We start from the raw sequence: 57671 nt of genomic DNA, 5'->3' as shown, positions 1-57671 counted from the left end.
CAAATACCCACTTACTGGCATATCAAAATAGTATCCAGGCTGTGACACTAGCGCATAATCTTTCATAAGCCTAATTGATAAATCATCATCATCAAGGCATGAAGGTACACGCAGGAGAATATTCCATCCGCCTTCCGCTCTAAGTGCGCTAACGCAACAGCATGGCCAACTTGCTAATATTTCACGCAAAATCCGCAAATTATTTCTGGTTCGATTAAGAACAATATTAGTTTGCTCGTTTGCGTAGCCTAAAAGTTCAGGAATTCTATCTGCTACAGTAGAACCAATCGGCAAAAAGTCATCTGCAATAACATCAAGACGCTTTTTTGCTTCATCTACTAGAAGATTAGGTCCAGATATTTCAATCCAACCAACTTTTGCGTGAGGAGCAGCTAGCATTTTAGAGAATCCATCAAGCGCAAAAACAAGCGTTGATTCTTCTCCAGCTAAACGCTTGTTACCAGTAAAAGGTTCAAGACTATAAGCGTAAAACACTTCATCAGAAATAATTGCAACTTGATTTTTTGCGCACAGTTTTAACAGTTCCGCTCTCTCCTGCGGCTTTATATAAGATCCAGTTGGATTATTCGGATTAATTAACACAAGAGCACGAATTCTATTACTTGAATCCTCTAAAAGTTCACGCACTTTAACTAAATCTATAGTCCAGGATCCGTCATATCTAAGCGGATAATTAATAGTTTTTACGCATTGCAATCGCGCTATAGATTCTATTAATGGGTATCCTGGGGTTGGTGCTAGCACAGCATCTTCAGCATCGCAAAGAAGCATCATTAACCATGCGTAAGCTTGGGATGTTGAAGAAAGAACATATAAATTATCAGGATTAAGAAGCGCAGCAGAATTATTGCTACTACTGCCACGATTATCTCGATTGTTAATATAATCTGCAAGTAGTTTACGCACTTCCTTCGGTCCACGCGGATCAGCAACATATTTAGAACTCAAACATTTTGGTGCAAGTCCGTGAGAAGTAGGATTAGAATCATTAAGTTTTGTAAGCTTTATACCGCGCGACACAGCTTCGCGCTGAGCCAGAATAATAGGATTTGGCTCGCTAACATCAACTCGAGAAGAAAAACGCACCTAACTACACTATCTCATAGTCGATACGAGTAGGTTTTCTTAAAAATTAACGTTTTTAAAAAAATTTATTATCTAATATAAGAGTGCGCTAGGCGAGGAATAGAATCATCTCACCTAGCGCACTTTACTTCTGCGTAGCGCTCATCTTCTTTATTATCAACTACGCAGGGTCACCTTACTTCTCCCGTTGTTGCATCGCGTAATAGGCTGCACCAATAATACCAGCCTCATTGTGTAGCGAAGCAACTACTATAGGAGTCTTAATATCGATATGTGGCAAGAACTTTTCACTTACTCGGCTCACGCCACCGCCAACAACGAACAAATCTGGGTTGAAGTACTTTTCCATCAAACCGTAGTACTTAGTCAAACGCTTAGCCCACTTCTTATAACCCATATCCAACTTTTCGCGAACTGAAGAAGCAGCATACTTTTCAGCATCACCTTTACCTTTTTCAAGTTGAATATGACCTAGCTCAGTATTTGGAATAAGAACACCGTTATAAATCAAAGCAGTGCCAATACCTGTTCCAAGAGTCGTTGCAATAACTAAACCATCTTTATCTTTTGCAGCACCAAAATGCTGTTCTGCTAAACCAGCTGCATCGGCATCGTTAACAACAGTTACAGGCCTGCCGCAAGCTTCACTGAATACTTCAGTAACGTCTACACCAATCCAAGACTGATCAAGATTTGCCATAAACTCTAGCTTCTTACCAGGCTTGATTGGAGCTGGGAAAGCAATACCAACTGGAACATCTGGAGTAACGTTAAAATGTTCCAACTGCTGACGAACAATATCAGCAACAGCCTGAGGCGTAGAAACTGCAGGAGTAAGAATCTTATAACGTGGCTCAGCGAACTCACCCTTCTCCAAATTTACCGGTGCAGCTTTGATACCAGAACCACCAATATCAACACCAAACGCTTGTGCTGTGTCAATCATCGTTAACACTCTCCTCTGAATGCGGACAATGGAATATCACGTCCATTCTATCGTATTATTTACACGACACGCTTAAAAATTATGCTATGAGACTATTAGCTAGTCTAAAGCAAATTCAAAAGCTGAACGTTTAAATCATAACTTTAAACCATAGCTACATACAAACTTCGAACAGAAAACTATTTCAAAGTAGGCATAGGTTTCCATGAACCATCATGCAAAATTTTTCTAGAAGCAAGCCAGCCAGTAAACAACTTACGAATACCAGAAAAAATATGCTCACGATCAACTGCAAACAAGCGAATAATTTCCTTCGCAGCAGTTAAAGCAGTACCAATCGCAAACATAAACGGTCGAAAATCGCCATGAACCATAAAATAGCGCGCCATAAAACCACGATTTCTCATAATATGGTAACGATTCATGTCAGAAGTAGAATTTAATTGACGAACGCCAGCAATATCCCAATTAGGAATATCACGCGTACGTCGAAGAATAATATCTGGAATAACAATTGGATTCGTTACTTTACTAGCAAGATACCCATAAGTAGTATCATCCCAATAAATAAAGTAACGAGAATCAGGAAAACCAATTTTCTCAACAATATCGCGACGAATCAAACCACCCTCGAAGCACATCGTATTCATAACACGATATCCACAACGACCAAATTTGGCCGGAGCAATAGGATTAGGAATACCAAGAGGAACCAAAAAATCATACTGCCAGTAGAAATTACCACCGTCATAATCTAAACGGCTACCTTGAATAACCGCGTGACGCTTAGTCCAAGGTGCAAGACGTTCAATAGCTTCAGGAACAGTTTCAACATCATCGTCCATAACCCAAAACCATTTGGCACCAAGCTCATAAGCTTTCTTAACACCAGCACTAAAACCGCCAGCTCCGCCAAGATTTTCAGACTGAGGAGCATAAACAACGTGCGATTGATTTCCTTCAGAATCTTTTTCAGCTTTTCCCCAACGAGCAGTTAAAGCATCTTCCAAGCCATGCACCATACTGCGAGTTTCATCACTCTGCTCATTGTCGACAACAACAATACGCCAAGGGCATTCGTTTAAGCATTCAAAAGAATGGAATAAATGTTCCAATAATTCTTGACGCTTATAAGTGACCACAACAACAGCCAACTTATCAATAGTATTTACACTAGTATTCTTCAATTTACCCATATTGCTCATACTGGTATTCTCGCACTTACCCTCGCCACCATAACACATAAAAGAATCAGCACGTCACGAAAACTTCACAATGTTCTTAGCTTGAGATAAAAAAGAATAGTAGTTTCAGGGAAGGTGAAAATCCTTACTGGCGGTAACGAAACATAGCATTACAAGCATTTTCGAAGCCCGCGAGCGGCATACAAGCTGCTGATTCGGTTCAATTCCGAAGCCAACGGTTACAGTCCGGATGAAAGAAACGGAGACCCACCATGGGAATTTCGCATACTCATAATCATCAAACAAACGCCAATAACACTCAATGGTCAAGCGAAAAAATTGCGAAATATGCGCTATTTGTAGCACTTTCAATGGCAGTAAGCTTCATAGAATTCCCGCTTATTCCAGACTTTTCATTCCTAAAATACGATCCTTCTGGAATCGTGTGTCTTGTAGCAGGATTCGCATACGGACCGGCTGCAGCAGCAATCGTAAGCATACTCGGTTTTGCACCTCACCTCTTTACTAATCCACTCGGAACCGTGATGGCCGTACTCGTATCTTTAGGAGCTAGCGTTACAGCAGCAATCGTATACAAAAAAATGCATACCAAAAAAGGCGCAATCATTGCACTTTCGGCAGGCTCTATTGTTGCTATTGCGCTCGCAATAGCAGGAAATCTTGTTATTACTCCTCTTTACGCTCACATGACTGTTTCGCAGGTTGTGGCTCTTATTATTCCAGCACTGCTACCGTTTAATATTATTAAACTTGCGCTTCACGTTGTAGTAACAATGCTTGTTTATAAACCAGTTTCTAAACTACTTCACCACAGCAAGTAAATCTTATAAACGGCATAAACTATGCAAAATACCAGCACAAGCAGTAGTATGAACGAAACTCAAAATTGCGCAGTTGAAAACAATACTCTAGTAGTGTTGCGAAATATTTGCTTCAGCTACGATGATGGAAAAACTTGGACACTTAACAATCTAAGTCTTACAATTCGCTCCGGCGAACGCGTAGCGATTGTGGGAAAAAACGGTTCTGGCAAATCAACGCTGGCAAAAATTATTGCCGGTTTAACAGCTCCGGATAGCGGCTATGTTAAATTGTGCGGCGAAAAAGTTTTTGAAAATACTACTGCTTATGCTGACGCTTACAAAAATGCGCGAAAATTTATTGGCGCTCTGTTCCAAAGACCAGAAGATCAGATTGTTACTACTGTTACTGAAGATGATGTTGCTTTTGGACTGGAAAATTTAAACGTAGAACAGCATAAAATGCGAAAACTTGTTAACAATGCTTTAGAAGCTGTTCACATGCAAAATCATAGACTTTCTAACCCGAGTCTTATGAGTGGCGGACAAATGCAGAAAGTTGCTTTAGCAGGATCTATTGCAATGCAGTCAAAGCTACTTGTGCTAGACGAGCCTACTTCTATGCTCGACTCTAAATCTCGCGAAAACGTTGACACATTATTTGACGATTTGCATAAAAGCGGCACGAGTATTGTGCAGATTACACATAGAATTGACGAATGCCAGAATGCAGATCGCATACTTCTGCTAGAAAATGGGGGGCTTCACGAAATTTGTTTAGAAAAACTGGAATCATATTCCAACAATTCTAAATATAGTTTTTCAAAAAAAGCGCAGGAAAATATTAATAATTATGCGAAGCAAAACGCAAGTATAAGCGATAGCACACATACAAATAAAGCAATTTCAATATCACACTTAACAGTTAAATACGATGATAAATCTCCAGCTGTAATTAACGACTATTCACTTGATGTAAATGAAGGTGAAATAGTTGCAATAATGGGCGAAAACGGCTGTGGAAAATCCACTCTTGCGAAAGCTTTGTGCGGATTATTAAAAGCAGAATCTGGTTCTATAAGCGTAGAAAAAATACCTGTTAGTGAAAAAACTTCTAAAAAGAATCGGCAAAACTTACGCAAAACTATTGGCTACGTTATGCAGCTTCCAGAACAGCAACTTTTTGCAGAAACTGTACGCGAAGATGTTGCTTACGGTCCTAAAAATTTTGGGATAAAAGGAGACGCCCTTAAAGAACGTGTAGATGAAACGTTGAGACTGCTTAATCTTGAAAATTTGGCAGAAAAATCTCCTTTTTCTCTTTCCGGCGGACAACAGCGTCTTGTAGCAATAGCGGGCGTTCTTGCTTTTAGACCGCGAGTACTTGTGCTTGATGAACCAACAGCAGGATTAGATTTTGAAGCATCGTTGCGCATTCTAGAAATTCTTCGAACTCTTAATAATCAAGGCGTAACAATAGTTATGATTACGCATAATCTTCAAGAAGCAAAATCTTTAGGAGCAAGATTAGTAACACTAAAGGCAAACAAAAGTGAAAGTTTAGAAGATAAAAATAAATCATCACAAGAAACGATTAAACAGGAAGAAACTTCGCAAGAAAAATCAACCTCACTACTTAGCTCTTTTGATCCCAGAATAACACTTATATCCTGCTTTATGCTCATGCTAAGCGCTTTTAGCATCACTCATTACACGCAGTTAGCTGTTCTTGCTTTTGCCACACTGTGTCTAATTATTGTCGCAAAAATACAATTCATAAAACTAATTTCTTCACTACACATGCTTATTGCAATATTTACTTTTTCGGGATTGCTTAATATTCTTGCCGTTCGCACAGGCAAAATACTTTATAAACTTGGGCCGATTATTGTAACTTACGACGGAATTAATTGCGCAATACTATTTGCCACAAGATTCTCGCTTGTAATTATTATTGGCGCAATATTAGTTATGACAATAAGCCCAACAGTACTAACCGAAGCTTGCACGTCTTTACTGTCGCCGCTTAAAACTATTGGAGTGCCAACGCAGGAAATATCGCTTATTATGAGCCTAGCATTGAGATTTTTACCAACGCTTTCTAACGAGGCAGTAGAAGTTGCGCACGCTCAAACCGCTAGAGGTGGAAGCATACGGGACGGCTCAATTTGCAAACGGATTCACGCAATATCTTCGCTTATTGTTCCTGCTTTTGCAGGCATTATTCGCCACTCAGAAACACTTTCTTTAGCACTTGACACTCGCTGCTACACACCAAGCGCAACAAGGTCTCATTTGCACACGTTAAAAGTTAGCGCAAAAGACGTGCTGCTATTAGTTATGGCCGTTGGTTTTGTTAGCGCGATTATTACGTTCGGAATATTACGTTTCTATTAGCAATATGCAACAATTCGCAATATACTGTATAATCCGTTAAGCACTTGTGTAACTTATGCAATAACTTTTGCGTTATAAGACTTGCATTTGAAAGGACGCCTTATGGCATTGACAAAGAAGCAGATTAAGCAGCTTCGCGCGCTAGCTAATACGCTTAGCCCACTTTTATACGTTGGCAAGAACGATATTACTGATGCAGCTGTGAAGCAGGCAGACGAAACCATGCAGTACCACGAACTCATGAAATGCGCTGTGCAAGATGGTTCCGGATTAAGCGCTAAAGAAGCAGCTGAAACTCTTTCTCAAAAGCTCGGCGCTGAAATCGTGCAAGTAATAGGCAATCGTTTTGTACTTTTCCGCGTCTCAACTCGTGAAGATGTTGATCACATTATGCTCGTGCGCGAATAAAACTCTCTTAAAAAAAAAATAGTAATACTGCATTAAATGGCTTCTTAAAATTCTAAGGAGCCTTTTAATTATTGACTTTATTTATTGTCATCGTATTTATGAAGAATGTTGCGGATTTGAGATAAGCGCTGAGTAAGCTCATGCTCGTAGCCGCGATTCGACGGCTGATAGTATTCGCGACCAACTAGCTCATCTGGCATATATTGCTGAGATGCTACAGCATCAGGATAATCGTGAGCGTACTTGTACCCGTCGTGATTGCCCCAACTTTTCATCAAAGCAGTTGGAGCGTTACGCAAATGAAGAGGCACTTGACCGATATTTCCATCATCAACATCTTGCAAAGCCTTATTAATAGCGTTATAACTTGCGTTTGATTTAGGAGCAGTTGCTACAGCAATCACAGCTTCAGAAAGAATAATGCGCGCTTCTGGCATTCCGATTAAAGCAACAGCTTGAGCTGCAGCAACAGTTACTTGTAAAATTTGCGGAGCAGCCATACCAACTTCTTCGGCAGCAGCAATCATAATTCGCCTTGCAATAAAACGCGGGTCTTCCCCAGCTCTAAGCATTCGCGCTAAATAATGCAAAGAAGCGTCAACATCACTTCCGCGCATTGACTTAATAAAAGCAGAAATCACATCGTAATGATCATCGCCATCTTTGTCGTAGCGAACTGTAGTAGTATCCATTACGTTAGAAACAATATCGGCAGTAATAACAGGCTTCTTTTTGCCATGCTGCAACGCAACATCTCCTGTTACTGCTCCTGCAGCCGCCTCTAAAATAGTGAGAGTTTTGCGAGCATCTCCCCCGCTTAAACGAATAATAGAATCAATAGCGTCATCGTCGATTTTAAGCTGATTATTAAGACCGTTTTCGCTAGTTAGTGCGCGTTCTATAAGGGTATGCAAATCTTCTACGCTAAGAGACTCAAGTTTAACAACTACTGATCTGCTAAGCAGCGGCTTAATGATTGAAAAGCTTGGGTTTTCAGTAGTAGCTCCAATAAAAGTTACGTCGCGATTTTCAACGCTTGGAAGCAAAGCATCTTGCTGAGATTTAGAAAAACGGTGAACTTCGTCAATAAAAAGTACTGTTTCTTGACCTTTGCTCACTAAACGCTCATGCGCTCGATCTAGCACAGCACGAACATCTTTAACGCCAGAAGTTACAGCAGAAAGCTCTTCAAACACTCGACCAGACTGTCTAGCCACAATATAAGCGAGCGTAGTTTTACCGACTCCTGGAGGACCAAACAACACAACAGAACTTGGAGCAGTAAGAGAACCTTTAGATTGCGGATTTGCAAGCCTGCGCAAAGGCGAACCATCTTTTAACGCATGCGACTGCCCCAACACATCTTCAATACTGCTCGGTCGCATACGAACTGCCAAAGGACGCGTTACATCACTTGGTGCGCTACTTGCTGCAAATAAATCTTGCTCCATAAATACCAGCTTACACTACATATAGAACAAACGTTCGATTGCATTCTGCTTCTACTTCTGTGTTCTGCGTTCTGTTAGCACATTTTTAAAAATCACACGTGCGAAACCTGATAATCGAAGAACACAACTTCGCCTTCATCTTGCGTTGCATCCAAATCAACAACGCCAGTAATAGCCCAATTATGATCTCCGTCTGAATCGTCAATGATCTGCCGAACTTTCCACGAATGTTCACTCTTCTCAAGCGAATCATCCAAAATAAACAAGTCTCCACTTCGAGCCTTGGCGTCTATTCCAACATACTCGTGCTCATCGTAATAGTCGTCAAGCACATCATTCCACTCGTGAACGCCGTAGCCCCAAGCCTTGTCAAGCTCCCCTAAAGTATCCGCATCTTCCAAATCCATAAGCTGCACACGACGGAACATTGCGTTTCTAATCAACACAATAAGACCGCGACGATCCTCAACTACAGACTCAGAAGTTGAAGGCGCAGCCATAGTTACAGCGCTAGCTTCAGCATCCGATCCTCCTGCACTTTCCCACTCGTCAACAAGACTTGAATCAATAGAGCGAACAACAAGACGAAGCCACGAAATAATGTCACGCAATTCTTCGTTAAGCATGTCTTCTGGCACAGTGCGAGCAAGCGAACGATAAGCGTCCGAAAGGTAACGAAGAAGCGTTCCCTCACTTCTAGCAATGCCATAACGAGAAATGTATCCAGTAAAATCAGAGGCGGTTTCAACCATGTCTCGAAGTACAGATTTAGGCTTTAACCAGTAGTCGTTTGCCCACGGAACATCCTTACGATACTGCGCAAAAGCAGGAGCTAGCAAATCTTCCAAAGGCTTAGGATAGCTAACTTCAGCTAAGCGTTCCATGCGCTCCTCGTAATCAATGCCATCATCCTTCATACCAGCCATCGCAGCATCGCGAGCCTTACGCTCTTGCGCACGAAGCACAGGCTTAGGGTCATCTAAAGTTGATTCAACCATAGAAATTACGTCAAGCGCATAGCTTTCAGATTCTGGGTCTAGAAGTTCCAAAGCTGCGAGTAAGAACGGAGAAAGCGGCTGATCTAGCGCAAAGCCCTCTGGCATAGCAACATCAAGATCATAATCACAAGAACCATCCGAAAGCTCTCTACATTCAATGACTTGAGTATCGAGCAAAGTTTGGAAAATATCGTCGCAACGCTCAAGCAATTTTTCTTTATCTTGCGGCTTTTGTGCGCTATCTTCAATAAGTTTTTCAACGCGCGCTCTAGCATCCCCACCTTGCGTAACTTCGTTCAAGATCATTGAGTGCGTTACAACCATGTGAGGATTCAAAGTTTCTGGAGCGCTTTCAATAAGCTTAGTAAACGTTGGCTCGCCCCAAACAACAAAGCCTTCTGGAGCCTTCTTACGTTTAACTTTTTTAAGCTTCTTAGGATCATTTCCAGCTTTTGCAACAGCGCGCGCATTCTCAATCTCGAACTCTGGAGCCTCTGCAACTACTAAGCCCTCAGTATCGAATCCCATTCTGCCTGCACGTCCTGCAATTTGATGAAACTCGCGAGCGCGAAGCTTTCTACTACGGTTCCCGTCAAACTTTGTAAGAGCTGTAAGCACAACCGAGTGAATTGGCACGTTAATACCAACTCCGAGAGTGTCAGTTCCGCAAATAACTGGTAGAAGCCCTTGCTGAGCGAGCTGTTCGACAAGCCTACGGTAGCGCGGAAGCATACCAGCATGATGAACGCCGACGCCAGTGCGCAGTAGCCTTTGCAAAATTTTGCCGAAGCCTGTAGTAAATTTAGTTCCTTTAATTGCTTGAGCAATTTTGTCTCGCTGCTCTTTGCTTGAAACTCCCGTACTAGCGAGCGCTTGCGCTGTTTCCAAAGCTGCGTCTTGCGAAAAATGAACTACGTAGATTGGCGTTAAACCCTTGTTAAATAAGAGTTCTACAGTTGTGGCAAGCGGCTTATCTGTGTACTCGTATTCAAGCGGTATTGGTCTTGGCGCGTCTGCAATAATATCAACGCTTCTTTTTGTTGATTTTTCTAAGCGTTCCGCAATATCCGATACGTCTCCAAGAGTTGCGCTCATAAGTAAGAATTGCGTATTTGGAAGCGTAAGTAGAGGCACTTGCCAAGCCCATCCGCGCTCTGGATCGCCATAGTAATGAAATTCGTCCATTGCAACGCAATCAACTTCAGCATTTGCGCCTTCACGTAAGGCTTGATTTGCTAAGATTTCCGCCGTGCAGCAGATTATTGGAGCATCCGCATTAATATGCGAGTCGCCTGTAATCATGCCAACGTTGTCACGCCCAAAAATAGCTACTAAATCGAAGAATTTTTCGGATACAAGAGCTTTAATTGGCGCAGTATAGTAGGAGCGTCTGCCGGTGGCGAGTGCCGCAAAATGCATACCGAGCGCGACAAGCGACTTTCCAGAACCTGTTGGAGTGTTTAAAATAACATGGTCTCCTGCAAGTAAATCCATAACGGATTCTTCTTGATGCGGCCACAAATCTACATGCTTGTTATCTTTAACCCAATCAACAAATGCCTGAAAAATCTCATCTTCGCTAGCATGATGCAAATCAAAAGCTAACTCGCCCAAACCAGCCATATACGCTCCTACTTTACTTAAGCTTTACTCGTGACTTTAATCGCAAATTTATTTGCGATTTATTTGTGATTAACCTGCGACTTTACTTGCGCTTCTTCTTATCTCGTACTTTTACTGAGATTTGAATAGGAGTTCCCTCGAATCCAAACTCTTCTCGAAGAGAACGCTCAATAAAGCGACGATAACCGTGCTCTAAGAAGCCAGTTGTGAATATTACAAAACGCGGTGGGCGCGTAGAAGCTTGCGTGGCAAACAAGATTCGCGCCTGCTTTCCGCCTCGCAAAGGATGCGGATGAGCAGACTGAATACGCCCTAAGAAAGCGTTGAGCTTGCCTGTAGGAATACGCTTATCCCAGCTGTCTAAAGCTGTTCGCATAGCGCGCGCAAGACGATTCGTATGCCATCCTGTTTTTGCAGAAAGGTTCACACGCTCAGCCCAAGTAACGCGCTCAAACTCAGTTTTCCACAAGCGTTCCATGCGCTGTCTGGAAAATTCGTCCATCAAATCCCACTTGTTAAACACAAGTACGATTGCGCGACCAGCGTCCACAGCCTGGCTCATAACTTTCAAATCCTGCTCTGCAATCGGCTGGGAAGAATCGAAAAGAATCAAAGCAAGTTCCGAGCGTTCAATCGCAGCTTGCGTACGAAGTGAAGAATAGTATTCAGCACCCGTAAGCTTATGCTGCCTGCGCTTAATACCAGCAGTGTCAATAAACAGCCAGTCTTCTCCATCAACTCGCACAACCTCATCAACAGGGTCTCGAGTAGTTCCAGCCAAATCGTTCACAACAGAACGTTCTTCGTGAGCTAAATGATTCAAAAGCGAAGACTTGCCAACGTTTGGACGGCCTACTAAAGCAACTCTGCGAAGTCCTTCTGGAGTTAAGAATCCTGAAGTTTTATTCGCTTTCTTTAAAGAGTTAAGAGCCGCGTCAAGCAAATCTCCAACGCCTCTTCCGTGCATTGCAGAAATTCCGTAAGGCTCACCCATTCCGAGCTTCCAAAACTCTGCAGTCAAATACTCGCTTCTAGCGTCGTCAACTTTGTTAACTGCCAAAGTAATAGGCTTACCTGCAGCGCGAAGCATTGAAACAATACGCTCGTCGGTAGCCGTTAAGCCAACTTGGCCATCTACTAGGAAAATCACAGCATCGCTTAAACGCACTGCTACTTGCGCTTGCTGAGCAATAGAAGAATCAATCCCTTCAACATCTGCTTCCCAGCCACCAGTGTCAACCAGCTTAAAGTTGGTTCCGGCCCACTCAGCGTCGTAGCTTACGCGATCTCTAGTAACACCTGGAGTATCTTCTACAACAGCAACTCTGTGACCTAAAATACGATTTACAAGCGTTGATTTTCCAACGTTTGGTCGACCTATAACGGCAATTACTCCAACAGCTTTAGAATCTTTCGTATTGTCTTGACTTACTTCGTCGCCTCGAAGAAGCGCACGATCTTCATCGTCAAGATCGTAGCCTTCAAGATTAGCAGCATAGCGGTCGTACTCATCCTGCTCAATCGCAGCATCAACCATTTCAACAAGAGCGTCAAGAGTCTGCTCAAAAGTCAAATCAGAATTATCGAGAGTTGTAACGCCGTCTGCCGCTTGAAGAAAATGCGTAACTTTAGAATCTTTAGCGTCACGAGCGCGAATATCATCTTCTTCAGATTCATTATTCTTAGATTCATTATTTTGCAAATTTTCTTGCGCAATATCCTGCTTGTTTCTGCGAGCTTGACGCACTTCCTCACGAGCAGTAAGAAGCACGCGAACTTGTGCATTAGGAGCCACAACAGTAGTGGTATCGCGGCCTTCTGCAACTATTCCTTCTCCGCCTGAGAAAGAATCTTCACTAGACTCTGAAGCAATATACGCACGCTGAGCAGCAATAAGCATACGGCGAACTGCAGGAATTGAAGATACAGTAGACACATGCGAAGAAACTTCTCCAGAACGCAATTCTTCGCTAATATCCTCACCTTCGACAGTTACTACAGGATTTTTAGGATCAACGCTAAAATCAGCGTCACTTTCAGTGAACAAAGCTCCAACGGCTTCAACAATTTGATTAAAACGTTCAGTATCCGCTGGGTTTACAGGATTTCCTTCTTCGTCTAATTCAAGCTGAGTGCTTAAATCAATACCTTGTTTCAAGCACCACCAAGCAGCAGCTCGATACATTGCCCCCGTATCTAAATACGCAAAACCATAGTATTGCGCTAAAGCACGAGAAGTAGAAGATTTACCTACTCCTGCTGGTCCATCAATTGCTACGCAAATCACAGGCCAACCTCCTTAGAAAGCGAGCGCACTTCTGTTTGAGAAAGCACTCGATACGATCCAGCTTTTAAGTCACCCAATTTAATAGGGCCAATTTGCGTACGAACAAGACGCTTTACAGGGTATCCTACTGCTCCAAAAATTCTTCGCACAATACGATTCTTACCAGAGTGCAACACAACTTTTACAATAGTTGCATCGTGATTCTGGTCGATTATTGCGCAGCGATCGAGCTTAATCCAACCGTCTTCAAGATTTACACCTTGCGAAACCAAGCGTCTGCAAACCAAACCGTTGATCTTTCCTTCAACAGTTGCAATATAAGTTTTCTCAACTTCATACTTTGGGTGCATAACATGTTGGCTTAGCTCACCATCGTTGGTCATTAAAATAAGACCTTCAGAATCGTAATCCAAACGTCCCATGTGGAAAATTCGCTCGTATTTGTCTCCAACAATGTCTCTTAAAGTGAAACGCCCTTTTGGATCGTCCATTGCGCTAAGAACACGCTTAGGCTTATTCAAAGCAAGAGTTACTAATTTCGTATTAAATTTCACTCTAGAACCATCAACACGCACTTTTTGGCGTTTTGGATCTACTCTAGTACCAAGTGTTGTAACCAATTCGTCGTCTACTTCAACACGCCCATCTAGAATAATCTCTTCACATTTGCGTCTTGAACCAAATCCCGCTTCAGCAAGCAGCTTCTGCAGTCGAATGGCGTTGTTGTCATCTGAATGCGCCTGATTGGCGCGGGAATATGCGTTTGGCATCGTTCTCCCAACGTGACCTAAAGAATTATCAAACAATTATTCGCACTAATTAATAAAACTACAGCGCTAAATAATCGACAATTCATTATTTTTAAACTAATTACTGTGCGGCTTTTTATAAAATTTGTGAAAATTTGAAAATCACCGCAACTATTTATGTTACCGTATGGCATGGCCGTGATAGTATAACAAACGTAATTTTTAATAAAATTGTATAACAATGTGTTATTACGCATGTATTGAGGAATCTAATATGACAGATACATCTTCACAAGGGTTGCAGAATAATGCAAAACCTACTTTTCCGCTCATTCTACGAATTGCAATAGAATTTGCCGCAAGCTTCTTCGCGATGCTAGTAATATACGCAGTTTCTATATTCTTTAATTCAATTCAAGGCCCAAATATTATTACTGATACTGCTACTATTCTTGTAACTGGTCTTGCTTATTCTTGTGCAATTTCTGCTTTTATAAGATTACACAGCAGTCATGTAAACCCTGCTGTAACAATAGCAGCAATGCTTACCGGAAAAACGAAATATTTAGACGGATTATTCTATATAATTGCACAATTCGTTGGTGCTTTTGCTGCAGCTTTTACTATTCCATTGATTACTCCAAAAGTTGGTTTAAAAGATATGAAAATGTCTGACTGGTATTTAGCTGCAACGAACAGTTACAATGTTTCTTTCCCATTTTCAAAATTCCACTTCCAATATAATTTAACGTTTACGGTTATATCGGCTCTTGTGATTGAAACTATTGCAACTGTAATTGTTGTTGCTACTGCAATAAACAATATGGACGAAAATGGCAAAGCTAAGAAAGGCTATGTTGGGTATATTGGTGTTGCTTATGTTGTAGCAGCTTTGCTAACATACTACGCAACTAATGTTGGCTTGAATCCTGCTAGATCAACTGCTGTAGCAGTTTTAGCTAATCCAAAATCTTCTATAACTCCTCCTCTTAACCAACTTTGGGTATTCTTTGTTGCACCAATTTTCGCTGCAGCAATTGTAGGCTTCATAGCTTTGGCAGGAAAACTCATAATTCTTGCAGCAGAAAAAGCAAATCATACTTCTGCACACAAACTTAATTCTCATAAACGCAGCAGCAAGTTTGAATTGTTGAATAGTTCTGAAGAATCAGATTCAAGTAATGAAAGTAATGAAACTGACGATGAAGAAACCCTCGACACATTAAGCAAATAAAATAATTAAATAAAATGCGCATATGAGTGCGTTAGCTTAACATAATGCTGATGCACTCATACCATGAATATTATTGATAGATAAGTTCCGAGCAAACCGATCCCAAGAAAAATACTCAGTATAGAGTCAAAAAGTACAGAACGCACTTTCCACGGACTGCGTTTGCGAAGTATTAATCGCATTAAACCTAAAGCAATAGCCGTCACAGAAATAATAATTGTGGCGGCTTTTGTATGCCCAAAAAATGCTAAGACAGCAGATACGCATACTATAAGTGCTACAATCCACTCAGCATAAGGCTTACCCTCGCGTTTTTCTGACACATAAGGATGCTCTGTTTTATTAGATTCAATCTGCTTTTCACTCTTAGTCATACTTGTATCATACCTGCTTCGCAATAACTAGATAATAAGACATAAATTCTTTTAGGACATAACGCAGAAGATGCAGCGCTTGAAGTTATCACAAACGCTGCATCTTCAGGATATTTACTTACTTAATGATTTACGGATTTAGTGGAAGAAGTGGCGAGTGCCGGTAGTGTACATCGTTACGCCGGCTGCACGAGCAGCTTCAAACACTTCCTCATCGCGAATAGATCCACCAGGCTGTACAATTGCGCGAACGCCAGCTTCAATAAGAATCTGCGGACCGTCGGCAAATGGGAAGAATGCGTCGGAAGCCGCAACAGCTCCACGAGCACGCTCAACACCATCAGCCAAAGTATTCGCACGCTCAACAGCCAAATGGCATGAATCTACGCGATTTACCTGGCCCATACCAATGCCAACAGTAGCATTATCGTGCGCAAGCAAAATGGCGTTAGACTTTACGCAACGAAGTGAGCGCCAAGCAAACTCTAAATCGCGCAAAGTATCAGCATCTGCAGGATTTCCAGAAACAAGAGTCCAATTAGCAGGATCGTCACCAAAGTCGTCAATTTTATCTGCCGACTGCACTAGCGCACCACCGTCAATAGGATGCACTTGCAAATCCAAAACTGGCGGATTTGCAACCTTTAAAATACGAAGATTCTTTTTCTTAGTGCGAAGCAATTCCAAAGCTTCAGGCTCGTAGTCTGGAGCAACAATAACTTCCGTGAAAATTGGACGCACGCTTTCTGCCATTTCCAAAGTTACTGTAGTATTTGCAGCAATCACACCACCGTAAGCACTTACAGGATCGCAAGCGTGAGCTTTTTTATGCGCTTCTGCAGCAGTTTCCCCAATCGCCAATCCGCAAGGATTATTATGCTTGCAAACAGCAACTGCAATTTGCGGAGCAAAATCCCATACTGCACGCCAAGCAGCATCAGCATCAACATAATTGTTGTAACTCATAGGTTTTCCGCCAAGAAGTTCAGCTTGAGCTAAACCACCCTTATGCAAAGGATCCACGTACAATCCGGCCTGCTGGTGTGGGTTTTCGCCGTAACGAAGCTCATGCTCCAAATGCCAAGTTCGCGTGTAGTCTGCTGGAAGCAACACAGTTTCAGCATTTTTAGACTCGTCTTCAACAACGTTTGTATTCAAGATTTCCGGCTTTGGCCAAGATTTTTGAGTCCACTGAGATATTGCAGCATCGTAAGCTGCAGTATGCTCAAAAGCTTTATCGGCAAGATATTCTCGTTCTTGCAAACTAAATCCTTCGCCGGAAGCCACACGATCTGCTAAAAGCTGGTAATCTGCAGGATCAGTAATAACTGCAACAGAATTATGATTTTTAGCGGCAGCTCTGATCATAGAAGGTCCACCAATATCAATCTTCTCAATAATTGCGTCACTATCAGCACCGCTCATAACAGTGTCAACAAACGGATAAAGGTTTACTACTACAGCATCAAATGGCTTTATGTTTAAATCTTCAAGCTGCTTTACATGATCAGCATTATTCATATCTGCAAGAATTCCAGCATGAATATGCGGATCTAAAGTCTTCACCCTTCCATCAAGACTTTCCGGAAAGCCGGTAACGTCAGAAACTTCAGTAACAGCAACACCAAGCTGCGTAAGTCGAGCAGCTGTAGAGCCTGTAGAAACTACTTCAGTGCCAGCTTTTACAAAAGCTTCAGCTAGCGGCTCCAAACCATCTTTACAAAATACTGAAACCAGTACTCTATTAATCGACCTCTTACCTGTGGTTATCAGCACATCTGCATCTGCTTCTTGCTTATGTATCTGTTGCACGACGGTCACGCCCTTCCTTGATTTAGGTGAGGATTATTTTGTTACTATCTGCGAGGTCACCGTTCTAGGAGAAGATTGATTCGCAGATAAAGGTGGTTTCTTTTCTGTAATTGTTTTATTAGATTCTACATTTGGATTATTTTTATAAGACTTACGTCTCGTTATAAGAACGAAATACAAGTGTCTAATAAACCATACTGCAAGGCAAGATACAAGCACAGCAATCCATGCAATAGCACAAGCAAATAATGTTAAATGTCCTACTGCTCTAGTGCTATCAATAGCATCTACACCTATTGATGAAAGTCTTAAAGTTCCAAGAGCTCCATTAACTATGGAGAAAAATATGCTCATAATAACAGTAAGAACAGCTGAAATACCTACCAGCGTAAGAGCTGCACGAGAAAAATCAATAGACATCTCTTTTATGTCTAAACGCTCATCACTACCTTTAATCCTTAGGTTGCAGAAACGTTTATGAACTAGAACAATAATCATCAATATGACACACACTGAAGGAACAATATTGATGCTAATAATCCTGTACAAATTATCTTTAATTGGTTCAGGAAACACACCGAATACTGGTATAGGAGGTAAAACTTTTTTGAAAACACTTACCATAGTAAATTTGGCAACAGTTCCAATATGGAATCCTGCTCCACAAATCCACGAAAACGCCCACATAGCAATGTTCGGAAGCCATACCAGGCAAGCTAAAGTAGTTAATATTCTAGAACCAGTTTGCATACCAATTTTATTGTAATAAACTTCTACAGTTCCAGAACCAAAGAAGGACCATACAATAACAGTAATAACAGCAACACAAGCATAAAGCGAAAGCAACACCACTGTTGAAATTCGAACTACACGCATACTATGCAATATCCACTCAGGAAGATAATGCTTAATACGTTCATGCAAAATATTAGACAAAGAACTCTTTGGATATACTGCAAATATTAGCGCGACAACATAAAATATAGCGCTTTTAGTAACAATTATGGAGAAAGAGTCAGTAAAAATAGCGTTCGTATGTTGAGAAAGAATAGCATTCGCTAGTATCCAACATACGAAGCCAGTTGAGTATGATAGTACACTATCTTGGAATCTACGAATAAGTGATATTAGAAGAAGCAGTAATAGAAGCGTTAAACCTAAAGGAATTATAGTTAATACGCAATTTCCGATAGACAGACCAACACCTTGCGAGAATATTAGAACAGCCCATGTCATAGACATTGAAGAATCGGAAAGATTTCCAGTTCCCTCTTCAATAGACACCACAAGAAGAGTAAGAGAAAGAAAAAGACCAACTGATAAAGCAAATATGAATAATGCTACAAGAGGAGCTGCAATACCGCGGACAATATTAAGCGAAAACGACTTTAACTTATCCATACCAACCCCCTCTTTCATATTACTTACGTCAATAATTAATAATACTAAAATTTTTATTTTAAATTTTTAGAACTAGCATATGCGATTATTTAATATCATACGGTAGAAACGTAATATGGCATTAATAGTTATGCTGGCATTGTTGTTAAACTACTGCAATGATACTCACTTAAATCACTCATACCATTTATGCCAGTAAGTTCCATAACAAATTCAAAGCCTGCGACTTTTGCTTTAGATCTTTCAATAAGTTTTGCTGCAGCCTTAGCAGTACCACCTGTAGCTATAAGATCATCTACAATAAGCACTCGTTGACCAGGTTTAATAATACCTTTTTCAATCTCAACACTGGCTTTACCATATTCCAGATCGTATGATTCACTAACAACTTCTGGAGGTAATTTACCAGCTTTACGAATAGCAACAAAACCCTTTTTTAATCTAGATGCTAAAACTGGTCCAAATAAGAAACCTCTTGCTTCAAGACCAGCAATAATATCTATATCGTCAGCTTGTACTGGCAACGCATCTACTAAAGCTTCGATTAAAATACTAAAACCGCGAGCATCTGCAAAAACAGGTATAAAATCTCTAAAAGTAATCTCTGGGTTAGGAAAACCTGGAATTGTACGAATAAGCGAAACGAGATATTCTCTATCCTCTAAATTTACGTTTTGCAAAGGCTTTATAGTAATATCTTTTGTTTTCATAGTACCAAGTATTCTTTTCTCCAAAAGGATTACATATTTTACTAGAAAAGAGAGCAGTCAAGTCGTAACATTTTTTGCGCTACTCCTTGACTGCTATCACTACTATTTATTTATTTTCTGTACTAGCACTAGATTCTACTGTTTTCGAAGAATCTTCAACTTCTTTAGCATCCGTATCAGATTTGCTTTCAGAAGCTTTTTCAGCGGCTTCAGCTTCTTCATCACTGATAAACGCTGGACGAATATAAGTTCTGTTTACTGCGCGGAATGAAACACGAAGAAGTGATCCTTCTGAATCAATAACAATTTCTTCGTATTTTGCGTCTACGCTAACAACTTTGCCAATAATGCCACCAATTGTGATTACTTCCGTTCCTGCTTCCAATGAATCATGGAATGAACGCATCTCATTTTGGCGCTTTTTAGCGTTACGAGACTGGAACCACATCATAGCGACCATGAATACGATTAGGATGATTAGCATACCATATTGGCTAAGAACTTGGGGCACGATACACTCCTTAAATATCCAACCACAGGACAGTCGAAATGCTGCCCAAAATCATCATTTTATGCTATCTCGCTGACATTGTCAGGAGGGTTTATTCCTAAATGTTTCCATGCTTTATTAGTTGCCACACGACCTTTAGGAGTTCTTATTAAGAAACCTTCACGAACCAAATACGGCTCGCATACTGTTTCAACAGTTTCAGCTTCCTCTCCAACCATGGCAGCTAAATTACTAAGTCCTACAGGGCCGCCATTAAATTGTTTAACTATTGCTTTAAGAACAGCAATATCAAGCCTATCAAGACCTAAAGTATCAATCTGGTATAACGCTAAAGCATTAACAACATCTTCACGAGAAACTAAAGACAGTTCGTGAACAATAGCCCAATCTCGCACTCGTCTTAGCAAACGGTTTGCAATACGTGGTGTTCCTCTTGAGCGTAAGGATAATTCTTTAGCAGCTTGATCAGCAAGATTGACTCCAAGAACTTTAGCAGAACGCTCAACGAGCTTTTCTAACTCTTCGTGAGGATAAAAATCAAGATGAGCTGTAAAACCAAAACGAGCACGCAGCGGAGAAGGAAGCATGCCCTCACGAGTAGTAGCTCCAATAACAGTAAAACGAGGAAGAGTTAATGGTATAGATGAAGCACCAGGGCCTTTACCAACCATAACATCAACTCGAAAATCTTCCATAGCAATATAAAGCAACTCTTCTGCAGCTCTAGGCAAACGATGAATCTCATCAATAAAAAGAACTTCACCAGTATCAAGCGCACTTAATATAGAAGCTAAATCTCCAGCATGCTGAATAGCAGGTCCAGAAGTAATCCTAATAGAAACACCAAGCTCATTAGCAACAATCATTGCAAGCGTTGTCTTACCAAGTCCTGGAGGGCCAGCGAGAAGCATGTGGTCAGGAGGAACGTCACGCTTTTTAGCAGCATCAAGAAAAAGCTGAAGTTGAGCTTTAAGAAGAGGCTGTCCTATAAATCCGTCCAAAGCATGAGGGCGTAATTCTTCGTCACTTAACTGCTCATTAGCTAAAGGAGAAGAAGAAACCATGCGCAACGAGTCTTCCGCAGCACCAGTATTTACTGCAGGAAAAGTACTCATACTGTCAACTGATAAATTATCCATATCATCCCCATAAATCATAATTCATCACACTATTTTCCTCTATCAAGAGCAGTTAAAGCCATCCTCAACACTTTAGGAACATCAGATTCTGATATCGGCAATGCAATATCGTAACGTTCACACACCGAGTTCACTGCATATTGCGCATCACTTTGCTTCCAACCAAGAGACATAAGACCATCAACAATAGATTGCATAGAAGAATCTACAGCATTACGGCGAGAAGTTGAATCAGAATCATGCATTGAATCAATATCAATAGAGCCTTTAAGCTCTAAAATAATTTTTTGCGCGCCTTTTTTACCCAAGCCAGGAGCAGAAGAAAGCTCGCTAATATTACCCTCTTCAATAGCCTTCAAAAGACGATCAACATTAAGTGTAGAAAGCAAAGAAAGCGCAACTTTCGGACCTATTCCACTTACTTTTTGAACTTGCAAAAACATTTTCTTTGCAGATTGACTAGTAAATCCATACAAAGTTAAAGAATCTTGAGAGACCTGCAAAGAAGTATAAACCGTAACTTCCTGTCCATCTCTTAAAGAAGAAAGATCAGTTGAAGGCATATAAGTTTCGTATCCTATACCTGAAACAGCAATAAGCGCAGCGTGAGCGTCAACAGACACTACTTTCCCAACCAGCATACCTATCACAAGCACTCACCTTCTTCCTAACTCAACTTGCAAATAAACCAACAATACACTCGAAAACTAATCTATTTATGCGCTACAAAACAAACATAAATAGAACAGATGTTCTATAAGTATCCTACATTCCTCGAGAGACAGATTTATTTGTGCGAGCCGCGCGTTGAGCTAAAGCCCACTGCTTTTGAGCTGAGGTTAAATGCTGCTCGCGCTCACCACCTTGCAAAGCACCTTCTGGTCGAAGAGCATGACAAATTGCTTGAGCTAAAGCATCTGCAGCATCTGCAGGAGTAGGCAAAACATTAAGACCAAGCAAACGCGCAACCATGCGTTCCACTTGCATTTTATCCGCTTTTCCGTTCCCAGCAACAGCAAGTTTAACTTCAGTAGGAGTATGCAAAGCAACAGGAATGCTATGCTGAGCTGCAGCAAGCATAGCAAGTCCTGCAACTTGAGCAGTACCTAGAACAGTATTTCGATTTTCTTGCGCAAAAACTCGCTCTACAGAAACAACATCCGGAGAAAACCGCTCAATTTTTTTGACTAAACCGTTATATATAGAAAGAAGACGCAAATCCTGCGAAACGTCAGGATCACTACGTAATACATCGACGTGAATAAAAGAAAGCCGACGTGAAACGCCGGCTTCAATCACGCCGACCCCGCAACGCGTAAGCCCGGGATCAACGCCAAAAATCATCATAGGAGATTATTCGTCTTCCTCAAGCTTAGCCATCACCTCGTCGGAAGCAGTCCAGTTGCTATAAATATTCTGAACGTCATCGAGGTCATCGAGATTATCAATCAAACGAGAAACCTTCTGAGCATCTTCAAAACTCAACTCAACTTCGTTATTTGGATGCATAATAACGTCAGCAGAATCGTAGTCGAAACCAGCTTCCTGCAAAGCCTTACGAACTGTAACCAAATCGCTAGAATTAGTGTAAACGGAGTAAACGTCTCCGTCATCAACAACATCTTCAGCACCAGCTTCAGCAGCAACATCAAAAAGCTTATCGTAATCAACGCCTTCAGATGGAACTTCAATCAAACCCTTACGTTCGAAGTTAAAGCTCACAGAACCACTTGTAGCCAAAGAGCCATTACCCTTAGTAAGAGTTGAACGTACATCAGCAGCAGCACGATTACGGTTATCTGTAAGGCACTCGATAATCAAGCCAACACCTGCAGGAGCGTAACCTTCGTAGACAATCTCCTCATAGTTAGCGCCGCCAGCTTCTTCACCAGAGCCACGCTTTACAGCGCGCTTGATGTTATCGGCAGGCATAGAAGCTTTCTTAGCTTTTACGATGGCATCGTACAATGTAGGATTACCATCAGGATCACCACCGCCCAAACGAGCAGCAATTTCAATGTTCTTAATAAGCTTGGCAAAAAGCTTGCCGCGCTTTGCGTCTATAGCGGCCTTCTTGTGCTTTGTAGTCGCCCACTTGGAATGACCTGACATGATACTCCTAAAACGTACAGTTAATCAAACGAAACGATTTTATTGCGCTTTCAAGACAAATTTACTCACTTATACGATTAAGGCTTTTTTTGACTTCAAAAATTCTCTGGAAAACGGTAATAATACCGCCAATAGCAAGCAAAATCATAGAAAGACTTAACCAAAAAAGTTGATTTGTAAGACCAACAAGTCCCATAGATACAAGGATCACAGCTACGCGATCTGCGCGAGTGATTAAACCTTTTTTAGGATCGACATTTATTGACTGCCCTCTAGCGCGAGTGTATGAAGTTACGAAAGCTCCCATAAGAGCAATCAAACAACTTAACAATCCTACGTATTTTATTATGTTTCCATTAAAAGTTGGAATCCAAGTGCACATTTCTTTTTCGTGAGCTTTATACAAGCATATGCACACTGATATAAATAAAGACCAGTCCGCAATACGATCAAGAGTTGAGTCAAGAAATGCACCAAATTTAGTACCGCCTGTTGTTAAAGCAGCAACAGAACCATCTAAACTGTCTGCAAGCACAAAAATAGTTAAAAATATAGTACCAATAACAAACTGTTTACTAAAAGCAGTAGCAAAAGCAATAATAACTACTGCTACCGTGCCAACAATTGTTATTGAATTAGCAGTTACGCCTAGTCGCACTAGGAATTTTGCAATTGGAGAAATAGCACGTTTAAATCCACTGCGTAATGATTCCAGCATTGAATTCAACCTTCCTAGCGTAACTAAACAAATAAGGCTTGTGTTTAATAAACAATCCCATACTAACCAAGCGACTGTAAGAAGATACAAGCACCGTTAAAAACTCAGTCAACAAACTGAGAAAATAACGGTAAATAGCAAAACACCGTTAAAAACTCAGTCAACAAACTGAGAAAATAACGGTGTAGCGATTTATATATAAAAAAGCCCGCACAACGCTAAGAAGTGTGGGCTTTTTATTTACGGATTCAGCTTACATTTAGTTTTAGGTTAGCTAGATTACCACCTAGCTAACTTAAATCACTTAGTGTAGCGCTCGAAATCTTCTGCAGTATTCACCTGAACGCGCTGCTTAATAATGGACAAAATCCACTCTTTAGCTTGTGCAACAGGAACACCATTCAATTGGCTGCCATCGCGGAAGCGGAAGCTCACAGCATTGTTGTTCACATCCTCTTCACCAGCAATCAAAGTGAAAGGTACCTTAGACTTAGAAGCGTTACGAATCTTCTTACCAAAGCGATCGTCAGAGCTGTCCATTTCGCAACGAACCATGTTCTCTTCCAAATCGCTAATAAACTTTTGCAAGTGTGGAGCAAACTCGTCTGCAACAGGAACGCCAGTTACCTGAACTGGAGCCAACCATGCTGGGAATGCGCCTGCGTAATGCTCAAGCAAAATAGCGAAGAAGCGCTCAATAGAACCGAAGAGTGCGCGGTGAATCATAACCGGGCGCTGGTGGCTACCATCAGCCGCAATGTACTCCAACTTAAAGCGCTCAGGCAAGTTGAAGTCGAGCTGAATGGTAGAAACCTGCCAAGTGCGGCCAATTGCGTCTCGCGCCTGCACAGAAATCTTCGGGCCGTAGAATGCAGCTCCACCTGGATCGTCCACAAGTTCCAAACCAGACTCTTTAGCAACCTCTGCCAAAGTGTTTGTTGCTTCTTCCCAAATCTCGTCGGAACCAACGAACTTGTGCTCATCCTTAGTGGAAAGCTCCAAGTAGAAGTCGTTCAAACCAAAATCTTTAAGAAGACCAAGCACAAAGTTAAGCAAGCTCTTCAACTCATCGCGCATCTGCTCACGAGTGCAGTAAATATGCGAATCATCCTGAGTCAAGCCACGCACGCGAGTTAAGCCATGAACAACGCCAGACTTTTCGTAGCGATACACGGTACCAAACTCAAACAAGCGCAAAGGAAGCTCACGATAAGAACGCTGACGAGACTTAAAGATCAAGTTATGCATTGGGCAATTCATTGGCTTCAAGTAGTAGTCAGCGCCCTGGCGGGTTACGTTACCGTTTTCGTCGCGCTCTTCGTCAAGCTTCATTGGAGGATACATGCCATCCTTGTACCACTGCAAGTGGCCGGAAGTCTCATACAATCCACCCTTAGTAATGTGAGGAGTTTGTACGAAGCTGTAGTGATGCTTGCGATGCTGCTCGCGAGAATAATCTTCCATTGCGTTAATGATTGCAGCACCCTTTGGATGGAACACTGCCAAGCCTGGACCAATCTCGTCTGGGAATGAGAACAAATCCATCTCTTGGCCGAGCTTACGATGATCACGCTTAGCAGCTTCTTCCATACGAGTTGTGTAAGCCTTAAGTTCTTCCTTGCTTGGCCATGCAGTTCCGTAAATGCGCTGAAGCATAGGATTCTGCTCCGAGCCACGCCAGTAAGCTGCAGCTACACGCTCAAGCTTAAAAGCCTTAATATAGCGAGTATTTGGCAAGTGAGGTCCGCGGCACAAATCGCTCCAAACTTTATTGCCTTCGCGATCCAAATTGTCGTACATGCTAAGCTCATGCTTGCTGATTTCGCCAGCAGCAGCCGGATCAAGAGCCGCTTCCTTATCCCCAATCAACTCCAACTTATAAGGTTGGTTTGCTTCTTCAGCGCGCGCTTCATCTTCTGTTACAACGCGACGACGGAAGGATTGAGACTCTTTAATAATGCGCTGCATATGCTTTTCGATTTGCTTCAAATCGTCTGGCGTAAATGGAGTATCAACATCGAAATCGTAGTAGAAGCCGTCTTTAATTACAGGACCTACGCCCAACTTTGCGTCTGGTCGAATTTCTTGAACAGCTTGAGCCATCACATGGGTAGCGGAATGACGCATGATTGCGATGCCATCTTCACTATCAAGAGCTACTGATTCCACGGTATCGCCGTCATGAAGAGGCGTGTACAAATCACGCAACTCGCCATTTAAACGCACGGCAATAATATTCTTATCTTCCGCGAAAAGTTCAACGCCAGTGAAGCTTGCATCCACCTCCTTGCGTTCCTCGTTTACGGTGATGGAGATGGTATTTTCAGCCATAATTGTCCTTTTCTATCGGGGTCTTGCGTTACTAATGTGCAGACCTGGACTTGTGTGGCGTCGATGAATTTATAAACATATCACATACATAAACGGCTTACGCAACAAAATTACGCAAGCCGTTTAAAACAACGACGTCAATCGCGCGCATTTTTCACGCACAATTGCTTGTCACTCTAGAACACACAGCAGACAGAATAGTAAAATTACTAAAAACTAATAGATTTTTGTAATTATTTTCGCTAATTGTATTAAATTTTACTAAATACTCTACTTGCTAGTTTTTGTTTAGAAGAAAAATGCTTTGTAAATAACTGATGTAAGGCAACAAATAAACTTTCACATAACTTCACTGCAAGGAAGAAAGCTCCAGCAACGATTGCTATACTACCGCCAGTAGAAAGACTAAATATTACCGCTATACCCAATCCAGCTAAAGCAATAATCACAGAAGTTAAAACGCAAGCAATAACAAACATGTGAATTGACGAGACTTTGCCCTTAAGTGCTGCAGCAGGTGCAGCTATAAGGGATACAGAAACAACAGTTCCAACCGCAGGAATAATAACAGAAACAGTTATGATAATAAGAGCTAATACAAGACCTTGCATTAATCCAGCTCTTCCACCAGAAGCTTTGTAATCAGTAGGATCAAAAGAGCAGTGAACTAAATTAGCAGCGTTCAACATCCAAAGTAATAATGCTAGCAAAAGCGTAAATGATGCAGCTGCAACATCAGCATGAGTACAATTCAGCAATGATCCTGCTAAGAAGCTTTCAATACGTAACGGAAGAGGAGCAAACCACTTGTTTAAAAAGTATCCACTTGCAAAACCAACAGTAAGCGTAATTCCAGCAGCAGCTTGAGAAGATATTCCTTTTAATTTAGAAAGAGCATGCATTACAAAAGAAAGAACTATACAAGCAAAAGCTGCTCCAACAAATAATCCTATAGAAAGAATATTCTGATCAATTGTGTACATTGAGGTTACAACTACGCCTAAAACTGCTCCAGGAAACGCAGCATGCGTAATAGATTCAGTGAAGAAAATACGCTGATTTAATAAAGCTAATGAGCCAACAAGTCCACACAAGGCTCCTACAACTACCGCCTCAACCATGGGAAGCGCAATAATTTGCCACATACTTACCATGATTAGCCTCGCTTTGCGCCAGTAAGCTCAGTAAGATCAGCATGATCAGTAAGATCAACACCAGTATCTGACTGAGAATTACTTAATTTCAAAATTTTTTTAGATTGAAGCAGAGAATATATGCATCTATAAATTGTTCGTAGAATAAGCACAACCACGAACATTGCGCATATGCTTAAAGCAACTGCAGCTTGAGGAGAAATAGGGTGATCTAATTCGAGATTCATCACATACATTCCAAGCAAAACTCCAGCAATACCAACACCAATAGCCACAAAAGCCATTGATCTGACAGTTCTTGCAACTAATCTTGCGCTAGCTCCAGGAATTATCAAATATCCTATAACAAGCAGCACTCCGACAGCGGATGAGGCTGAAACAACTACTGCAGCAATTCCAGCATTCAAAATTATGTCAACAAAAAGAGTATTTACGCCCATAAGACGTGCGCTCGTCCTATCAAATGCCACAATAACTTGCTGTTTCCATGTCAGTAGCAAAACAATTATAGTTAGCAAGCAAATCCACATAGCTTGGGTCATTCTATCGTCAGTAACATCAAGAAGTCGCCCAAACATAAGAGCTTCTAACTGTCCTGACATATCTCCTTTTTTAAGCGAGATAACGATTCCACACGCGAAGAATGTTGTAAGAACAGTTGCAATAATCGACTCGTTTATTCGTTCACATCTTGTGGCAAATACAAGCGCAATTACTAAAATTACAGCGCAAATGGACGCACCGGGAAGAATATTATCTATACCACCGTAAAGCGCTCCAACAACTATACCTGGGAATATTCCATGAACAAACGCTTCAGCATTAAACTCAGCGCAACGCAAATTCACAAAAACACCTACTACGCCACTCGCTATTGCAAGCATAACTAGCAGACAGAACGGTCGAAAAAGATAAGGTGCTGATGCTATAAAATCAAGCTCATCAATTGGTTCTAAAAGTTGCCTCAAATATTCAACGAGTTCAGCTAGCATGATTCTCACCCTTTAAAGAGTTTGAATCATCATTATTTGCAGACTCATCAGAAATTTCATTAAGCGTCAATCCGGCTGTTGATGCTGGAATAGTACCGCCGTATGCAATAGAAATATTTTCTTTTGTCATTACTTCTCGCAAATTTCCGAATGCTATTTGCTTACCAGCTAGCAACAATGCTTTTTCACATATAGCGTCAGCTATAACAAGATCATGTGTAGAAACTACGAAAGATATACCTTCTTGTTTCGCTGATTTCATAATTGTAAGAAGTTCTCGCCTATTCGGCTCATCTAAACCATTAAACGGTTCATCAAGTAATATTAAAGTCGGCTTTGCAACTATAGCTCTAGCAAGAAGAACTCGCTGTCTTTGACCTCCAGAAAGATCACCAAAGCGCATGTCTGCACGTTTTAAAAGACCAACGTGACGAAGAGCGTCCTCAACGGCAGCTTTCTGCGATTTACGCAAAATACCAAAGAATCCAGTTTTTCTGCTCAATCCCATGGCTACTACTTGCCTAGCAGTGATTGGAAATGTCAAGTCCAAATCAACTTGCTGAGGAACGTAGCCAATTGAGATTGACTTTGGCATGCGTAACTCTCCATGACTTACGCGCACAATTCCGATTATGGCCTGCAAAAACGTTGTTTTTCCAGATCCATTTGGACCGATCAAAGCCAAAGCCTCACCAGATTCTAAGCTACCGTTAATCCCAGTAACTACGGTTTTATAGCCGTATGCTAGGTCGCAATCTTTCATTGCGAGGACGCTCTTACTCACTATTTACCGACCTTTTATATCGTTAACTACTTCTTCAACATGGACTTAATCGTGTCTGGAAGCTCTGGAACCTTACCATTCCAAGCCTTCACTAAGGTTTCAACATTGTGAACGATAGATCCAATATAAGTTTCTCCCGCAGAGCCTACTGGTCCAAGAGAATCACCATATAAAGCATCGTCACCAATAATAGCTTTTACACCTGCCGCAGAAGCAACAGCCTTGATTGACTTAGAATTGTTGGAATTTTCAGCAAACAGCGCGACTGCACCAGACTTTTTAACAGCTTCTGCAGCTTGCTTAATATGCTCAGCTGTTGCATCCTGCTGGCTATTGAAGTCAGATAGTGCAGCACCTATGAACTTTACGTCGTAATCTCTTGAGAAGTATCCGAAAGCATCATGAGAAGTGAAGAGAACGCGATGCTCCTTAGGAACACTATTCAAAGCTTCAGTAGCCCATGAATCCAAATCAGTCAAAGACTTTGTAAACTTTTCAACGTGCTCGTCGAAAATTGTTTTGCTTCCAGGAAGAGCTTTACCGAGGAAATTACCGATATTCTTAACCTGAATCATAGTGTTCTTAGTGCTTGTCCAAATATGTGGATCATATTGGAATTCAGGCTCTTTTTCACCTTCTTCTGGAGGGAATGGCCACTTTTCAGCATGCACTTTAGCAATACCACGATCAATCTTGTATGGAAGATTCTTTTCTTTAGCAGCTTCAGCCTTTGGATCTTTAATTTCATCAGCTGTAAGAATACCGGATGTTACGCCCATAGTACCTTTGAAGCCAGTTGCTTTTACAGCCTGATCCAAGAAGTGCTCAAGATCAACGCCAGAAACCAGCATTAAGTCAGCTTTAGATAATGCTTTAGATTGAGCTGGAGTCATTTCGTGTTCGTGAGCAGAAGCATTCGGCGCGAGTAAGCATGTCAGATTAATAGTAGACTTTGCTTTATCTTGAGGAGCTCCGATTACAGACTTCTTACCTTGAGAATCGGTTTTGTTTAGACTTAATCCAGATTTTGCGTCTGCAGTTGACGCAATTTGTGTTACGTAATCGCAAATCTGAGTAGTTGTTGCAACTACGTTCACTTGATTACCTTTTGCTTTGCTATCAGAGTTCTTTGAAGAACCACAAGCACTCATAGAAGTTGCTAGTAATGCAACCGCAGCAGCAGTTGCGAAAATTCGTGCAGTTTTCACATTGTTCCTTTCAGGAATCTTTAGCGTTATTGCAGGGGTCGATTTCGAGACTTTGCTCATGAAAAAAATAATCATTCGCAATAACGCTTATAGCATAAGAAAAATATGCGCATAGGTCAATCAAAAATGTGGAAAAATATAATTTATTTTTAAAAAACGCGTTTTGCTAAAATTTTATCTGATATAATACGATTTTTTTGATTTGATGCATAAAATCAAACAAAAAATAACATAGATAAAACGGCTATATATAAGCAAATACTGAAAGCACTAATAAATTTGTTATATCAAATATTTCCGCTATAAAAAATTCTAATTTTTACCTCAACACGCTCGACACGCCGCAACACGCGAATAACTCAAAAATTACATTTCTTCTCAAAATATTTACATATTGGAACACAACATATGTTAATCGAACAATACATTTGTCCAAATATAAAAAATAAAACAGTAAACTAACAAACTTACTAACATGCATCACAACGATTAAACTTAATAATATGACATTCCAAGAAACCCAGCTAAACCTACATTCTCAAAATAGTTATTCACAAACAGAAGGCACATCTGCAATAGAAATTAACATGCAAACTGTGTCAAAATACGTACGAACCCCACAAAGTACTGACAATAAGTATTCACGAGGAGTTCTTGGTTTAATCACAGGTTCAAATTCGTATCCCGGAGCAGCAGTATTAAGTACTAAAGCAGCTGCATATTGCAATATAGGAATGGTGCGTTACGCAGGACCGTTACGCGCACAAAATTTAGTATTACAATCACTGCCAGAAGCAGTCGTTTCTGAAAAATTACAAGGAAAAATAAACGCTTTAACAATAGGGTCAGGAATATCAGATTCAGAACACAGTTACGACGAAGAAATAAAATCTCAACGAAAATATATAGAAGAAATACTCAAAAAATACGAATCTGAAGAAAATAATATACAATCAGAAACTCAAAAATCCTTGCCGCCAGTATGCGTAGACGCAGGCGCTTTAGACTTACTACCAAAAAACGTTTGCCAAAAAGTAATTTTAACCCCACATGCCGGCGAATTAAGTTACCTTTTTAAACGATATGATTCTTGCATAAGCTCGCAGCAAATAATAAGCAATCCAATTTATTACGCACAAAAAGCAGCAGATCTTACTGGCGCAACAGTACTACTTAAAGGCGCAAAAACAATTGTTGCATCGCCAAAAAATCTTAATAAACCAGTATATGTAGCACAATATGGTCCATCTTGGCTCGCAACAGCAGGATCTGGAGATGTACTGTCTGGAATTATTGGCGCCACTCTCGCTCAACAGGAAGAAACTATCGAAAACTACGCTATTATTGCGGCTAGCGCAGCAGTAATACATGGCATTTCAGCAATGTTGGCAGCTTATAGCAGTAGCGAAAATAATTACACACAGTTTGTTAAGGAACTTGTGAAAGCCAAGAAACCTCTTATGCTTGAACACCCAATTGTTGCTAGCGACATAATCGCAGCATTACCACACGTTTTTGGGATTCTCATAAATATGAAGTGAAATCTTAAAAATAAGCTAATAAAAATACGCAAACAAACACGAAAAACAAATACGAAAAACAAATACGAAAAAATAGGAAGTATCAAAAATATGAACAGTACAAAAACAGTTGAGATTCACGACGTTATGTTTGATTACTGCAAAGTTCTATTAGAGTGGAACTGTAGAAATTGCTTAGAAAAACAATTCCCAAATTTAGTTGATACGATTTGCCCTAATGGAAGCTTTGGAAAGGACGATTTAGCAGGATTCTACGAGTTTGAAGATCGCATGGACGGCGGCGAACTTTTGAAAGATCTTATGCCTGAATACGAACGCCGTTTTGGAAGTGAACTCGCTGAAGCTTTCCGCTGGTACTGCGCACATTATGATCAAGTTCTTACGCGCATGATGCCTGGCATGGTTGATTTGCTAAAAGATTTACGAAATGCAGGTTATGGTGTTTGGGGATTAACGAATTGGTCTAGTGAGACTTTCCCACTTGCGTTGAAAAAATTCCCAGAACTTTCAACACTTCTGCAAGGAACTATTATTTCTGGTGTAGAACATTTGCATAAGCCACAGCCGGAAATTTTCAAACTTGCTATTAGTAGGTTTGGACTAAAAGCTGAAAGTACAGTATTTTTTGACGACAAACCGCAAAATATTGATGGCGCTAATAATGTAAATATGAATGCATTCGTATTTACAACAGCTGAACAAGCACGCAAAGATTTAGCTTCACTAGGCGTAAGTTTATAGTAGTTATGTAACAGTTAGCTAACGCTTAAGCAGTGACAGAATTGTTGAGTAAAAGCTCTATTTAATTTAAATACACTGAGAAATAGAAAAATTAAATAGAAAAATTATAAAAATCAGCCAGGAAGGTACTTATTATGACGCTACTTCAGTTGAAGTACATTGTAAAAATTTTCGAATGCGGATCTATGAATGAAGCGTCACATGAATTATATGTATCACAACCAGCTTTAAGTTCTTCAGTTCGCGAACTAGAGAGAGAACTCGGCATAGAAATTTTTATGAGATCATCTCAAGGAATTGTTCTTACTGTAGAAGGTGCAGAATTTCTGACTTACGCGAGGCAGGTTTTAGATCAAGCTGCATTACTTGAGGAAAGATATTCTAGTAAAAAACCTAGAAGGCAATTATGCAGCGTGGCTACTCAACATTACATGTTTGCTGTTGAAGCTTTCGTAGAAATGATTCGTAGCATACAGTCAAATGAGTATGAGTTTTATATTAGAGAAACACGTACAAAAAATATTATTAATCAAGTTAATGATATGCGCGCAGACATAGGAATCTTGTATCTTTCAGACTACAATAAAGATGTTATTGGAAAAATGCTAAGAGAAAAGCATTTAGAATTTCACCCACTTTTCCGCGCAAAGCTTCATGTTTTTATTTCGAAAGACAATCCACTTGCTTCAAAAAGCAGTTTAACTTTGGACGATTTAAAACCATATCCTTTTATACAATACGAGCAAGGCGAAGATGGAAGTTTCTTCTTTGCAGAAGAGGCAGTTTGGCCTAATCATCCTCCAAAGAAAATTAATGTAAGTGACCGCGCAACAATTCTTAACTTTATTATTGGTTTAAACGGTTACACAGTTTGCACTGGAATTGACAACGGCGATCTTAATAATGAAAAAATTGTTACGATTCCTTTGGAGTGCGAAGAAACAATGCTTGTTGGCTGGATAAAAAATGAGAGAACAAATCTTTCTGACGCAGCCCACACATACTTATTGCAACTACAGTCTGTTCTTACTAATCATGGGTACAATCTCATAACTAAAGTGCAGTAAAAGTAGCAAGAGTAGCAAAAAGTAGCAAAAAATAGCGAAATTACTGCACTTACCATGCTAGATCATCAAGCAACTGATCTACCCACTTTATGATTTCATGCTCGCTCATAGCAGCAGAACCTAGAGAAGTTTCAAAAGGAGTTGGAACAATCAGCAAATGATTTAACGGCCTGTACTGTAATGATTTGTATATGCGTTTCATTCGCATCAATACTGACTCTTTTGGATCAAATCCCACAACTCTAAGTGAGCGACCTTGCGAAACTAGCTGAGTTATTCCTAAATCTCTAGCTTTAAATCTAAGACGAGCGACATCAAATAAAGCTTCAAGAGATTTAGGAGGATTACCGTAACGATCCGTAAGCTCATCACTGATTTCTTTAAGATCATTATCATTCTGAGCTTGCGCAAGTTTCCTGTAAGCTTCTAATCGCAATTTATCCGCATCAATATAATCCGTTGGTATAGATGCTTCAATAGGAAGATCTATACTAACCGAAACAGCCTCTTCACGTTCAGGCTCCTTATATTTTTCTACAGCTTCGGAAACCATGCGGACGTAAAGATCAAAACCAACGCCCTCAATATGACCACTTTGCTCATCGCCAAGAAGATTACCAGTACCACGCAATTCCAAATCTTTCATAGCAACATCAAAACCAGAGCCTAGTGCAGTGTGTTGAGCAATTGTTGCAAGTCTATCGTGAGACTGTTGTGTCATAGGCTTAGACGGATCATACAAGAAGTAAGCGTATGCGCGCTCACGTCCACGACCAACTCTTCCACGCAACTGATGCAATTGACTTAGTCCAAATCTGTCAGCGTGATCTACAATAAGCGTATTTGCGTTGGAAATATCAAGTCCAGTTTCAATAATCGTAGTACAAACAAGCACATCAATATCTCTATGCCAAAAATCTCGAATAACAGCATCAAGCTGTTTCTCTCCCATTTTTCCGTGCGCGATAGCAACGCGCGCATTCGGAACAAGCTCATGAATTTTATTAGCAACAGAACTAATATCTTCTACGCGATTGTGCACATAAAATACTTGACCTGCACGCAACAATTCACGCTTCACACAAGCAGCAACTTGAGCATCCTCATATGCGCCAACGTAAGTTAATACAGGAAGACGATCTTCAGGAGGCGTAGCCAAAGTTGACATTTCTCGAATTCCAGTTACGGCCATTTCAAGTGTTCTAGGAATTGGCGTTGCAGAAAGACTCAACACATCTACATTCGTACGTAAAGCTTTTAAAGTTTCCTTATGCTCAACCCCAAAACGCTGCTCTTCATCAATGATGACTAATCCTAAATCTTTGAATTTTATACTAGGATTAAGTAGCTTATGCGTACCAATTACAACATCAACACTACCGTCCGCAAGACCCTCCAAAGTATTATCTATCTCTTTTTTAGTTTGGAATCTGCTCATAGCAGCTACTTTTACAGGAAAACCTTCGAATCTTTCAGTAAAAGTATCAAAATGCTGTTGTACAAGAAGAGTTGTTGGAACAAGTACAACAACCTGTTTTGAATCTTGCACTGCTTTAAACGCAGCTCTTAAAGCAATCTCAGTTTTGCCAAAGCCTACATCGCCACAAATCAAACGATCCATAGGCATTGGTTTTTCCATATCAGCTTTTACTTCATCAATTGTAGTAAGCTGATCTGGAGTTTCCTGATATGGGAATGCGTCTTCCAACTCTTTTTGCCATGGAGTATCTTTACTAAAAGCAAAACCTTTAGACTGTTGTCTTGCTGAATATAGTTTAATAAGATTTTCTGCAATCTCATGAACATGTTTTCTTGCTTTCGCTTTTGTAGCAGCCCAATCAGACCCACCAAGCTTATTTAGTTTTGGTATTTCCGCACCAATATATTTACTTACAGCATCAAGTTGATCTGTTGGTATAAAAAGTTTATCTGCAGGAGCGTTACGCTTGCTTGGAGCATACTCTATTACTAAATATTCTCTTTCAGCCGTACCACCAGAAACAGCAATATTGCGCTGTTTCATACCAATAAAACGGCCTATGCCATGCTGATCGTGTACAACGAAATCACCTGGCTTAAGCTCCATAAGATCAATAGCTTTATGTCTTTTTTGCGGAGTTTTAAGACGACTTGCAGCAGAAGAATGTCCTGTTATATCTCTTTCAGTTAGTAAAGCTATTCGAGCGCTTTCGTCTATAAATCCGTCTACTGCATTAGAAACTAAAGAAGAAAATCGTACAATTCCTGTCTGTTTTAACGCACGGCTTAGTCTTGCTACAGTACCACTTGCTGCTGCAGTAATCGTCACATCATATCCGTCATCAAGCAATGCATTAATACCGTTTGTAACTTTTTCTTCACTACCTCTAAACTCATTAGGAGATATAGCAGGAAGATTAACGTTTATTTGATTATTGCTAACTGTATCTGCATCAATATTTAGTGATGTTAATTTCCAAACATCATGTTGCGAATAATATAAAGATGATAATGTTTCTTCAAAATCTAAGAAATTAGCTTGATCAAAAGTTATAGGAGCACCCGAACCGCGTCCACTCGCTGCAACATGCCAGCTTGCTGCAAGAAACTCATTAGCTGTTTTAGTAACATCATCAGCAGCTCGTCTACATTTCTCAATATCAGAAAACATGATTACAGCATCATCTGGAAGCATGCTTTGCACTGATTCCATATTGTCTATTAGAGCTGGAATTAAAGATTCCATACCTTCTACTGGTATAGCTTGTGAAATAGATTCAAGCATGTCATCAGCGTTAGGAATAGAACCAATTAAAGACTTAGCACGTTTACAAACACTTTCAGTAAGCTGTAATTCTCTACAAGGAGTAGCCCATAGACTACGTATAACGTTACCGTACGTACGCTGGTCGGAAGCATGAAATTGTTTTATACTATCTATCTCATCTCCAAAAAATTCCATTCGCACAGGATGAGTCATTGTTGGAACAAAAATATCAAGAATTCCGCCTCTTACAGCAAATTCTCCTCGCTCCATAACTAAATCGACACGCGTATAAGCATTCTCAACAAGACGTTTTATAGCTTCTTCTAAAGGCATTTGAGATCCGCATGAAAATACAAGAGGCTCAACATCAGCAAGACCAGATACAACAGGCTGTATAAGAGATCTTACCGGCATAACAAGTACGCGAATCGGCCCAAATAAATCACTAGAGGAATCAGGGTGACGCAATCTGCGAAAAACAGCTATTCTCGAAGCAACAGTGTCTGCTCTAGGCGACAATCTTTCATGAGGTAAAGTCTCCCAAGCTTCAAGTTTCGCTATATCTTTTTGATTTCCCTCATACCAGTCACGAATAGAATCAGTTACTTCGTCAGCTTCCCTTCCAGAAGGAACTACTAAAACTACAGGATACTGTTCAGCAACTTTCGCAACTAAAGCAGGTCTTATTCCAACAGGAGAAGAAACATTAACAATATTCACATACTTTTCATCCACATTCTGAGGCTCTTTTTCAAGCCGAGAACGCAAATCGCAAAGTTTACTAAACTTCTCATCTCCTGCGCATAAGCGCGAAAGAAGATCAGATAAAGCTCCCCCATAATTATTTTCTTTTTTATAAGATACTTCAGAGCGATAAGTAACAGTTTTTTGCATAAAACTACCGGTTTTACTAGTGTAATTACAAATTATAAAATTGCGCTATAACGCACAATTAGCGTCCATTAAAGTGCTCTTGAGTTGCGCTAAGACCGCGGAAAATAACGCTTTCTACAGCATCAGCACCATCAGCCAAAAAATTATCAAGTTCAGCTCGTTGTTGAGGAGCAAAACCTCCAAGAACCCAGTTCACTGTATTCTCGTGAGCATGAGAGCCTCTCTGAGCATGACCTACTCCCATTCTCACACGAGCATATTGAGGAGTTCCAAGAGATCTATCAATTGATCGAATACCATTATGCCCACCTGCGGAACCACCGGCTTTTACTTTAATACGACCAAAATCTAAATCCATATCGTCATGAATAACAACAATATGATCCGGCTCAATCTGATAGTATGCGCTTATTGATGCAACAGCAGCACCTGAATCATTCATAAAGGTAAGAGGCTTAGCCAAAAAGAACTTAGCAAGCTTGCCATCAAGATTCATAACACCTTTACCAAGCTTAGCCAAACCTTTATGATCCGAAAAAGATATTGACCAACGCGAACTAAGCACATCAGCAACCATAAACCCCATATTATGGCGAGTACCTTCATATTTCGTACCAGGGTTTCCTAAACCTGCAATCAGCCAAAAATCCGATGACATACTATCCCCATTTTCTTTGCCTATTATTTGTAAACAAGCAATATAAAACAAAAAGGCGTATCACGCGCATAACGTACATTGACGCTTTGCTGATACGCCTTTATATACTCCTGCCTATTCTAGCAAGAAAATAGCCAATATTATTTTTGACCTACATTATTTCAAAAACTCGTCAGTAGAAAGTTTCTTAGCATTAGGCAATTGATTCGTAACTTTACCTTTAGAATCAGTGTAAGCACCTTCCTTACTCAGGAAGTTAAAGTACTTTTGAGCACCATTTACATCGCTAGTACCGAATACAAACTTTCCACTTTTAATATCTGCGTGACTTCCCCAATATTCGCCGTCAACAATCATTTTCATGCTTTTCTTAACGAATTTTGGATCAAGATTAGCTTCTTTTGCTTCTTCAACCAAAATATTTGAAGCCTCATCTGGATGCTCGTACGCATACTCGTATCCTCTTTTTGCAGCCTTAACGAAAGCACGAACAAGCTTTGGATCTTTACTAATAGTGTTCTTGTTGGTAATTATGCCGATAGTATCAGGCTGACCTGGGACACCGTAATCTCCTTCTTTAAAGCAACGAAGTTTCGGTCCAAATAATTCAGACTGAACTCCTTCCCAAGTACCGTAGAATCCACCAAAATCAGCTCTACCGGTTTCGAGAGTACGGAATGTAGAAGTACCAACAGTTACCTTATTGAAGTTACCTTTTCCACCATCATGCTGAATCATTCTACGAATAACAGCATCACCTTCAGCAGAACCGAAAGTAGCAAAAGTGCGTCCATCAAAATCTTTAGGAGAATGAATCTTATTGTTGCTTGCAAGAGAACACCATATAGCACTTGGCTTCTGCTGAACTTGCATAACCTGCTCAAGATTTGCACCCTTAGTGGAAAAATCAGCAACATTAGTTAGTGTAGTAAGAGCAAAATCAGCGGCACCACTATCTACAGCATGTTCAGAACCGGTTTGTGCAACGGCAAGAATATTAACATCCAAACCGGCATCTTTAAACCAACCTTTATGCTTTGCAACATAAATACCAATATGATTAGTATCAGGTGCCCAAAAAAGCATAAACGATACTTTACGAAGATTTTTACCATTACTTTGTTGCGAAGATCCGCATGCAGCACACGAATATAAACAGCATACTGAAAGAAGTGCTGCACAGAAGCGTTTAACACCACGCATATTCATGAGTTCCCTACTTTGTTTTTACTCACCATTTTCTGGGAAATGCAGCACAGACTTGGCAGAAAACGGTATGAAGGTCCTAGCCCGCGCCCGTTCAATGCCCCCGCACGCTCTTTAAAAAGCACGATGCACGGTTTGCCACACATTGACTCACGAAACGATTTTGATTATGCACACATCATCCGACATTTAGAAGATTAATTACAAAAACTAATTTTTCTATAAATAAAAAATGGTTGGCACGCATCTTTACAATAGTTGAAGACTTGTGCATAAGTAATCTTGAAAGATTCCGATTGGGGCAGCAATCGAATTTCGCACATACTACGACTTTTACGGAACTTTTACGGAAGGAATTTACACGTATGACGCACTCGCGTTTAAAACACGTAATTTTCAAATATCTGCCAACAGTAGTATCAGTAATACTTTTCTTTACTTTATGGCAGTTAGCATGTATGTATTACAAGCTATCAGAGAATCTTATTCCATCACCACTAGCAATTGCAGATGCTACGAATGATACGTGGCCTACGCTAATACCAGCAACAATAGTTACTTCACAAGAAACTGTTATTGGATTCCTGCTAGCTATATTTTTAGGTATTCTTCTTGGAGTTGGATTCCACGTATGTAAACCTTTACATTCTGCGCTGTTCCCACTTTTATGCGCTGCACAAACGCTACCTCTTATTTCAATAGCTCCAATATTTCTAATATGGTTCGGTTTTGAGATTTCTGGAAAAATCATAATAGTTATGATTTTTAGCCTATTCCCTATTGCAGTTCAAACTATTAGAGGACTTGAAGCAGTACCGACTTTTTATAGTGACGTTGCACTAACGTGCGGAGCTGGACGAGTATGGACCTTGTGGCATGTAAAATTACGAGTCGCAGCAAGACAAATATTCGGAGGAATAAAAATAAGTGCTGCATACGCTTTCGGTTTAGCTTCTACATCAGAATATTTAGGCGCAAAAGATGGGCTCGGAATTTGGCTGCAATTTGCGTACAATTCGTACAGAACACCACTTATTTTTTCTGCAACTTTTGTGATTATTATTCTTACAACATTATTAATGTGCGCAGTAAATTTAACTGAAAGAATTCTTCTAGGACCTGCTGAAGATGAGGAAGATCCAGATAACCAACTCTAATTTTTAATAAATACAATGCAATACGCGCGATACGCGCACACTCACACGCACCGCTAAAAGTAAAGCAAATAAGTACAAGTATAGTAAAAGCGCCAACAGGAGAATCTGCTGGCGCTTTATAGTTGAGTTATAAATTCAATTTCAAATTACTTATGCTCGGATTCTTCCTTTTGTTTAGAATTATTGCTCTCAGACTCCTTAGCTAAAGCATCCGAAATAGCATCACTTAAAGCTTTCTGAGCTTTACCATAAGCAGACCAATCGCCGGCTTTCATTGCAGAATCAGAATCTTTCAAAGCCTTAGCAGCACGATTCAAAGCATCTTTAATTTGAGGATTAATAGTAGTCTGATTAGAACTCTGACTACTAGTTTTATCTTCCTGAGCTTTTTGAGATGTACTATTATCCTTATCTGTCTTTGCAACAGAAGATTCGGAATTATTAGACGCATCTCCAGCAGCAGCTCCGGAATTTCCTCCAAACACTTGATTTAGCGCCTCATCCAAAGTATCAGCAAATCCAACTTGTTCACCAAAAGCAACTAATACTTTCTTAAGTAACGGATAGCTAGTTGAACCACTTGACTGTACGTAAACCGGCTGTACGTAAACCAAGCCTCCACCAAGCGGCAAAGTAAGAAGATTGCCACGTTTTACTTTAGTAGAACCAGATTCCAGCAAGTTCAACTCTTTAGAAACATTTGCGTTAGCGTTGAAATTATTTTGAGCTTGACCAGGACCTGGAACATTTGAAACCTTAGGTAATTCTTGCAATCTAAGCTTTCCATAGCCAGGACTTACTTTTCCAGGAGTATTACCCGCATCTGAATTAGCTGATAAGAATCCTGTTAATATTTCGCGAGTTACTTTACCTGCAGGAATATAAGTAGAAACAAGCGAGAACACCGGTTTCTTAGTACCTGCTGCTTGCAAAGTCAAGTAGTAAGGTGGCTGCAAAATATCTTCCTTTTGCGCAGCTTGAGATTCAGTTGGATCAACAGGAGTTTGCCAAAAATCTTCTCCCGAGAAGAATTGGCTAGCAGAACCAACATGATACTTTGCTAGTAAATATCTCTGAACTTTAAACAAACTTTCCGGATATCTTAAGTGACTCATCAAATCACCTGAAATTTCGGAAATATCATGATAATGACCAGGGAATATTGATCTCCAAGCTTTAATAACAGGATCTTTAGTATCCCAAACGTATAGATCAACAGATCCATCATACGCATCTACTGTTGCTTTAACAGAGTTACGAATATAGTTTGCACGCTGATTAGTTAAACCTTTAATCGAATGAGAAGTTTTTGTTGTAGAGTCCTGAGTTATTTTACCAAAATCTGTCATTTGAGAATAAGGATAAGAATCAGAAGTAGTATAACCGTCAACAATCCACTTAACTCTACCGTCTACTACAGCAGGATAGACACGACCATCTAAAGTCAAGTAAGGAGCTACTTTAGATACACGATCTTTAGGATTTCGATCATACAAAATCTGAGACTGCGAAGTTACACGATCTGAGAATAGTATCTGATCTGACCTAAAACGTATAGCGTGTATAAGCCTAGAGAACCAGTTACCTAAGCTTGGACCAGCATTCCCCTTAAACGTTGTTAATGCACCTTGTGAACCTGTAGGATAATCAAACTCCCATGGAGCAGTTCCCTTAGGAGAACCAACTATAGAATATTCTGGAGCATTAGGAGAAAAATAAATTCTAGGTTCATACTTTTGAGATTTTGTCATCTTACCTTGAGTAGGAATACCATACTCCATAAATTGCGGCTGACCGTCAGCTGTAACTTTATTTCCGTACGCAGCAACAATACCGTAGCCATGTGTATACACAGTATGATCATTTACCCAATTATGATTGTCGTTACCCGATAAATTAAGTTCTCGAGCAGCAATAACAGTATCTTGACTTACTCCATCAATATTGTATTTATCGACTGCAAGCGTATCTGCAAACATATAATACTGTTTTGATTGCTGCAGCTGACGGAAAGTAGGTGAAGTTACTTGAGGATCTAGAAGACGAATTTGAGCCGTAGACTCAGCTTCTTTAGCTAAAGCTCCAGATTTACCTTCCGAAGCAGCGTTATAAGATTCCACTTCAACATTATTTAACCCGTATGCGAATTTTGTAGCATTAATATTTCTCTGAATATACTCAGCTTCCAGCTCTTGAGCATTAGGGTTTACTTTAAATCTTTGAAGTATTAGCGGCCATGCGAATGAGATAATCATAGATGTTACCACTAAGAAAGCTACTGCTACCGCAGGCGTTTTCCAAGCTTTTACAGCTGCAAAGAATCGCGTTTCTAACTCTACTTTTCCGCTAAGAGAATGAGATTTAAGTATCCACACAAAAATCACTAAGCCAACAATCAGAGTAAGAATAGCCATAATAATACTTGCTGGAACTCTAGCGTTCATATCAGTGTAAGATCCGCCAGTAATTCTAGGACCGTCAAAAATTACAAGCGTAAACATATCAAGAATCTGTATTACTGACCAAGCAATCATAAGCAACAGGAACCAAATACCAATTTGTCTACGAGCATGCTTTGTAATATTAAACAAGCCATTGCCATTTACAGGCATGGTTATACGAATAGCTCCCATAAGGAAATGCGTAAGAACAGAGAATAGTAATGATAAAGCTAGTAGTAATATAAAAGCTTTCATAAATAGCAGCAAACCAGGAAGAACAAACACGTAGAAACCGTTGTCAATGCCAAATTGCGGATCTTTAATACCAAAAGGCTGAGCGTGGAACATAAGCAAAATTTGCGCCCAATGAGAGTAAAACTGCGAGCCAAACAACGCTCCCACAATAAGAGATACAATACCTGCAATATGGAAAGCTACTTTAGAACTAACGCCCTTTTTAAAATCAATTATATTTCCACTAATACGAATATAAGATCCATCAGCATTAGTAGGACGAGTGCGTATAGCAAGTGATGCTGAAAGATATCCGAATACTGCCATAAGCACAGCGTAAAGAGCCCAAACTCCAACTTTTGCTCCTAGCTGAATCCAAATTACGCTTTCAAATCCAAGCTGCGAATACCACATGCAATCGCTAATAAAAGTAGACAAACCTACAATTATTAAAAATGCAAAAACTATAAATGCTACTATGCCAGCTAAAATCCAACGCCATTTTTTCGTAATATTAATAAATTTATCAAAATTAAGATCTATGTGCATATAAGAATTATTCTCCTTCTTCTTACTATTTTTTTCACTCTTTTTAGATGATTTTTGATTATCTGAATCGTCTTCTTTATCACTGATGGGTCTATCTTCATCGTAGCCATTAGTTAAACGTTCAATTTCGTCTATAAAAGATAAAAACTTGCTATTTTTGCCTACTGAATCGTTAGAAGATTCTGAATTCTCGTCACTGTCTTCATCAACGCTTATATCAATAATTTCAGGTTCATTATTATTTTGATTTGCGCGATTACCATCACTATTTTCGTTTTGATATGACTTTTCAGTATTCTTAGATTTACGTTTACTGTTTTTCGCATAATCAGAACGATGACGCGTTTTGTTGCTTCTGTATATGTTAAGTAGAGTCATGAAAATGACTGCTGCTAACGGAAGCAAAATTTTCAAAATAACATAAAACATATTAATAAGAATACTATATTATGTAACTCGCAATATTAAATTATGTAAATAAAATAAGTACAAAATTTTGTTTACATATAAAATTAAGCGCGCTTACAGAAGTAACCATAAACGCGCTTATGCAAATATAAATGTTAAATTTTATTGAAACTCATAATATTAAGCAATATCTGGATCATCTTTAGCGATCGTACCAGTAAGCTTTCCAATAGCCTTCAATAAGTGATATACAACCAACACCACAACGGTTCCGATTGCAATGCCGTTGAACTGAATACCAGAAACTGCAAACTGGAAGTCAGCAATGCCAATAATCATAACGATTGCAGCAATCATAATATTCACTGGCTTATCGAAGTTCACTTTGTTTTCAACCCAAATTCTTATGCCGATCATACCAATCATGCCGTAAAGCAAAGTAGTCACGCCACCGAGAACACCAGCTGGAATTGAGTTCACAACAGCACCGAACTTTGGGCAGAGGCTCAAGATGAAAGCAAACGCTGCAGCACACCAGTAAGCTGCTGTTGAGTAAACCTTTGTTGCAGCCATAACGCCAATATTTTCACCATACGTGGTAGTACCGCAACCGCCGAATAAACCAGCAATAGCTGTACCAAAGCCGTCTGCAAATAATGCAGTTCCCATCTTAGAGTCATAGTTACGACCAGTCATTTGAGCTACAGACTTTACGTGACCAACGTTTTCTGCAATAAGAACAAGAACTACTGGCAAGAACATAAAAAGAATAGAGAAATCAACTTGTGGAGTGTGGAATTTAGGGAAACCAATCCAAGAAGCTTCTTCAATCTTACTAAAGTCAACTTGTCCTTGGAAGCACGCGTATGCGTAACCAACAAGAACACCTAAAAGAATATTCAAACGACCAAGAAGGCCGCGGAAAATTACTGCAATAAGCATTACAGCAACTAATGTTACAAGCGCTGTATCTGGAGCTAATTTGAAGTTCTTCCAGACTGCAGGTCCTAAATTAAAACCGATAATTGCAACTATTGCACCGTTTACAACAGGCGGCATAATAATGTCAATCCACTTAGCTCCTGCAAAATGCACAATCATACCGATAAGAGCAAGAAGCAAGCCTGTGCACATAATGCCAAAGCTCGCAACAGCAATACCCTTATTAGCTGTTGTTACAGCCGAAACAGGTGCTATAAGACCAAAAGAGCTTCCCAGATAACTAGGAAGCTTATTTGCGTTAATAAGTAAGAACAGTGCTGTAGAAATAGCAGTGAACATTAAGGTGGTTGATGGATCAAAGTGCGTAAGAATAGGCACCAAGAACGTAGCACCGAACATTGCAATAACATGCTGAGCACCAATTCCAGCAGTACGAGTCCAAGTCAAACGCTCGTCTGGTTCTACAACTTCACCAGGCTTTAACGTTTTTCCATCACCGTGAAGCTGCCACGTAAATAAATTATTCATATCTTCTCCTGCTCATAAAGAGTACTGGATTATGTGCATGCTTATAGCAAAATTGTTTTCACGATTCTAATATAAGCAATTACGCCAAATGGACATTTTAATGTGCGTACACAATACTGTCGAGAAAAAACACAAAATCTTAAACTTTTGTTAATAAAACCCAGCTATAAGAACAAAAATTAATTTATATGCCAACTGGATACACAACTTATTTTTGTTTATACAAACCAACAAAAGTTTATAATCGTAAATTCTTTAAAGCTGAAAATCTTCACAACCAACATTCGAGTATTAAAAATAATCCTGAAATTAACATGCAGTATTAGCAAAAGCAACTTTTACACAAGTTACAAAATTATTTATTTTGTTACTATTTGTTATAACATTTCGGCGTGTCTTTTAAAATTGTAGCTAAATTGGCCTTTTTTAGGCAATATTTCTAATTTATTGTTAACTTTTGTCCGATTATGGGAGAATACTTGGTTAAATGGTTAATTTCTTTGTTAAATGGAAAAAGAAAATCTGCACCATCGATATGGCTCTTATTGCCGTATTGACACTTATAGCTTCCTTTATAGGAAGTTGGCTTAAACAGTACCCAGGCCTTAGCCTTTTGGGTGCTCTTATAATCGCGTTGCTTGTTGGCATGGCTCTGCAGCTGCCTTTGCACGTATATAAGAAAAATAATGACTCAAGAAGAGCAGGCGTTAAAAACGCAGCTGGTTTGATTGCAAACAAGCTTCTTCGTCTTGGTATTATCCTCCTCGGTTTTAAGTTAAATTTGCATGATTTGTTTACCAAGGGCATTAAATGCTTGCCTATTGCAGCTGTGTTAGTTGCAATAATGGTTTGCGTAACTTATAACATTGCTAAACTCTTGAAAGTAAATCCTCAACTTGCAATGCTTACAGCAGGAGGCACAAGTATTTGTGGAGCTGCTGCAGTTATGGGTCTCTCTGGCTCAATGCCAGTTCTTCCAGAAGAGGAAGATGAGAAAGAGCAGAACGAAGTTATGGCTGTTGCAACAGTTGCAATTATGGGCACTATTTACGCTCTTGCTGAAATCTTCATCCTGCCTAACTTTGGAATGACTAAACAACAGCTTGGCATTACAGCAGGTGCATCACTTCACGAAATCGCACATGCTGTTGCAGCTGGCGGAGCATTCGATAGTATCGATGTTGCAACAATAATGAAGCTCTCGCGAGTTCTTATGCTCGTTCCAGCTTCCATCTTTATTGCAATTTGGTGGAATGCTCGTCATAGCAAAGTTGAAAATGGCGGAAAGCATAAGATTAGCTTCCCATGGTTTATGCTTGGCTTTATTGCAGCATCTGTTATTGGAACTTATGTTCCTTTCATAACAGCACACTCTTCAACTCTTGTAGAAGCAGGATACGTTTTCCTTGGCATGGCTATGGCTGCACTTGGAATTAACGTAAACTTTAAAGTTATTTTTAAGCAGGGTCGCGCAGCTTTTGCAGCAAGTTTCCTGGCTTCTATCGTTTTAGTAGCCTTGGCTTACACTGCAGCAGTGCTATTCTTCTAATAAAATTTCATAAAATAAAACCAAAAGGGAGATTCTTTTACGAATCTCCCTTTTTCATACACAATTATCAGCCAATATGCACAGAAGTTCCATCTGGTATATGCTCATTAAACCATTTTGCATCGGAAACACTCAGTCTTACACAACCATGTGAGGCAGGTGTTCCAAGCTTTGCGGATTCAGAAGCTATATAATCTCCAAAATTTTGACGCGTCGGAACAGAATGGAACAAATACTTAGAACCCCAGAAGTTCACGTAGTAATCTCCACCTAATTTTTCTCTAGAATTGTAGAAATGATTACCCCTTCCATTAATTCTGAAACTTCCCTTAGGAGTAGTATTAGCAATTCCAGAACTAATAATCATGGTGTAAACGTTTTTATTATCTACGTATATTCGCGCTTTCTGAGAAAAAAGATCAACCTCTACATGAATTCTATTAGCCATTACTCCCGAAAGATTAGGATATTCACCTCCAGTTGGTTTCATCCAAAAATCATTTTTATCATCTGATTTAACTGGTGATTTTTTATCCTCTGCAACTTTAGCGTTAGTACTATTGTTCTTCTTATCCTTCGAAATCGTTTTCTTTGGTTTATTAACCAAAATTTTAGAATGATAATTTTTATTAGCATATTTAGTTATGTTATTAAGCTCAGCGTCTACAAAACCCAAATAGAGTAACGTAATGGCCATAATCAATACCATCGAAGCAACTCTTAAAATAACAGAACTACGACGCCACCAAGCTAACGCCTTTGAAATATTACGAACGCACGATGCTATCTCTTTCAAAAACATTCTCATAACACCGCACCTCCTAGTAAAAAATGACGTTAACTCATATCTTATCAATAAAAATACAAGTTAACGTCAAAAATATTTAATTAATTAAGATTGCACAAAAATCACAAAATAGTGATATTAATACAAAATCAAACATTAAACTTAAACTCTACGATATCTCCATCTTGCATAACATAGTCACGGCCTTCAAGACGAAGCTTTCCTTCTTCCTTAATCTTTGCCATAGAACCGTTAGCTGCAACGAAATCATCGTAAGATACGATTTCTGCTTTAATAAATCCACGCTCAAAATCAGTGTGAATCACGCCAGCAGCTTGTGGAGCAGTCCAACCTTTATGAATCTGCCAAGCGTGAACTTCCTTAACGCCAGCAGTCAAATAAGTTTGAAGACCTAAAATATCGAATCCTACACGCGCAAGCTGATCCAAACCAGATTCCTTTAATCCAGCATCTTCAAGCATTTCGCGAGCGTCAGCTTCGTCAAGTTCAGTAAGTTCTGACTCAAATTGAGCATTTAAGAAAATTGCTTTTGCAGGAGATACAGAAGCAGACAATCGTGCTTTCAAATCTTCATCAGCTAACTCTGAATCATCCACATTGAATACGTAAATAAACGGCTTAGCAGTAAGCAAATGCAAATCGTAGACGTCGTTTTTATTTATCAGCTTTTCGTTATGAGCCTGGTCAATAGTTTTTCCAGAAGCAAGAATTTCCTTAGCTTTGTTAACTGCGTCAACATATTCTTGCGTAACTTTCTTACCTCGCAAATCCTTTTCCAACTTTGGAAGAGCATTATCAACAGTTTGCATATCGGCGAGAATTAGCTCAGTATTAATCGTATCAATATCGTCAGCAGGATCTACTTTTCCGTTAACATGCACAATATCGTCGTCGTTAAATGCGCGCACGACTTCACAAATAGCGTCAGCTTCGCGAATATTAGCAAGGAACTTATTACCTAATCCTTCGCCCTCAGAAGCACCTTTAACGATTCCTGCAATATCAACAAAAGTAACTGTTGCAGGAACAATTTTTTCAGTATTAACTAATTTAGCTAAAACTGGTAAACGATGATCCGGCAGTGGAACAATACCAGTATTAGGCTCAATAGTTGCAAACGGATAATTTTCCGCCAAAACGTTATTGCGAGTTAAAGCATTAAACATAGTGGATTTACCAACGTTCGGCAATCCAACAATTCCAATAGTTAAAGACATATTCACCTAGTTTAGACCAGCGTCGGGAAAGCCGACACAACTTGATTTTATTTACTATTTATTTTCAATAGCATCCACAGCAGATATAACATCTCCCCTAAATCCGCGAGATTCTAACTGCGCAACACCACGAATAGTTGTTCCTCCAGGAGAACAAACTGCATCCTTCATAATCCCAGGGTGAGTGCGCGAATCCATGTATAATGCGCCTACTCCTTCAATCATTTTCGCAGCCAAACGGTAAGCGCAATCACGTTGCAAACCATACTTCACGCCAGCATCCCCCAACGCTTCCATATACATTGCTGTAAAAGCAGGAGCACAACTAGAAATACACATTGCAATATTCATATGATCAGCTGTAACGCGCTCTACTAAAGAAATTGGCTCAAATAAAGCGTTAAATATCGAAAGTTGGCTATCGGTAAGCGAATGATTAGTTTCAGCAAGAGTCACACCCTGACATACAGCAATAGGAGTATTTGGAATTATGCACTGAACATGAGCATTCTCACCAAGTAATTTTTGATAGCGTTCAAGAGTCCAACCTGCAGCCACAGAAATAACAGCAACACGACGTTCACAAATAATATCAGCAATAGGTTTAAGAACTTCATCAACCTGATTTGGCTTAACGGCAACTACAAGCACATCACTTACTTCGCACACTTCTTTTGCGCTATGAAGTGCTTGTGCACCAAACTTAGCTGCACTGTTCGAAAGCTTATCAAAATGGCGAGCGCAAGCAACAATATTCTCACCCTTAATAACATTCGCTTTAATCAAACCTTGCACAATACCTTGAGCCATATTGCCAAAACCAATAAAACCTACAGTACCTATGCGCACAACGCTCATGAACACAATCCCCTATCACTTATTAATGTATTGCGTACGACAATATTTATAATTTAATAAATAAGTTGAACTAACCAATCTATTAAACCATATACTGTCGTACGCAAAATATTCGTACAATTTTATTCGCAAAACTACGCAAATAACTCACTTATATAATGCTTCTAAATCACCACGATTCAAAGCTTCATTGAAAAGATGAGCGAATACTACATCTCCATGTAAACCATCATGCTCAAATTCGTTTGTAGTCCAATAATGTGAATTGGCGATACGAGAGAGAGTATCAAGCTGCAAACCAGAATCAACATACATGTCATCGAAGTAAACTGCAGACTGCAATGGAACCTCATTATTAGCAAGCTGATCCTGATCATAAATCTTTCCAAACTGCATATTACTCATTAAGCAATCAACAGCTGGCAAGAAAGGCTGCAAAGCTTTCTCCTGATCAAACATCCAAGGAAACATTGCTTCACCAGTAAAGAGAAGAGGACGAGCAGAACCGGAAAATTCAGGCATTGTTTCACGAACCTGCTGAGCAGCCCAAGAAATAGGATGATCTAAATCGCCATCAGCGTAAATAAATTCTTGCAAAGGCCAATACAACGGACTTGAAGAGGTCGCATCCATAACACCATATAAGAATTCGTCACTTAAACTACCAGCAGAAGCTCCTCCACAATGCTTAAATGCTTTCAACGATCCGTCACCATCTGCGAAAGCAGAATCAATCAACCAATGTACTCGCTCAAAACTTGGTTTCATACCAAACGAAGAACCCAACATTTGGAATCGCTCAACAGTAAGTTTTTCACCATTAGGTAGTTCAACATCACCCTGTGAAATGCGATCCGCAATAGCAGCAGCACGCGCAACATCCTGCGGATAACGTTCATAGAATTGTTCAGTTTTACGTGCCATGCGAGGAAAAGTATGCTCATAAACTTCACGAGCATTAGCTGGAACATGAGGAATTCCACCCGTAGTAAAACTTGCAATTAAACCTTGAGGGAAAAGTGACAAATATGTAAGAGTTAAGAAACCACCGTAGCTTTGACCTAGAGAAACCCAAGGCTTCGCATCAAATTCAGTAAGTCGTAAATGTTCAAAATCACGAATAATCGAATCAGCTAAGAAACGTTTTAAAAACCATGCTTGACGCTCAACGCTAACACCGTCATCTGCCATACGCCTCATAGTAGAAGCATCTACTCTAGAAGAACGCCCAACACCACGCTGATCTGGCAAAACTACACGAAAATGTTTAATAGCCTCTTGAATCCAACCATCACTAAATGGAGAAAGTGGACGTGGGCACTGGCCACCAGGACCACCTTGTAAAAATACAAGAAGAGGCAAATTATCATGAACATGTTCAGGAGACGTAAGAACTCTACAGAATAAACGAATAGTCTCACCTTTAATAGCTCCACCTGGAGTATTTGACTCCCAATCAAGCGGAACATCAATCGCACGCTCTTCTACGTGCAATCCAGGAACATAATAACTTGTAAGTAACGCCATTAGTGCATTCCCTTTCTATATTCGTGTGCTACATTGCAACTATCAATAACACTCTTCTATAAATCATACTCAAGTTCGATTGTTCTATAAAGTGCTATGCACTAGCCTAGTAAATATGAAAGTACCTAATATGTTTCAAAGTGTTGTACAGCTCTTACGAAAAGAACTCACATTAAACGACATATTATGGGGTGTTATTTCATTTATTATTTTTACATTTTCAAGCAGTCGACATTCCATAAATTATGTTGACGGTTTATTAACACAAAGCTCTTATATCACAATCACGCTTATAAATATTGTTATTGCAATATTACTTTCAGTACGCAAAATATGGCCGGAAGAAACAGCTATTATTTTTCTTATTATCTGCACAATACATATACTTTTTGGTCCAGCAATAGTCTTTGCTGATTTCTTTGGTTTTGTGCTGCTAGTTAATGTTATTGCACGCGGAAATACAGAACATACAAAAACATTTGTTACTGCAGCTTATATAACAACTGTGCTATCTTGCGTTGCAATATCGTGGAATGTTGTAATGGGAGCAATATTTGTCAGCAATCATTCGAAAGTTAATTACGCTTGCAGTGTACGAAATATAAATAGCAGTAATATAAAAGATTGCGTTTCAAATATATTTAATTTCGCTATACCTTCCGTAGTTTTTGCAATTATTATTACTACTATTACCGTCATTATTGGCTACTGGCAACGCACTCACGTACATACTATTCAACTTTTACAAGAACACAATAACGCTATACGCACGTACCGCAGAAAAGCACAACATATTGCTGTTACAGCAGAACGAGCAAGAATTGCAAGAGATATGCACGATATTGTTGCTCACACACTTTCTATTATTATTGTGCAAGCTGATGGCGGACGTTACGCTGCATCTCAAAACATTTTGCTTGCTAAAAAAACAATGCATATTATTAAAAATGAAGCTGAACGCGCAGTTCATGACATGAGACGAATGTTAGAAGCTTTAAACGATTCTTCTTCCCAAACCATAGATTGGGATCATGTACCATTACTTATTGAAAAAGCGCGCGTTGCCTCTCCAAATAATATTTTTTGGCATACAGTAAGCGGAATAAATTCTCAAAATAAACTCAACAAAGACGCACAAATTGTAGCGTATCGAGTTATCCAAGAAGCACTTAGTAATATTCGAAAGCACGCTGGAGACGGAGTCAAAGTAAATATTCACGAACAATGGAATAATCAGGGTCTTACTTTGAAGATTATTAACGAAATAAATAAAACAGAAGCAAAACAAGAGCACGATAGTAATCCAAAATCCACACACGGATACGGATTAATTGGCATGAGAGAAAGAATTGAGCATCTTCAAGGAAAATTAGATTATGAAGAAAAGAATGGAAAATTCAGTATTGTTGCATTTATTCCATATTCTTACGAAGATACTTCATCAAGCATGACTGATTCTCTAACATTTAAGAGCATTCAAGACAATACTATAAATAATGTAAAATCTAATGCTTCTAGCACAAAAACAGCACAAAATCCTGAATCTCAAACCAGTTCTACAAATAAAATTGAGCAATTATCACACTGGTTTGAACAACATTGGCTTGTTGGAGATATTATTTATGCCACGCCTTGGACGATTATTATGTTTTTCGTACCAACTTATGATTTTATTCTTGGTTCCAACATGACTTACAACTATTCCACGTCACTTTCTCTGCAAATGCTTTATAAAATATTTACGCTCACAACTATGATTCCATTGATGTTTCGCAGAAAAGCTCCAATTACCTGCGCAGTTATTGCTGCAACATTTTCTGCAATACAGCTAATATTCTTACCTAATATTTTGTTCGCTAATTTATTCATACCAAGCATTATTTACTCTGCAGTGCTTTACGGTAAGAAACGCACATGGCAATGGGTTAGCGCAACAGTGCTTGTAGAATGTGCTATTTTTGCAGTAAAAATTGGTATAGCTTCAAGAAATGTTCCACAAGATGTAAATAAAATACAACCTTTTACATCAAACCTAAACACTTTCAATTTTTATGACATTATGCAAATGGCGTCCGTTGGATTAGTTTTTGGATTTATAGTTGCGTTAATCTGTTTTACAGTTATTGCGTTCGCTTATTACCGCAGAAATGATGACAATAATTTATTGCTTCTAAAAGCACGTAGAACTGAGCTTGAAAAAGAACAAAAGCAGCTAGAAATACTTGCAGCAAACGCAGAAAGACAACGACTCAGTACAAATATTCAACAAAAAGTTACTGTTACATTGAATAAAGTAATTGATGCCGCAAACGACGGAATCAATATGCTAAATAAATACGAAAAAGAAAATAACAATATTGAAAATCAAAAGTATACAAAACTAGAACAAGCGCAAGAACAAAGTGAAACAATTAGTAAAGCTTTCAAAAATATTGGGGATGAAGGTCGCTCAGCACTGAAATACATGCGAAAATTACTCGGTATTTTGCGAGAAACAAGCTCTAGTGTTAATGCAGAACACAATATTCCTAATACTGCTCCTATTACTAGAAGACCTGCGCCTTCACTTGAAGAACAAATTCAACACAATTTTATAAATAATAAAAATTAACTTGATACTATGGAAAATATGGAAAACACTAAAGTAATTCGAATTGCAATAGCAGACGATCAAGAGCTGGTTCGTGCAGGATTTGCTATGGTAATTAACTCACAAAAAGATATGCAAGTTGTAGCGCAAGCAGCAAACGGATTGCAAATAGTAGAACTTACAGAAAGTGAACATCCAGATATTATTTTGATGGACGTGCGCATGCCGATAATGGACGGCTTGGAAGCAACTCGAAAAATTTTGCAACAAAAATCTAATACTCACACTCGCATTATAATTTTGACAACTTTTGATCTTGACGAGTATGTTATGGCTGCAATTCATACAGGAGCTTCTGGATTCCTTCTTAAAGATACTGAGCCAGAGACTTTGCTTAATTCAATACGAACTGTGTATCAAGGAAATGCAATTATTGCACCAACCGCCACGAAACGTTTAATTGAATCTATGATTTCTAAGTCTAACGATGAAGAAATTGCAAAAGAAGAAATTGCGACTAAAAACGAGCAAAATACAAATATTTACGATTCTTGCTTAAATGATTTGACTGATCGCGAGCGTGAAGTGCTAATTGAAATTGCTCACGGACTTTCGAATCAGGAAATTGCTAGCAAACTATTTATTAGCTTGCCAACAGTTAAAACTCATGTCGCTCATATTTTGGGGAAGATAAACGCTAGAGATAGAGTTCAAGCTGTAGTTTTCGCTTACGAAAATAACTTAGTTCGGCCATAAAAATATAAAAATGCGGCTATTTATGTATAAGACACAAATAGCCGCAAATTAAGATTATTATCTTACTAGATTATTTAATTTTTAAGCCTTAGGAAGGCGACGGTGACGCATAAATGTTACTCCTGCAGCAGCAGCACCAGAAATAGTTAGCGCACCCAAAACACCCAACATTATAGTGCTAAGTGTATTAGCAGAAGGCTTGTTTTCAGATGTTGCAATAGCCTGAGCCTTCGGATTTTCACTTACAGTATCCGAAATCTTTTCGTCAGCTTCTTCAACAATTTCGTTATTATCTTCAGCCTTATTAGAATCTTCTTCTGAAATTTGAGATTCAGTTGACTTATCTGCTTGCGAAGTATTGTTTGACGGAGCCTTCTCTACTACTGGAGCAGCAGAAGACTGTGCTACTGCCTTACTCTGCACTACTGTCTTATCTTGTGCAACAGCAGGAACTTGAACAACAGCTTTACTTTGAGATGTTACTGCAGAAGAAACCTTTTTAACTGCTTCAAAAATTGGAGTTAATACATTATTAGTATTAGTAACAGCAGTATTAACTTCAGGTGCCGAAGGAGCAGAAGGTTCTACAGAAACAGCAGGAGCTGAATTATCTTCAACTTGAACTTCTGGCACTGCTGGGTCAACAGGAACAACAGAAGCAGGTGGCATAGCTGGAGCTTTAACAGACGGAGCTGGAATCTTAGCTTCAGGTACTGCAGGAGCAGGAGCAGTTACTTTCGGAGCAGATGTTTCAGGAACTGGAGTAATAGGAGCAGTCTGTTTTTCAGATTCTTTTGCCTCATTATTACCAGCAGAGCTGCTGCTATTTTGCTGATTCTTTTGAGCTTTTTCCTGTTCCAATTGAGCTTTAAGAGTAACAACTTTAGCTCTAGCTTCCTCAAGCTTCGTTTCTGCGTCTCTTAAAGAATTTTCAGCTTGCTTTTTTAGTTCATTATTCTTGGCTCTTGCATCAGGCTGATTATTTTTAAATGCTTTAGCACCCTCAACACCATTTCTTAACGACTTAATTTTTTGGCTTAGCGCATCACCTATGCCAACTAATTTATAGTTCTCAATAATATTATTAAGAAGCTTTGTTTCAGACTCAGCTTTCTTTACTTCAGAATCTTTACTGTTAGAAGCTTCAAGCTTTTTGGCTACATCCTTTTTAGACTTCTCAATTTGGTCTTTAATCTTTTGAAGTTCTTCACGTGCTTGTTCAAATTCTTGCTGTGCTGCTTTGAAAAGATTTTCTAAATCTTTCACAGTTCTTTGTTTATCAGCAACAGATTTCTTATTCCCTTCAACCTTTCTGCTAAGCGCAACTTGATCATTAGAAATATTTTTAAACTGTTCCGCTATAGAATAAATATTACCGCCATTATTTTGATCCGGTTTTCCTAATGCAGATTCTAATTCATCGATTTTTGTATCATACTCTCTAATTTTAGCAGAATCACTTGCAATAGATTCATTGAGAGAATCTACTTCTTTGTGAAGATTTGAAATCTGTGATTCATACTTATTTACGTTAGCTGCAGCTCTTTCTTTTACTTGGCTTTTTTCTTGTTCATTATTTTGCAAATCGTCAAGAGCTAATTTTGCATTATCATATTGCTCTTTTAAAGATTCATACGCTTCTTTTAATCCATTAAGCTCAATCTCTTTTTCTTTTTTGGATCTTTCAAATTCTGCGACCTTTGCTTTTGCAGCTTCGGAATCCATTTTCGATGCATTTTCAGCTTCTGAAAGTTCCTTTTCTTTATCTTTTGCAATGTTTTCAGATTCTTTTTCAGTCTCATCGATTTTATTTAAAAGAGCGTCAAATCCTGCAACTTTTTTCTTATAGTCTTCAATTTGAGCTTCTAATTGCTTAACTTGCTCTTCAGCTTTTTCAATTGCTTTTTCAGTAGACGCTTTAACAGTCGCCTCTGTTTGAACTTGTGTATCTACAACCTCAGCAGCTTCTTGCGCCCACGCTGGCATTGGGCTTTGCATTAACAATAAGATTCCTGCAATTGCTGCGGCAGATTTTTTATTGACCGTTACCATATTTTTCTACTCCTTGCTCGTAGCGGCCTTCATGTCTAACTTATGTCAGCAGTCATTATTTAGCATAACAAAGGAATAAATACATTTTCAATGCTATTTATTCGGAATATTTACGATAAAACTTGTCATAATGAATAATAATCGTATTATTTTTGAAAATTACTAATAAAAAATGCTATTTTTATACATAATATTATATTTATTGCATAATTATGCATAAGTTTTGATAAAAAATAATAATGATAATACAAATATTTTCAGAGTGTCGCGTAAATAAAAGAAAAATATAATGCCGATGCGTAAATATGCGCATCGACATTATATTTATTTCCCAACAACTTAACTTATGCAAACTATCTTTTCACAGATAGCTTTTTGTAATCTATTCTTCCGCGAGCGCAACTACTGGCGAAGACTTCACTGCTCTACGAGCTGGAAGCACGCTAGAAAGAAGCGCTGCAAGCAAAGCAATTAGAGCAAGAACCGCATAAATAGTCCAATCGACTACAAACGGAACTTTGCCAATTACGCTAAACACCATGTAGGATCCAATCCACCCAAACGCTGTTCCAACAATCAAGCCAGAAACAGTGCTTGTTAAGGAAATCAACGTTGCTTCCAACGCAAGAGATCTTCTAACCTGGCCTCTTGTCATGCCTATTGCTCGCAAAGTTGCAGATTCTTTGGTTCGCTCAATAACAGACAAGCTTAATGTGTTTGCAACACCTATTAAAGCAATCACAACAGCTAC

At 39.5% G+C, this 57671-nt stretch carries 44 protein-coding genes and 1 riboswitch (2 of these 45 cut by a window edge); of the genes, 11 read left to right on the top strand and 33 right to left on the bottom strand.

Annotated features, from left to right (window positions below):
• The 3 genes from ACPFYS_RS00390 to ACPFYS_RS00380 all read right to left on the bottom strand — a co-directional run.
• Positions 1 to 1107, bottom strand: the 5' portion of a protein-coding gene (locus ACPFYS_RS00390; RefSeq protein ID WP_427876843.1) for a pyridoxal phosphate-dependent aminotransferase. It extends 93 nt beyond the left edge of the window; the window shows 1107 of its 1200 coding nt (coding positions 1-1107); it begins with the start codon at positions 1105 to 1107; its stop codon lies beyond the left edge, outside the window.
• Between the two features lie 175 nt (positions 1108 to 1282).
• Positions 1283 to 2053, bottom strand: coding sequence for a polyphosphate--glucose phosphotransferase (gene ppgK, locus ACPFYS_RS00385; protein WP_427876841.1), 771 nt, complete (start codon positions 2051 to 2053; stop codon positions 1283 to 1285).
• 179 nt (positions 2054 to 2232) lie between these two features.
• The gene (locus tag ACPFYS_RS00380; protein ID WP_427876839.1) at positions 2233 to 3258 is read right to left on the bottom strand and encodes a glycosyltransferase family 2 protein; all 1026 of its coding nucleotides are present in this window, start codon (positions 3256 to 3258) and stop codon (positions 2233 to 2235) included.
• Between the two features lie 97 nt (positions 3259 to 3355).
• A riboswitch (FMN riboswitch) is annotated at positions 3356 to 3503 on the top strand.
• A gap of 6 nt (positions 3504 to 3509) precedes the next feature.
• Between ACPFYS_RS00380 and ACPFYS_RS00375 the strand changes: the two genes are divergently transcribed.
• From ACPFYS_RS00375 to ACPFYS_RS00365, 3 genes are all read left to right on the top strand, one after another.
• Positions 3510 to 4079 carry an ECF transporter S component gene (locus ACPFYS_RS00375; protein WP_427876837.1) on the top strand — a complete coding sequence of 190 codons (570 nt, stop codon included), beginning with the start codon at positions 3510 to 3512 and terminating at the stop codon, positions 4077 to 4079.
• Positions 4080 to 4127: 48 nt separating this feature from the next.
• Positions 4128 to 6455, top strand: a complete 2328-nt coding sequence (locus ACPFYS_RS00370) for an energy-coupling factor transporter ATPase (protein ID WP_427876836.1) — start codon at positions 4128 to 4130, stop codon at positions 6453 to 6455.
• Positions 6456 to 6557: 102 nt separating this feature from the next.
• Positions 6558 to 6863 carry a YhbY family RNA-binding protein gene (locus tag ACPFYS_RS00365; RefSeq protein WP_427876834.1) on the top strand — a complete coding sequence of 102 codons (306 nt, stop codon included), beginning with the start codon at positions 6558 to 6560 and terminating at the stop codon, positions 6861 to 6863.
• Between the two features lie 77 nt (positions 6864 to 6940).
• Here the strand turns inward: ACPFYS_RS00365 and ACPFYS_RS00360 are convergent, their stop codons facing one another.
• The 4 genes from ACPFYS_RS00360 to ACPFYS_RS00345 all read right to left on the bottom strand — a co-directional run bounded on the left by ACPFYS_RS00360 (position 6941) and on the right by ACPFYS_RS00345 (position 13992).
• Positions 6941 to 8314 carry a replication-associated recombination protein A gene (locus ACPFYS_RS00360; RefSeq protein ID WP_427876832.1) on the bottom strand — a complete coding sequence of 458 codons (1374 nt, stop codon included), beginning with the start codon at positions 8312 to 8314 and terminating at the stop codon, positions 6941 to 6943.
• Between the two features lie 92 nt (positions 8315 to 8406).
• Positions 8407 to 10935, bottom strand: a complete 2529-nt coding sequence (locus tag ACPFYS_RS00355; protein WP_427876830.1) for a DEAD/DEAH box helicase — start codon at positions 10933 to 10935, stop codon at positions 8407 to 8409.
• Between the two features lie 82 nt (positions 10936 to 11017).
• Complete coding sequence (gene der, locus ACPFYS_RS00350; protein ID WP_427876828.1) at positions 11018 to 13222, bottom strand: bifunctional cytidylate kinase/GTPase Der; 2205 nt, start codon at positions 13220 to 13222, stop codon at positions 11018 to 11020.
• Positions 13219 to 13992, bottom strand: coding sequence for a pseudouridine synthase (locus ACPFYS_RS00345; protein WP_427876826.1), 774 nt, complete (start codon positions 13990 to 13992; stop codon positions 13219 to 13221). Before ACPFYS_RS00345 ends, der begins: the two co-directional genes overlap by 4 nt.
• Before the next feature lie 253 nt (positions 13993 to 14245).
• Between ACPFYS_RS00345 and ACPFYS_RS00340 the strand changes: the two genes are divergently transcribed.
• A complete protein-coding gene (locus ACPFYS_RS00340; RefSeq protein ID WP_427876824.1) occupies positions 14246 to 15205 on the top strand; it encodes an MIP/aquaporin family protein in 960 nt (319 codons plus the stop codon).
• 56 nt (positions 15206 to 15261) lie between these two features.
• Here the strand turns inward: ACPFYS_RS00340 and ACPFYS_RS00335 are convergent, their stop codons facing one another.
• The 15 genes from ACPFYS_RS00335 to ACPFYS_RS00265 all read right to left on the bottom strand — a co-directional run bounded on the left by ACPFYS_RS00335 (position 15262) and on the right by ACPFYS_RS00265 (position 30451).
• Complete coding sequence (locus tag ACPFYS_RS00335) at positions 15262 to 15579, bottom strand: DUF3017 domain-containing protein (RefSeq protein WP_427876822.1); 318 nt, start codon at positions 15577 to 15579, stop codon at positions 15262 to 15264.
• A gap of 138 nt (positions 15580 to 15717) precedes the next feature.
• Positions 15718 to 17391 carry a bifunctional phosphoribosylaminoimidazolecarboxamide formyltransferase/IMP cyclohydrolase gene (purH, locus tag ACPFYS_RS00330; RefSeq protein WP_427896808.1) on the bottom strand — a complete coding sequence of 558 codons (1674 nt, stop codon included), beginning with the start codon at positions 17389 to 17391 and terminating at the stop codon, positions 15718 to 15720.
• 33 nt (positions 17392 to 17424) lie between these two features.
• Positions 17425 to 18792, bottom strand: coding sequence for a DUF6350 family protein (locus ACPFYS_RS00325; RefSeq protein WP_427876820.1), 1368 nt, complete (start codon positions 18790 to 18792; stop codon positions 17425 to 17427).
• 128 nt (positions 18793 to 18920) lie between these two features.
• On the bottom strand, positions 18921 to 19502 hold the full coding sequence (locus ACPFYS_RS00320; RefSeq protein ID WP_427876818.1) for an adenine phosphoribosyltransferase: 582 nt from the start codon (positions 19500 to 19502) through the stop codon (positions 18921 to 18923).
• 106 nt (positions 19503 to 19608) lie between these two features.
• Positions 19609 to 20013 carry a preprotein translocase subunit YajC gene (yajC, locus tag ACPFYS_RS00315; protein WP_427876816.1) on the bottom strand — a complete coding sequence of 135 codons (405 nt, stop codon included), beginning with the start codon at positions 20011 to 20013 and terminating at the stop codon, positions 19609 to 19611.
• A 59-nt stretch (positions 20014 to 20072) separates the two neighbouring features.
• A complete protein-coding gene (ruvB, locus tag ACPFYS_RS00310; RefSeq protein ID WP_427877690.1) occupies positions 20073 to 21128 on the bottom strand; it encodes a Holliday junction branch migration DNA helicase RuvB in 1056 nt (351 codons plus the stop codon).
• A 53-nt stretch (positions 21129 to 21181) separates the two neighbouring features.
• On the bottom strand, positions 21182 to 21802 hold the full coding sequence (gene ruvA, locus ACPFYS_RS00305; RefSeq protein ID WP_427876814.1) for a Holliday junction branch migration protein RuvA: 621 nt from the start codon (positions 21800 to 21802) through the stop codon (positions 21182 to 21184).
• A gap of 115 nt (positions 21803 to 21917) precedes the next feature.
• Positions 21918 to 22499, bottom strand: a complete 582-nt coding sequence (gene ruvC, locus ACPFYS_RS00300) for a crossover junction endodeoxyribonuclease RuvC (protein WP_427876813.1) — start codon at positions 22497 to 22499, stop codon at positions 21918 to 21920.
• 6 nt (positions 22500 to 22505) lie between these two features.
• Positions 22506 to 23264 carry a YebC/PmpR family DNA-binding transcriptional regulator gene (locus ACPFYS_RS00295; RefSeq protein ID WP_427876811.1) on the bottom strand — a complete coding sequence of 253 codons (759 nt, stop codon included), beginning with the start codon at positions 23262 to 23264 and terminating at the stop codon, positions 22506 to 22508.
• A gap of 61 nt (positions 23265 to 23325) precedes the next feature.
• The gene (locus ACPFYS_RS00290) at positions 23326 to 23982 is read right to left on the bottom strand and encodes a CDP-alcohol phosphatidyltransferase family protein (protein ID WP_427896783.1); all 657 of its coding nucleotides are present in this window, start codon (positions 23980 to 23982) and stop codon (positions 23326 to 23328) included.
• A 300-nt stretch (positions 23983 to 24282) separates the two neighbouring features.
• On the bottom strand, positions 24283 to 26313 hold the full coding sequence (gene thrS, locus ACPFYS_RS00285; protein WP_427876808.1) for a threonine--tRNA ligase: 2031 nt from the start codon (positions 26311 to 26313) through the stop codon (positions 24283 to 24285).
• Positions 26314 to 26564: 251 nt separating this feature from the next.
• Positions 26565 to 27467 carry a metal ABC transporter permease gene (locus tag ACPFYS_RS00280; protein ID WP_427876806.1) on the bottom strand — a complete coding sequence of 301 codons (903 nt, stop codon included), beginning with the start codon at positions 27465 to 27467 and terminating at the stop codon, positions 26565 to 26567.
• A 2-nt stretch (positions 27468 to 27469) separates the two neighbouring features.
• Positions 27470 to 28459, bottom strand: a complete 990-nt coding sequence (locus tag ACPFYS_RS00275; RefSeq protein WP_427876803.1) for a metal ABC transporter permease — start codon at positions 28457 to 28459, stop codon at positions 27470 to 27472.
• Positions 28449 to 29222, bottom strand: coding sequence for a metal ABC transporter ATP-binding protein (locus ACPFYS_RS00270; RefSeq protein ID WP_427876801.1), 774 nt, complete (start codon positions 29220 to 29222; stop codon positions 28449 to 28451). The genes ACPFYS_RS00275 and ACPFYS_RS00270 overlap by 11 nt, the downstream gene beginning before the upstream one ends.
• Before the next feature lie 47 nt (positions 29223 to 29269).
• Entirely contained in the window at positions 29270 to 30451 is a 1182-nt protein-coding gene (locus ACPFYS_RS00265) for a metal ABC transporter substrate-binding protein (RefSeq protein WP_427876799.1), read from the bottom strand.
• A 587-nt stretch (positions 30452 to 31038) separates the two neighbouring features.
• On the opposite strand from ACPFYS_RS00265, the gene ACPFYS_RS00260 reads away from it, so the two are divergent.
• From ACPFYS_RS00260 to ACPFYS_RS00250, 3 genes are all read left to right on the top strand, one after another.
• Positions 31039 to 31992, top strand: coding sequence for an ADP-dependent NAD(P)H-hydrate dehydratase (locus tag ACPFYS_RS00260; protein WP_427877689.1), 954 nt, complete (start codon positions 31039 to 31041; stop codon positions 31990 to 31992).
• Between the two features lie 90 nt (positions 31993 to 32082).
• Entirely contained in the window at positions 32083 to 32733 is a 651-nt protein-coding gene (locus ACPFYS_RS00255; RefSeq protein ID WP_427876797.1) for an HAD family hydrolase, read from the top strand.
• 134 nt (positions 32734 to 32867) lie between these two features.
• Positions 32868 to 33800, top strand: a complete 933-nt coding sequence (locus ACPFYS_RS00250) for a LysR family transcriptional regulator (protein WP_427876796.1) — start codon at positions 32868 to 32870, stop codon at positions 33798 to 33800.
• 49 nt (positions 33801 to 33849) lie between these two features.
• On the opposite strand, the gene mfd is transcribed toward ACPFYS_RS00250, so the two are convergent.
• The 3 genes from mfd to ACPFYS_RS00235 all read right to left on the bottom strand — a co-directional run bounded on the left by mfd (position 33850) and on the right by ACPFYS_RS00235 (position 39307).
• A complete protein-coding gene (mfd, locus tag ACPFYS_RS00245) occupies positions 33850 to 37440 on the bottom strand; it encodes a transcription-repair coupling factor (RefSeq protein WP_427876795.1) in 3591 nt (1196 codons plus the stop codon).
• 58 nt (positions 37441 to 37498) lie between these two features.
• Positions 37499 to 38098 carry an aminoacyl-tRNA hydrolase gene (gene pth, locus ACPFYS_RS00240; protein ID WP_427876793.1) on the bottom strand — a complete coding sequence of 200 codons (600 nt, stop codon included), beginning with the start codon at positions 38096 to 38098 and terminating at the stop codon, positions 37499 to 37501.
• A 156-nt stretch (positions 38099 to 38254) separates the two neighbouring features.
• Positions 38255 to 39307, bottom strand: coding sequence for an ABC transporter substrate-binding protein (locus tag ACPFYS_RS00235; protein ID WP_427876791.1), 1053 nt, complete (start codon positions 39305 to 39307; stop codon positions 38255 to 38257).
• A gap of 362 nt (positions 39308 to 39669) precedes the next feature.
• Between ACPFYS_RS00235 and ACPFYS_RS00230 the strand changes: the two genes are divergently transcribed.
• The gene (locus ACPFYS_RS00230) at positions 39670 to 40461 is read left to right on the top strand and encodes an ABC transporter permease (protein WP_427876789.1); all 792 of its coding nucleotides are present in this window, start codon (positions 39670 to 39672) and stop codon (positions 40459 to 40461) included.
• Positions 40462 to 40607: 146 nt separating this feature from the next.
• Here ACPFYS_RS00230 and ACPFYS_RS00225 read toward each other — a convergent pair whose 3' ends face one another.
• Both ACPFYS_RS00225 and ACPFYS_RS00220 read right to left on the bottom strand, forming a co-directional pair.
• Positions 40608 to 44063, bottom strand: coding sequence for a UPF0182 family protein (locus ACPFYS_RS00225; protein ID WP_427876787.1), 3456 nt, complete (start codon positions 44061 to 44063; stop codon positions 40608 to 40610).
• A gap of 210 nt (positions 44064 to 44273) precedes the next feature.
• On the bottom strand, positions 44274 to 45563 hold the full coding sequence (locus ACPFYS_RS00220; RefSeq protein WP_427876785.1) for a uracil-xanthine permease family protein: 1290 nt from the start codon (positions 45561 to 45563) through the stop codon (positions 44274 to 44276).
• Positions 45564 to 46050: 487 nt separating this feature from the next.
• On the opposite strand from ACPFYS_RS00220, the gene ACPFYS_RS00215 reads away from it, so the two are divergent.
• Positions 46051 to 47112, top strand: coding sequence for a YeiH family protein (locus ACPFYS_RS00215; RefSeq protein WP_427876783.1), 1062 nt, complete (start codon positions 46051 to 46053; stop codon positions 47110 to 47112).
• Between the two features lie 67 nt (positions 47113 to 47179).
• Here the strand turns inward: ACPFYS_RS00215 and ACPFYS_RS00210 are convergent, their stop codons facing one another.
• From ACPFYS_RS00210 to ACPFYS_RS00195, 4 genes are all read right to left on the bottom strand, one after another.
• Positions 47180 to 47920: a L,D-transpeptidase gene (locus ACPFYS_RS00210; RefSeq protein ID WP_427876782.1), complete on the bottom strand. Its 741-nt coding sequence runs from the start codon at positions 47918 to 47920 to the stop codon at positions 47180 to 47182.
• A gap of 128 nt (positions 47921 to 48048) precedes the next feature.
• Entirely contained in the window at positions 48049 to 49137 is a 1089-nt protein-coding gene (ychF, locus tag ACPFYS_RS00205; protein WP_427876780.1) for a redox-regulated ATPase YchF, read from the bottom strand.
• A 54-nt stretch (positions 49138 to 49191) separates the two neighbouring features.
• Positions 49192 to 49995 (bottom strand): pyrroline-5-carboxylate reductase, encoded by an 804-nt coding sequence (gene proC / locus ACPFYS_RS00200; protein WP_427876778.1) that lies wholly within the window; start codon positions 49993 to 49995, stop codon positions 49192 to 49194.
• A gap of 147 nt (positions 49996 to 50142) precedes the next feature.
• Positions 50143 to 51522, bottom strand: coding sequence for an alpha/beta fold hydrolase (locus ACPFYS_RS00195; protein WP_427876776.1), 1380 nt, complete (start codon positions 51520 to 51522; stop codon positions 50143 to 50145).
• Positions 51523 to 51637: 115 nt separating this feature from the next.
• Between ACPFYS_RS00195 and ACPFYS_RS00190 the strand changes: the two genes are divergently transcribed.
• Entirely contained in the window at positions 51638 to 54133 is a 2496-nt protein-coding gene (locus ACPFYS_RS00190; RefSeq protein ID WP_427876774.1) for a histidine kinase, read from the top strand.
• A 9-nt stretch (positions 54134 to 54142) separates the two neighbouring features.
• Positions 54143 to 54868: a response regulator gene (locus ACPFYS_RS00185; protein WP_427876772.1), complete on the top strand. Its 726-nt coding sequence runs from the start codon at positions 54143 to 54145 to the stop codon at positions 54866 to 54868.
• Positions 54869 to 54949: 81 nt separating this feature from the next.
• Here the strand turns inward: ACPFYS_RS00185 and ACPFYS_RS00180 are convergent, their stop codons facing one another.
• Both ACPFYS_RS00180 and ACPFYS_RS00175 read right to left on the bottom strand, forming a co-directional pair.
• Entirely contained in the window at positions 54950 to 56920 is a 1971-nt protein-coding gene (locus tag ACPFYS_RS00180; protein ID WP_427876770.1) for a chromosome partitioning protein ParA, read from the bottom strand.
• A 382-nt stretch (positions 56921 to 57302) separates the two neighbouring features.
• On the bottom strand, positions 57303 to 57671 hold the end of the coding sequence (locus ACPFYS_RS00175) for an ABC transporter permease (RefSeq protein ID WP_427876768.1). 2334 nt of this gene lie beyond the right edge of the window; 369 of the gene's 2703 nt are visible here — the last part of the coding sequence; the start codon falls outside the window, past its right edge — the gene reads right to left on this strand; its stop codon occupies positions 57303 to 57305.

This window comes from Gardnerella sp. 2492 (genome assembly GCF_050320365.1).
In the GTDB taxonomy this organism is placed as follows: domain Bacteria; phylum Actinomycetota; class Actinomycetes; order Actinomycetales; family Bifidobacteriaceae; genus Bifidobacterium.
Note: the sequence above shows the minus strand (reverse complement) of the source record. Positions and strands in the feature narration are given on the sequence as shown.

Coding starts and splice junctions, on each gene's coding strand:
- ACPFYS_RS00225 (WP_427876787.1), bottom strand. CDS start 44,063: ATGACTCTACTTAACATATACAGAAGCAACAAAACGCGTCATCGTTCT.
- ACPFYS_RS00295 (WP_427876811.1), bottom strand. CDS start 23,264: ATGTCAGGTCATTCCAAGTGGGCGACTACAAAGCACAAGAAGGCCGCT.
- ACPFYS_RS00250 (WP_427876796.1), top strand. CDS start 32,868: ATGACGCTACTTCAGTTGAAGTACATTGTAAAAATTTTCGAATGCGGA.
- ACPFYS_RS00320 (WP_427876818.1), bottom strand. CDS start 19,502: ATGAAAACAAAAGATATTACTATAAAGCCTTTGCAAAACGTAAATTTA.
- ACPFYS_RS00360 (WP_427876832.1), bottom strand. CDS start 8,314: ATGGAGCAAGATTTATTTGCAGCAAGTAGCGCACCAAGTGATGTAACG.
- ppgK (WP_427876841.1), bottom strand. CDS start 2,053: ATGATTGACACAGCACAAGCGTTTGGTGTTGATATTGGTGGTTCTGGT.
- ACPFYS_RS00215 (WP_427876783.1), top strand. CDS start 46,051: ATGGTTAATTTCTTTGTTAAATGGAAAAAGAAAATCTGCACCATCGAT.
- ACPFYS_RS00280 (WP_427876806.1), bottom strand. CDS start 27,467: ATGGTAAGTATGTGGCAAATTATTGCGCTTCCCATGGTTGAGGCGGTA.
- mfd (WP_427876795.1), bottom strand. CDS start 37,440: ATGCAAAAAACTGTTACTTATCGCTCTGAAGTATCTTATAAAAAAGAA.
- ACPFYS_RS00355 (WP_427876830.1), bottom strand. CDS start 10,935: ATGGCTGGTTTGGGCGAGTTAGCTTTTGATTTGCATCATGCTAGCGAA.
- ACPFYS_RS00340 (WP_427876824.1), top strand. CDS start 14,246: ATGACAGATACATCTTCACAAGGGTTGCAGAATAATGCAAAACCTACT.
- ruvB (WP_427877690.1), bottom strand. CDS start 21,128: ATGAGTACTTTTCCTGCAGTAAATACTGGTGCTGCGGAAGACTCGTTG.
- ACPFYS_RS00195 (WP_427876776.1), bottom strand. CDS start 51,522: ATGGCGTTACTTACAAGTTATTATGTTCCTGGATTGCACGTAGAAGAG.
- ACPFYS_RS00335 (WP_427876822.1), bottom strand. CDS start 15,579: ATGACTAAGAGTGAAAAGCAGATTGAATCTAATAAAACAGAGCATCCT.
- ACPFYS_RS00275 (WP_427876803.1), bottom strand. CDS start 28,459: ATGCTAGCTGAACTCGTTGAATATTTGAGGCAACTTTTAGAACCAATT.
- proC (WP_427876778.1), bottom strand. CDS start 49,995: ATGAGCGTTGTGCGCATAGGTACTGTAGGTTTTATTGGTTTTGGCAAT.
- ACPFYS_RS00185 (WP_427876772.1), top strand. CDS start 54,143: ATGGAAAATATGGAAAACACTAAAGTAATTCGAATTGCAATAGCAGAC.
- ACPFYS_RS00270 (WP_427876801.1), bottom strand. CDS start 29,222: ATGAAAGATTGCGACCTAGCATACGGCTATAAAACCGTAGTTACTGGG.
- ACPFYS_RS00380 (WP_427876839.1), bottom strand. CDS start 3,258: ATGAGCAATATGGGTAAATTGAAGAATACTAGTGTAAATACTATTGAT.
- ACPFYS_RS00190 (WP_427876774.1), top strand. CDS start 51,638: ATGAAAGTACCTAATATGTTTCAAAGTGTTGTACAGCTCTTACGAAAA.
- ACPFYS_RS00370 (WP_427876836.1), top strand. CDS start 4,128: ATGAACGAAACTCAAAATTGCGCAGTTGAAAACAATACTCTAGTAGTG.
- ACPFYS_RS00290 (WP_427896783.1), bottom strand. CDS start 23,982: ATGCTGGAATCATTACGCAGTGGATTTAAACGTGCTATTTCTCCAATT.
- ychF (WP_427876780.1), bottom strand. CDS start 49,137: ATGTCTTTAACTATTGGAATTGTTGGATTGCCGAACGTTGGTAAATCC.
- ACPFYS_RS00260 (WP_427877689.1), top strand. CDS start 31,039: ATGCAAACTGTGTCAAAATACGTACGAACCCCACAAAGTACTGACAAT.
- ACPFYS_RS00365 (WP_427876834.1), top strand. CDS start 6,558: ATGGCATTGACAAAGAAGCAGATTAAGCAGCTTCGCGCGCTAGCTAAT.
- ACPFYS_RS00210 (WP_427876782.1), bottom strand. CDS start 47,920: ATGAGAATGTTTTTGAAAGAGATAGCATCGTGCGTTCGTAATATTTCA.
- ACPFYS_RS00235 (WP_427876791.1), bottom strand. CDS start 39,307: ATGAATATGCGTGGTGTTAAACGCTTCTGTGCAGCACTTCTTTCAGTA.
- thrS (WP_427876808.1), bottom strand. CDS start 26,313: ATGGCTGAAAATACCATCTCCATCACCGTAAACGAGGAACGCAAGGAG.
- ruvC (WP_427876813.1), bottom strand. CDS start 22,499: ATGATGATTTTTGGCGTTGATCCCGGGCTTACGCGTTGCGGGGTCGGC.
- ACPFYS_RS00180 (WP_427876770.1), bottom strand. CDS start 56,920: ATGGTAACGGTCAATAAAAAATCTGCCGCAGCAATTGCAGGAATCTTA.
- ACPFYS_RS00345 (WP_427876826.1), bottom strand. CDS start 13,992: ATGCCAAACGCATATTCCCGCGCCAATCAGGCGCATTCAGATGACAAC.
- ACPFYS_RS00375 (WP_427876837.1), top strand. CDS start 3,510: ATGGGAATTTCGCATACTCATAATCATCAAACAAACGCCAATAACACT.
- ACPFYS_RS00255 (WP_427876797.1), top strand. CDS start 32,083: ATGAACAGTACAAAAACAGTTGAGATTCACGACGTTATGTTTGATTAC.
- ACPFYS_RS00220 (WP_427876785.1), bottom strand. CDS start 45,563: ATGAATAATTTATTTACGTGGCAGCTTCACGGTGATGGAAAAACGTTA.
- ACPFYS_RS00325 (WP_427876820.1), bottom strand. CDS start 18,792: ATGGATAAGTTAAAGTCGTTTTCGCTTAATATTGTCCGCGGTATTGCA.
- pth (WP_427876793.1), bottom strand. CDS start 38,098: ATGTCATCGGATTTTTGGCTGATTGCAGGTTTAGGAAACCCTGGTACG.
- ACPFYS_RS00230 (WP_427876789.1), top strand. CDS start 39,670: ATGACGCACTCGCGTTTAAAACACGTAATTTTCAAATATCTGCCAACA.